This window comes from Streptomyces violens (assembly GCF_000717745.1).
GTDB classification, from domain to species: Bacteria; Actinomycetota; Actinomycetes; order Streptomycetales; family Streptomycetaceae; genus Streptomyces; species Streptomyces violens.
In genome coordinates this window covers 1-57180 of record NZ_JOBH01000026.1, presented here as the reverse complement: position 1 = coordinate 57180, position 57180 = coordinate 1, and the positions used below count along the sequence as shown (strand labels likewise).

Here is a 57180-nt window from a genome sequence, read left to right as displayed (position 1 = left end):
GATACGACGCCCATGTGACATCCGCGCGACGCTCCGCTTTCCGGGGCTGGGCCGAACGGGTGGCCTGCGTCACGTCGGGGGCCGTACACGGGGAGCGATGCATTCCGCCCCGCGCGGGCGGGAGCGACCACGCTCTGTCGCTGATAGCCTGGTACCCCGTGGACCGGTGGGAACGGGCCTAGGCCCCGGCACCCCCGACCGCAGCGACGGCACCCCTGGAAATCCGGGCTCGCGCCGCTCCGCACCTTCACTACGCGACCACGGGAGTTCCGTCTTGGCCATGCCGCCCAAATCCTCGACGACCAAGCACATCTTCGTCACCGGGGGCGTTGCGTCCTCGCTCGGCAAGGGGCTCACCGCCTCCAGCCTGGGTGCGCTGCTCAAGGCCCGGGGCCTGCGGGTCACGATGCAGAAGCTGGACCCGTACCTCAACGTCGACCCCGGCACGATGAACCCCTTCCAGCACGGCGAGGTGTTCGTCACCAACGACGGCGCCGAGACCGACCTGGACATCGGCCACTACGAGCGCTTCCTGGACGTCGACCTCGACGGCTCCGCGAACGTCACCACCGGCCAGGTCTACTCCACCGTGATCGCCAAGGAGCGGCGCGGCGAGTACCTCGGCGACACCGTGCAGGTCATCCCGCACATCACCAACGAGATCAAGCACCGCATCCGCCGCATGGCGACCGACGACGTGGACGTCGTCATCACCGAGGTCGGCGGCACGGTCGGCGACATCGAGTCGCTGCCGTTCCTGGAGACCGTCCGTCAGGTCCGCCACGAGGTCGGCCGGGACAACGTCTTCGTCGTGCACATCTCGCTGCTCCCGTACATCGGCCCCTCCGGCGAGCTGAAGACCAAGCCGACCCAGCACTCCGTCGCCGCGCTGCGCAACATCGGTATCCAGCCCGACGCGATCGTGCTGCGCGCCGACCGCGAGGTCCCGACCGCCATCAAGCGCAAGATCTCGCTGATGTGCGACGTGGACGACGCCGCGGTGGTCGCCGCGATCGACGCTCCGTCGATCTACGACATCCCCAAGGTGCTGCACACCGAGGGCCTGGACGCCTACGTCGTGCGCAAGCTCGACCTGCCGTTCCGGGACGTGGACTGGACCCAGTGGGAGGACCTGCTGGACCGCGTCCACAACCCCGACCACGAGGTCAAGGTCGCGCTGGTCGGCAAGTACATCGACCTGCCCGACGCCTACCTCTCGGTCTCCGAGGCGATGCGCGCCGGCGGCTTCGCCAACCGCGCCCGCGTGAAGATCAAGTGGGTCACCTCCGACGACTGCCGCACCGCGGCCGGCGCCAAGAAGCAGCTCGGCGACTGCGACGCCATCCTCATCCCGGGCGGCTTCGGCGAGCGCGGCGTGGAGGGCAAGCTCGAGGCGATCACCTACGCCCGCGAGAACAAGATCCCGCTGCTGGGCATCTGCCTGGGCCTGCAGTGCGTCGTCATCGAGGCGGCCCGCAGCCTGGCCGGCGTGGCGGGCGCGAACTCCACCGAGTTCGACCCGGCGGCCGCCGACCCGGTCATCTCCACCATGGCCGAGCAGCTGGACATCGTCGCCGGTGAGGGCGACATGGGCGGCACGATGCGGCTCGGCATGTACCCGGCGAAGCTCGCCGAGGGCTCCATCGTCCGCGAGGTCTACGGCGGCAAGGAGTACGTCGAGGAGCGCCACCGCCACCGCTACGAGGTCAACAACTCCTACCGCGCCGAGCTGGAGAAGAAGGCCGGCCTGCAGTTCTCCGGCACCTCCCCGGACAACAAGCTGGTGGAGTACGTCGAGTACCCGCGCGAGGTGCACCCCTACCTGGTCGCCACCCAGGCGCACCCGGAGCTGCGCTCCCGCCCGACCCGCCCGCACCCGCTCTTCGCGGGCCTGGTGAAGGCGGCTGTCGAGCGCAAGACCGGCAAGGCCGCCGGTAAGTAATTCACCGGCCGGGGATACGGTTACCGGGGTGCGGGCTTTGCGGTCCGTACCCCGGTTTCTGCTTGTTTGGGAGGACGCGCATGGCCATCAAGGACACCCCCGAGGAGTGGCGGATCACCGCGACGGCGACTCCGTTCACGGGTAACAAGACCAGCGTCCGCACGGACGAGGTCGTCATGCCCGACGGCGCCACCGTGAAGCGGGACTACCAGGTCCACCCCGGCTCGGTGGCCGTACTGGCCCTGGACGACGAGGGCCGGGTACTGGTGCTGCGCCAGTACCGCCACCCGGTGCGCCACAAGCTCTGGGAGATCCCCGCCGGGCTGCTGGACGTGCCCGGCGAGAACCCCCTCCACGCCGCCCAGCGCGAGCTGTACGAGGAGGCGCACGTCAAGGCCGAGGACTGGCGGGTGCTGACCGACGTCTACACCACCCCCGGCGGCTGCGACGAGGCCGTACGGATCTTCCTGGCCCGCGATCTGTCCGAGGCGGAGGGCGAGCGCTTCGAGGTCGAGGAGGAAGAGGCCGACATGGAGCTGGCGCGGGTGCCGGTCGCCGATCTCGCGCGCGGCGTGCTGGCCGGCGAGCTGCACAACAACTGCCTGGTCGTCGGTGTGCTGTCGCTGCTGGCCGCGCAGTCGGGTGACGGGCTGGAGGCGCTGCGTCCGGCCGAGGCGCCGTGGCCGGCCCGGCCGTTCGAGGCGTAAGACGGCTGACCGGCCCTCTTGCGCGGCGGGACCGGACCACTTCCGGAATTACTGCTTCCATTTTTGTCTGATTTACGCGGTATGTCCGCCGTGATCCACGGCACTCGTGAACTACGCTCGTCGCATCCCGGCCGCAGCGGCGGCCGGCTCGTACGCGCAAGTGAACGGGAGCGTGGCCCGTGGCGGAGCAGGCGGTGGACACCGGCCGGTCGGTGACGGCGTCGGGGGCCGGACGAAGAGGAGCGGGCCGGGCCGGCGTACCGGCGGCGGCCGCCCCGCCGGCCCCCGCCGCCTTCGCCGGCCGCCGCCGCGAACTGGCCGCCCTGCGCAGCGACATCGAACGCGCGGGGCTGGACACCCTCTCCGGCCGCAAGGGCGCCCGCAGCCGGGTGCTGCTGATCGCCGGGCGGCCCGGCTCGGGCCGCAGCGCGCTCGCCGCCGAACTGGCCCGGCAGCTGGCCGGCGACTACCCGGACGGCGTCCTGCGGTCCTGGCTGAGCACCGCCGACGGCCGGCCCGTGCCCACCGCCGACGTCGCCCGTGACCTGCTCACCCGGCTCGGCGAGCGGGTGCCGGCCGGCGCGGACGAGGACGAGCTGACCGAGGCGCTGCGCGCCGCGCTGGCCGACCGGCGCGCCCTCCTCCTGCTGGACGACGCGACCGGCCCCGAGCAGGTCGAGCCGCTGCTCCCGGACGCTCCGGACTGCCTGGTCCTCGCCGTTTCCGCGGGGCCGCTCACCGGCATCACGGACGTCCGGCCCTGCACGCTCGGCGGCCTGGACACCGCGGCCGGGGTGGAGATTCTGACCCGGTACGCGGGCCCCACCCGCATCACCGTCGACCCGCGCACCGCCGACCAGGTCGTCCAGGACTGCGGCGGCCAGCCCGCCGCCCTGGTGCTGGCCGGCGGCTGGCTCGCCGCGCACCCCAAGTCCTCCCTCACCGACCTGCGGCGGACGCTGTTCCTGCTGCCGCCCGGCGAGGAGGAGGCCGCGCCCGTCCCGCGCCCGCTGGCCCGCGCCTTCCGGCTGGCGTACGAATCGCTGCCGCCGCCCGCCGCCCGGATACTGCGGCTCCTCTCGCTCGCCCCGGCCGGCCTCGTCGACGCGCACACCGCGTCCGCGCTGGCCGGCTGCTCGGTGGTGGACGCCGAAGCCACCCTGCGCGACTTCGGCGCCAGGGGGCTGCTGCGGCCGGTGCAGCCGGCGGAGGGGCCGGTGTCCGGAGGTCCCGACGCGATGGCCGGGCTGCCGGCGCAGTACCGCGTACCGAACTGCCTGGCCCCGCTGCTGCGCGAGCAGGTCCGGGCCCATGAGCGCCCGCAGGAGATCCAGCTCTCCCGGGCCCGGATGCTGGAGCGGACCGTACGGCAGCTCCAGTCCTGCCGGGCGATGGGGGAGCCAGCCGGGTCCCCGGCCCGCGAGCGGACCTCGGGGCTGCCGCGGTCGCTGCGCTTCGGGTCCGTGCCCGAGGCCGCGGCCTGGCTGCGCAGCCGCCGCCCGGCCCTGCTGGACTCCGCCCGGATCGCCGTCGCGGACGGCGAGCTGGACACCCTGGACCGGCGGCTGATGGCCGCACTGGTGCGGGCGCTGCTCGCCCATGAGGCGCCCGAGAAGGCGGCGCCCGACCTGTACGGGCTGCACGGGCTGGTCCTGGAGGTCGCCGAGCGGCGCGGGCTGGCCCGCGAGCGGGCCGCCGCGCTGCTGAACCTCGGCGATCTGGACGCCGAGGCGGGCCGGGCCGAGAAGGCGCTGGCCCGGTACCGGGGCGCGCTGGAGTCGGCGCGCGCGGTCAAGGACCCGGTCGCGACCGGGCGGGCGCTGGAGTCGCTGGGTGGCACATACGCCGAGCTGGGTGACTGGCAGCGGGCCGCCGACTGGTACGGACGGGCGCTGGAGCTGCGGCTCTCGCGCGGCGACACGGCCGAGGCGGCCCGGCTGCACGGGCGGCTGGGCGCGGTGCACACGTATGCGGGGCGCTGGGCCGAGGCGCTGCGGGAGTGGCGGGCCGCGTACGGCGCGTACCGCAGGGCCGACGACGCGGTCGGGCTGGCGCGGGCGATGGGGGAGACGGCGCGGGTCCAGGAGTACGCGGGACGGCCCGAGCAGGCGCTGCGTACCTGCTTCGAGGCCCTGGAGCTGGCCAGGAAGGCGGCCGACGGGCGGCTGGAGGCGGCGCTCCAGCTGCGGATTGCGGACACCTTCGAACGGCTCGGCGACCCTGCGGCAGCAAGGCTGCACCGGGGCCTGGGGGAGCGACTTCTGGCAGATCACCCGGCCTGACCTACGAAATCGGTGGCGGTCCCCGCGAAAGTAATTGCTTTGCAAGGCTAGACAACAAGAGCTCCTTCAATAGACTGGCAGAGCCGCGGTTCTCGCGGTCACATCCGTCATGCGTCTGTATGAGCGGATATTTCTCTGCAAGCACTCATTCAAGGACCGTGATCGACGTGAAGGTCGGCATCCCCCGCGAGGTCAAGAACAACGAGTTCCGGGTGGCGATCACGCCCGCCGGTGTCCACGAGCTCGTCCGCAACGGCCACCAGGTCTTCATCGAGAAGGACGCCGGTCTCGGCTCCTCCATCACGAACGAGGAGTACGTCGGCGCCGGCGCCAACATCCTCGACACCGCCGACGAGGTGTGGGCCACCGCCGACCTGCTGCTGAAGGTCAAGGAGCCCATCGCCGAGGAGTACCACCGCCTCCGCAAGGACCAGACGCTCTTCACGTACCTGCACCTCGCCGCCTCCCGCGAGTGCACCGACGCGCTGATCGAGTCCGGCACCACCGCGATCGCGTACGAGACCGTCGAGACCGCGAACCGCCAGCTCCCGCTGCTCGCCCCGATGTCCGAGGTCGCGGGCCGCATCGCCCCGCAGGTCGGCGCTTACCACCTGATGCGCCAGGCCGGCGGCCGCGGCGTGCTGCCCGGTGGCGTCCCCGGCGTCCACGCGGGCAAGGCCGTCGTCATCGGCGGCGGCGTCTCCGGCTGGAACGCCGTGCAGATCGCCGTGGGCCTGGGCTTCCACGTCACGCTGCTCGACAAGGACATCAACAAGCTGCGCGAGGCCGACAAGATCTTCGGCACCAAGGTGCAGACCGTCGTCTCCAACGCCTTCGAGCTGGAGAAGGCCGTCGTCGAGGCCGACCTCGTCGTCGGCGCGGTCCTCATCCCGGGCGCCAAGGCCCCGAAGCTGGTCACCAACGAGCTCGTCGCCAAGATGAAGCCCGGAAGTGTCCTTGTCGACATCGCGATCGACCAGGGCGGCTGCTTCGAGGACTCGAAGCCGACCACCCACGCCGAGCCGACCTTCCAGGTCCACAACTCGGTCTTCTACTGCGTCGCCAACATGCCGGGCGCGGTGCCGAACACCTCCACCTACGCGCTGACCAACGCGACGCTGCCCTACATCATCTCGCTGGCCAACAACGGCTGGGTCGAGGCGCTGCGCCGCGACGCCGCGCTGGCCAAGGGCCTCAACACCCATGACGGCAAGGTCGTCTACGCCGAGGTCGCCGAGGCGCACGGCCTGGAGTCCGTCGAGCTGAGCACCCTGCTGGGCTGATTCGTCAACACGGCGCGTCAACACCGCGCGCACGGCCGGGCCTTGAGACCTTCAGGCCCGGCCGGTCGCGTTTGCGACAGTTTTCCGCGGCCGTCCGTGACCGGCCTCCGCCGAGCCCTCAGCAACTCGTAACGAACGTCGTCCTTCGCCCCTTTCGCACACCCCCGAAACCTCACGGATGTGCGCCGCGCGCCCTTGACATCGGGGTGTTCCATTGCCGACACATCGTGCCGGGTCCGGTGGATTGTGTTGCTGCGGACGCCCGACACGCCATAGAGTCGCCAACCGTCGGCATGGTGTCACGCTGACCTATCGATAAGTTTCCTGGTCACATCCAAGGAGGTAAGACGACTTGTGAATGAGTCGACATTTACTCCCGGAGGTGGTCGACCAGGAGCGGTTGCACGGGGCCAGGGTCCCTCGGGGCACGAGGCTGTCGGCTCCGTCGCTGTCCACACCTTCGCAGCCCAGAAGAGCATGACGACGACAGCCCACCAGAGCATGGACGGCCATCAAGTGAACGCCACGGCCGGCGACCAGGGCGGCACAGACCAGGCCCGCTTCGCCGACTACGACGACCTGCCCGAGGGGCACTTCTACGATCCGGACGCGGAGTACGAGCCGGATCCGGAGTACGCGGCGACGCTCGCGCCGGACGCCGCGCGCCAGCGCCGCGAGCGCATCGGCCCGACCGGTCGCCCCCTTCCCTACTTCCCGATCCCCGGGCCGCTCTCCGAGCACGGCCCGGCGAAGATCATCGCGATGTGCAACCAGAAGGGCGGGGTCGGCAAGACGACCTCGACCATCAACCTGGGTGCCGCGCTCGCCGAGTACGGCCGCCGGGTGCTGCTGGTCGACTTCGACCCGCAGGGCGCCCTCTCGGTCGGCCTCGGAGTCAATCCGATGGAGCTCGACCTGACGGTCTACAACCTGCTCATGGAGCGGGGGATGTCGGCCGACGAGGTCCTGCTGAAGACGGCGGTCCCGAACATGGACCTGCTGCCCAGCAATATCGATTTGTCAGCAGCCGAGGTGCAGCTCGTCAGCGAGGTCGCCCGCGAGTCGACCCTGCAGCGCGCCCTGAAGCCGCTGATGAACGACTACGACTTCATCGTGATCGACTGTCAGCCCTCGCTCGGTCTGCTCACGGTCAACGCCCTGACGGCGGCTCACAAGGTCATCGTCCCGCTGGAGTGCGAGTTCTTCGCGCTGCGCGGTGTGGCGCTGCTGACCGAGACGATCGAGAAGGTCCAGGAGCGGCTCAACCCCGACCTGGAGCTGGACGGCATCCTCGCCACGATGTACGACTCGCGCACCGTGCACAGCCGTGAGGTCCTCGCGCGCGTCGTCGAGGCGTTCGACGATCACGTCTACCACACCGTGATCGGCCGTACGGTCCGCTTCCCCGAGACCACGGTCGCGGGCGAGCCGATCACCACGTACGCCTCCAACTCCGTGGGTGCCGCCGCCTACCGACAGCTCGCCAGGGAGGTGCTCGCCCGGTGTCACGCCGAGTGAGTCTGCCCGGCGCCGACGAACTGTTCCGCACCACCGGGGGGACGGCGCTGCAGTCCTCCTCGCCCCGCAAGCCGGCGAACGGCACTCCCGCGAACGGCGAGGCACCCCGGGTGCCCGCGCCGGGCGGCGAGGCCGACCCCGCCGCGCCGCAGCAGGGCAACGCCGCGCAGCGCCGGCCCGAGGGCGAGTCCGCCCCGGCGGCGTCCGGGGCGGTGGCGCCCGCGGAGCACAGCGGACGCGACACGGCCGAGGAGGCCGGCAAGGGGCGCCGCCGGCAGGAGCCCGCGGCCGCCGCGGGTCCCGGGGCGCAGGCCACCGGGGGCTCCGCGCGGCGGCGCGGCCGGGGCGCGAACCGCCGCCCCAGCGGCCGCGAGCGGCACGACGAGAAGATCACCGTGTACGTCTCCGCCGAGGAGCTGATGGACCTGGAGCACGCGCGCCTGGTCCTGCGCGGCGAACACGGCCTCGCGGTGGACCGCGGCCGGATCGTCCGTGAGGCCGTCGCCGTCGTCCTGGCGGACCTGGAGTCCCGGGGGGACGCCAGCATCCTCGTGAGGCGTCTGAGGGGGCGCTGAGCGCCTTCTTGGGTCCATGCTGCGGAACTCCGGCCGCCCGGGCGGCCGGGTCCGCGCCGGGCGGGCCCCGGCGGGTTAGCCTTCCGGCACCGGTGGGCGCCGCCCGCCGGTGACCAGCCCGGCGCCGCGCGCGGCACGGGACCGCAGCGTATGGACCACGATGCCGACGACCCACGACGACCCCGCCCCGCGCGCCTCGCGCCGCACCTTGGGCCATGGCCCGGGCACGGACCCGGAACCCGAGCCGGAGGCCGCCGCGCCGCCTCCGGAGCCGGACGCGGCCGTACCGGAGCCGGCACCGGAAGCCGTACCGGAGCCCGAGGCGGCCCCCGAGGTGCCCGGGCCCGCCGAGCCCGCGGACGCCACCGTCACCGGTGACGGAAAGTTCACCCTCCACCTGGAGAACTTCGAGGGCCCCTTCGACCTCCTCCTGCAGCTGATCTCCAAGCACAAGCTGGACGTCACCGAGATCGCGCTCTCGCAGGTCACCGACGAGTTCATGGCGCACATCCGGGCCATGGGGCCGGACTGGGACCTGGACCAGACGACGGAGTTCCTGGTCGTCGCGGCGACCCTGCTGGACCTGAAGGCCGCGCGGCTGCTGCCCGCCGCCGAGGTCGAGGACGAGGCGGACCTCGCGCTCCTGGAGGCGCGCGACCTGCTCTTCGCGCGGCTGCTCCAGTACCGCGCGTACAAGGAGGTCGCCGACATCTTCAGCCGCCGCCTGGCGGACGAGGCGCGCCGGTACCCGCGTACCGTCGGGCTCGAACCGCACCACGCCGAGCTGCTGCCCGAGGTCGTCATCAGCATCGGCGCCGAGGGCTTCGCCAGGCTCGCCGTGAAGGCGATGCAGCCCAAGGCCAAGCCCCAGGTGTACGTCGACCACATCCACGCACCGCTGGTCAGCGTCCGGGAACAGGCCGAGGTGATGGTGGCGCGGCTGCGCGCGGCGGGCGAGGCGTCCTTCCAGGAGCTGACCGAGGACGCGCCGGACACGCTCACGGTCGTCGCGCGCTTCCTGGCGCTGCTGGAGCTGTACCGGGAGCGCGCGGTCGCCCTCGACCAGCCCGAGGCGCTGGGGGAGCTGACCGTCCGCTGGGCGGGTACGGAGGACGGCGCGGAGCCGGTGGTCACGGACGAGTTCGACCGGCCGCCGGAGCCGCCGGCCGAGGGGAAGACCGAGAAGGAGACAGCGTGACCGAGCCCGGCACCGCCGAAGAGACGTACGACCTCCCTGAGGCGCAGGCCCCCGAGCCCCCCGAAGGGCCGGCCGGCGCCCTCGGGGTCGCGGCGCTGGACCTGAAGCCCGCACTCGAGGCCGTCCTCATGGTCGTCGACGAGCCCGCCACCGAGGAGCACCTCGCCAAGGTGCTGCAGCGCCGCCGCCGCGACGTGGCGATCGCGCTGCGCGAACTGTCGGACGACTACACCCGCCAGGGCCGCGGCTTCGACCTGCGCCTCGTCGCCGGCGGCTGGCGGTTCTACACCCGCCCGGAGTACGCGGACGCCGTCGAGAGCTTCGTCCTGGACGGCCAGCAGGCCCGGCTGACGCAGGCCGCATTGGAGACTCTGGCCGTGGTCGCGTACCGTCAACCGGTCAGCCGGTCCCGGGTCTCGGCCGTGCGCGGTGTCAACTGCGACGGCGTGATGCGCACCCTCCTGCAGCGCGGTCTGGTCGAGGAGGCGGGCACGGAAGGCGAAACAGGTGCGATCCTGTACAGGACGACGAACTACTTTCTGGAGCGGATGGGCCTGCGGGGCCTGGACGAGCTCCCCGAGCTCGCCCCGTTCCTCCCCGAGGCGGACGCGGTCGAGGGCGACTCCCGGGAAGGTGTGCCGTCGTTCGACGTAGACGACAACGGCGACTCCCACACGGGTCAGACGAACTAGACGGATCATTGATGCGAAGCAGCGGCAGGAACAGCAGCGGCGGCGGTAGGGGCAACTACCGGGGCGCGGGCAATCAGCGCGACGACAAGCAGAAGCGCGCGGGGAAGCCGCGTCCCGAGGAGCGCCGCTACGACGTGGGCGGTTCCGGCTCCGGCTCGGGCGGCCCCGGTGACGGGCCCCGCAAGGGACGCGGCGCGGCGGCCCGCGGCGGCGCCAAGGGCGGCCCGAAGGCCAGCCCCCGGAGCCAGGAGGGCAAGGGCGCCAAGGGCTCCCGCGGCCGTGGCTCCGCGCCGGCCCGCCCCCGCGAGCTGGACGCGAAGATCGAGGAGCGCAACCGCGCCCGGTACGACAAGCCTCAGATCAAGACCCCCAAGACCTTCGGGGACCAGGAGGGCGAGCGGCTCCAGAAGGTGCTGGCCCGCGCGGGCATGGGCTCGCGGCGTGCCTGTGAGGAGCTGATCGACGACGCCCGCGTCGAGGTGAACGGCAAGATCGTCACCGAGCAGGGCGTCCGCGTCGACCCGGAGAAGGACGAGATCAAGGTGGACGGCCTGACCGTCGCCACCCAGTCCTACCTCTTCTTCGCGCTGAACAAGCCGGCCGGCGTCGTCTCCACCATGGAGGACCCCGACGGCCGCCAGTGCCTGGGCGACTACGTCACCAACCGCGAGACCCGGCTCTTCCACGTGGGCCGTCTCGACACGGAGACCGAGGGCATCATCCTGCTCACCAACCACGGTGAGCTGGCGCACCGCCTGACCCACCCGCGGTACGGCGTGCAGAAGACCTACCTCGCCGCCATCCAGGGCCCGCTGCCGCGCGAGATCGGCAAGATGCTCAAGGACGGCATCCAGCTGGAGGACGGGTACGCGCGCGCCGACCACTTCCGGGTCGTGCAGCAGACCGGCAAGAACTACCTCGTCGAGGTCACGCTGCACGAGGGCCGCAAGCACATCGTGCGCCGGATGCTCGCCGAGGCCGGCTTCCCGGTCGAGAAGCTCGTCCGGACCTCCTTCGGGCCGATCTCGCTCGGCGACCAGAAGTCCGGCTGGCTGCGTCGCCTCACCAACACCGAGGTCGGCATGCTGATGCGCGAGGTCGATCTGTAAGCGGGACCGCGAGCTTGCAAGAGTGACGAGCCACCCCTTAATGTCACCATGACGATTAAGGGGTGGTTCTTCTATGGCATCCGTGGTGTCCACGGCCGCGACCGGCTCGCTCATCGGCCTCGCACTCGGTGACGCGCTCGGCTATCCGACCGAGTTCAAGAGCGTGCCGGCGATCGAGGCCGCGTACGGCCCGTGGCGCGGGCTCGACCTGCCCACGCCCGCGTACATCACCGACGACACCCAGATGACGCTCGCGCTCGCCCGCGGCCTCCGTACGGCCATGGAGCGCGGCCCCCTCGACGCCGCGACCCTCGAACCGCCCGTACGCGGCGAGTACGTCACCTGGTGGCGCTCCCCGGACAACAACCGCGCCCCCGGCAACACCTGCCTGACCGCCTGCCGCCTGCTGAGCGAGCCTGGCCTCCCCTGGACGGAGGCGAGCCAGGTCGGCTCCAAGGGCTGCGGCGCGAACATGCGCGTGGCCCCCATCGGCCTCGCCCCCGGCCTCACCGTGGACCAGCGCGCCGGCGCCGCCCAGCTCCAGTCCGCCCTCACCCACGGCCACCCCACCGGCCTCGCGGCCAGCGACCTCACGGCGTACGCGATCCACGCCCTGGCCCAGGGCGCCCGCCCCGCCGACCTCCCCGCCCTCCTGCGCACGTACGCCCAGGACCAGCGCACGGTCTACCGCAGCGACTGGCTCGGCGACCTGTGGAAGCACGCTCAGGACCCGTCACCCGAATCCTTCATCGCGCGCGGCTGGGACGACTGCCTCGGGGTCCTCGACCGCCTCGACGCGGCCCTGCGCAACCCCGACCCGGAGGCCGACCCCTGCCTGGCCACCGGCGAGGGCTGGATCGCCGAGGAGGCCCTGGCCACCGCCCTGCTCTGCTTCCTCCTCTTCCCCGAGGAGCCCGTCACGGCCCTGCGCCGCGGCGCCGTCACCGCCGGCGACTCCGACTCCATCGCCTGCCTGGCGGGCGCCTTCGCCGGTGCCCACCTCGGCGCCGACGCCTGGCCCGCGGCCTGGGTGGACCGCATCGAGCACCGCGACGAACTGCTCGCCTTCGGCCGGCTCTGGGACTGAGACGGCCGTCTCGCAGGGCGGGCGCGCGCAGCGACTGTCAGTGGGTCTCGATACGCTGATCAGGTCGGTGGTTGTACGAGTACGAGGAGCAGAACGTGGCGGTACGTGCGGTCCGAGGGGCCGTTCAGCTGGAGCGGGACGAAGCGGAGCACATGCATGAGCAGGTGTCCGAGCTGCTGACCGCCATCCTGGAGCGCAACAGCCTCGTGCCGGACGACCTGATCAGCGTGTGGTTCACGGCCACGCCCGATCTGCACAGCGACTTCCCCGCCGTGGCGGCCCGCAAGCTGGGCATCACCGACGTCCCGCTGATCTGCGCGCAGGAGCTGGAGATCGCCGGGGCCATGCCCCGCGTGGTGCGGATCCTGGCGCACGTGGAGAGCGACCTCAGCAAGGCCGAGATCGCGCACGTCTACCTCGGCGCTGCGGGCGCGCTGCGGAAGGACATCGCCCAGTGAGGACCGCGATCGTCATCGGCACGGGTCTGATCGGCACCTCCGCAGCGCTGGCCCTGAGCGCCCGCGGCGTGCGGGTGCACCTCGCCGACCACGACGCGGCGCAGGCCCGTACGGCGGCGGCGCTCGGCGCGGGGACCGTGGAGGAGCCCGAGGGCCCGGTCGACCTCGCGATCGTGGCGGTGCCGCCCGCGCACGTCGCGGCGGCGCTGGCGGACGCGATGCGGCGCGGCGTGGCCCGTGCGTATCTGGACGTGGCCAGCGTCAAGGCCGGTCCGCGGCGCGAGCTGGAGGCGCTCGGCCTGGACCTCACCCCGTACATCGGTACGCACCCCATGGCGGGCAAGGAGCGCTCCGGGCCGCTGGCCGCGACCGCCGACCTCTTCGAGGGCCGGCCGTGGGTGCTCACGCCGACCCGCGACGGCGACACCGAGGTGCTCAACCTCGCGCTGGAGCTCGTCGCGCTGTGCCGGGCCGTCCCGGTCGTCATGGACGCCGACGCGCACGACCGCGCGGTCGCCCTGGTCAGCCACACGCCCCAGCTGGTCTCCAGCATGGTCGCGGCGCGGCTGCGGGGCGCCGACGAGACCGCCGTACGGCTCTGTGGCCAGGGCATCCGCGATGTGACCCGGATCGCCGCCTCGGACCCCGCCATGTGGATCGACATCCTCTCGGCGAATCCGGGGCCGGTCGCGGACGTGCTGTCCGAGATCGCGGCGGACCTGGACGAGACGGTGCAGGCGCTGCGCGGGCTGCAGTCCGCCGACGAGGCCAAGCGCGGCGCAGGCGCCGGCGGCATCGAGGACGTGCTGCGGCGCGGCAACGCGGGCCGCGAGCGGGTGCCGGGCAAGCACGGCGCCGCTCCCGCCGCGTACGAGATCGTGGCCGTGCACATCGGTGACCAGCCGGGCGAGCTGGCGCGGATCTTCGCGGACGCCGGGCAGGCGGGCGTCAACATCGAGGACGTCCGCATCGAGCACGCGACCGGCCAGCAGGCGGGCTTCATCCAGCTCACGGTCGAGCCGTCAGCGGTGCCGGTGCTGACCGCGGCGCTCCGCGAGCGCGGCTGGTCCATCCGCCAGTAGGCGCCGCGGGAAGAGCCATGGACGCGCCGCGGGAAGAGTCACAAACCCCCCACGCCCCTGGGGGGAAAACGTGTCTGCGTGTACCCGGTAACCTTGTCCGAGGCCACATTCGGCCGCAGGATCCCCGCCCCGTGCACAAGGAAAGGTGTTCGTCACCGTGGAAACCGCCGCCCGGACCGCCCCGGCAGCAGTGATTGTCGCCATCGACGGCCCCTCCGGCACGGGCAAGTCCAGCACGTCCAAGGCGGTCGCCGCCAAGCTGGCGCTGAGCTACCTGGACACCGGTGCCCAGTACCGCGCGATCACCTGGTGGATGCTGTCCAACGGCGTCGACATCCAGGACCCGACCGCCATCGCCACGGCCGCCGCCAAGCCCGCGATCGTCTCCGGCACCGACCCGTCGGCGCCGACGATCACGGTCGACGGCCAGGACGCCGCGGGCCCGATCCGTACGAAGGAGGTCACCTCCGCGGTCAGCGCCGTCAGCGCCGTCCCCGAGGTGCGCAGCCTGATCACGGACCTGCAGCGGACCATCGCCGGCTCCGCCGAGCGCGGCATCGTCGTCGAGGGCCGGGACATCGGTACCACCGTCCTGCCCGACGCCGACCTGAAGATCTTCCTCACCGCCTCGCCCGAGGCGCGTGCCGCCCGGCGCAGCGGTGAGCTCAAGGGCAAGGAGGCCACCGACCTGGCCGCCACCCGCGAGGCGCTGATCAAGCGCGACGCCGCCGACTCCTCCCGCAAGACCTCGCCGCTGGCCAAGGCCGACGACGCGGTCGAGGTGGACACCACAGACCTGACCCTGGAGCAGGTCATCGAGTGCGTGGTCACCCTCATCGAGGCGAAGATCGCGGAGAAGAGCGCCGCGTGACCGACTCCGACCGGCTGCCGAGCGCCGGCGGTGCCGCGATCGGGCGGCGGATCGGCATCGGCCTGATGTACGGGCTGTGGCGGCCGCGGGTGCTGGGCTCCTGGCGGGTGCCGGCGGCGGGCCCGGTGATCCTCGCGGGCAACCACGCCCACAACATCGACGGCCCCATGATCATGGGCACCGCGCCCCGGCCGGTGCATTTCCTGGTCAAGAAGGAAGCCTTCGCCGGGCCGCTGGACCCCTTCCTGCGCGGCATCGGGCAGCTGAAGGTCGACCGGACGGGCACCGACCGGACCGCGATCACCGACGCGCTGGGCGTCCTGGAGCGCGGTGGCGTCCTCGGGATCTTCCCGGAGGGCACCCGCGGCGAGGGCGACTTCGCGTCGCTCCGCGCCGGGCTGGCGTATTTCGCCGTACGCTCGGGGGCGCCGATCGTGCCGGTCGCGGTGCTCGGCAGCGCGGAGCGGGCGGGCCGGGCGATACCGGCACTGCCGCCGCTGCGCGGCCGTGTCGACGTCGTCTTCGGCGATGCTTTCCAGGCGGGCGACGGCAGCGGGCGGCGGACGCGGAAGGCGCTGGACGAGGCGACCGTACGCATCCAGGAGCGGCTGACCGCCCACCTGGCCGAGGCCAGGCGCTTCACCGGCCGCTGACGCCGCACCCACCGGCCGTACGAAGGCCGGTGCCGCGGCCGACACGGCCCATCGACCACGCAGAACGAGGAACGGACTTCATGAACGACCAGATCCCCACCGGCGACGAGCACGTCGAGCACGGCGCGCTGGGCGACGCCGAGTACGCGGAGTTCATGGAGCTCGCCGCGCAGGAGGGCTTCGACCTGGCCGAGGTCGAGGGCGACATCGCGGCGGCCGGCCACGGCCCGCTGCCCGTCCTCGCCGTCGTCGGCCGCCCGAATGTCGGCAAGTCGACTCTCGTGAACCGCTTCATCGGCCGCCGCGAGGCCGTGGTCGAGGACAAGCCGGGCGTCACCCGCGACCGCGTCACCTACGAGGCGGACTGGAACGGCCGCCGCTTCAAGGTCGTCGACACCGGCGGCTGGGAGCAGGACGTGCTCGGCATCGACGCGTCCGTCGCCGCGCAGGCGGAGTTCGCGATCGAGGCCGCCGACGCGGTGGTCTTCGTCGTGGACGCCAAGGTCGGCGCGACCGACACCGACGAGGCCGTCGTGAAGCTGCTGCGCCGGGCCGGCAAGCCGGTCGTGCTGTGCGCCAACAAGGTCGACGGCCCCTCCGGCGAGGCGGACGCGGCCATGCTGTGGTCGCTCGGCCTCGGCGAGCCGTACCCGGTCTCGGCCCTGCACGGCCGCGGCACCGGCGATCTGCTGGACGCCGCGCTGGACGCGCTGCCCGAGGCGCCGCAGCAGACCTTCGGCGCAGCCATGGGCGGCCCGCGCCGCATCGCGCTCATCGGCCGCCCCAACGTCGGCAAGTCCTCCCTGCTGAACAAGGTCGCCGGCGAGGAGCGGGTGGTCGTCAACGAGATGGCCGGCACCACCCGCGACCCGGTCGACGAGCTGATCGAGCTCGGCGGCAAGACCTGGAAGTTCGTGGACACCGCGGGCATCCGCAAGCGCGTCCACCTCCAGGAGGGCGCCGACTACTACGCCTCGCTGCGCACGGCGGCCGCCGTGGAGAAGGCCGAGGTCGCGGTCGTTCTCATCGACGCGAGCGAGTCGATCAGCGTGCAGGACCAGCGGATCATCACCATGGCCGTCGAGGCGGGCCGCGCGCTGGTCATCGCGTACAACAAGTGGGACCAGCTCGACGAGGAGCGCCGCTTCTATCTGGAGCGGGAGATCGAGCGCGACCTCGTGCAGATCCCGTGGGCGATGCGGGTCAACGTCTCGGCGCGTACCGGACGGCACATGGAGAAGCTCGTGCCGGCCATCGAGACCGCGCTCGCCGGCTGGGAGACCCGGGTGCCGACCGGCCGCCTGAACGCCTTCCTCGGCGAGATCGTGGCCTCCCACCCGCACCCGGTCCGCGGCGGCAAGCAGCCGCGCATCCTCTTCGGCACGCAGGCCGGCACCAAGCCGCCCCGCTTCGTGCTCTTCGCCTCCGGCTTCCTGGAGGCCGGCTACCGCCGCTTCGTCGAGCGCCGGCTGCGCGAGGAGTTCGGCTTCGACGGGACCCCGATCCACATCTCGGTGCGGGTCCGCGAGAAGCGCGGCCGGAAGAAGTAAGCAGCAGTAACAGCGGGACGGGCCCGCTCGCACCGGATGCGGTGCGGGCGGGCCCGTTGCGTACTCAGTGGTGGTACGGGCGGTTGTCGCGCGACGCCGGAGGCAGCGCGGCCGGGGCGTGGCCCCGGGAGTGCTGCGGGGGCAGCGGCACCTCGCGGCGGCCGGCCGCCGCGGGCGTGCTGCGCCGCCAGATCCGCCGCAGCACCTCCGGGCTCAGCTCGTCCTCGCCCGTACGGTCCCCGGGCAGGGCCCGGAAGGAGCGGCGGTACTCGGCGTAGAGCGCGTCGTAGATCGGCGTGGCCGAACCACGCTCGGTGTGGTGCGCGGCGGGCTCGTACGACGGGCGCATGCCGGGGATGGAGTGGAACGGGGCGCGGGGGGACGGGTCGTATGGGTGCACGTCTGTGCCAACGACCCGAAGCCCCGCGGGATGCGGCCTTTGGTGGCGAATCGGTTGATCGCGGGCATACGCGCACTTCTGCGGGGCCCGGAAGCCCGCAGCCGTGGGGTCCGCGCCGTCTGCGCGGTGACGCCTCGGACATCCGTACGCGGACGGGCGGCCGCCCCCCATGGGGAACGGCCGCCCGTGGGCCCGCCGGACGGCGGTTCAGGTGCCGGCCAGCGGCATGCTCATGGCGACCAGCTTTCCCTGTGCCGCGGCCTTCTCCAGCGCCTCGCGCATCAGGTCCTCGCGCGGCTGCTGGCCGATCGAGCCGTGCGGCGCCGCGTACACCACCACCGTCCGGGACTTGTTGACCGCGGCGCGCCAGCCGTCCGAGACCGGGAGCGGCTGGTGCGCCTTCCACCAGGCGTTCTGACCGCCGCTCTCGCCGCTGTCCTGCAGCACGGCGTGCAGCTGGCCCATGGCGAGCAGCACGGACCAGCCCGTCCCGCCGCCCGGCAGCACGGCCACGTCCGCGACCGTGTGGAAGCCCTGCTCCTGCAGCAGCGGCAGGAAATCGTCGTCGAGACCGACCGAGCCGGGGCGGGTGATCGGACCGCTCGGCTCCACCACGAGCGCGGGCCGCAGATCGCCCTCGACCAGGACCAGGCCGCAGGTCACGCCGAGGGTCGCCTGGCGCGGGGCCGGCGTCGGCCCGCCGGCGGAGCGCGGCGCGGGCGGGCCCGCCGGGGCGTCGGCGGGGGCCTCGCCGGTGATGGAGCGGACGGCGCCCTTGAGCTGCTCCTCGGCCACCGTGACGACCTGGGAGGGGATGCAGGTGGCGTGGGCGAACGCCAGGACGGCGGTCTCCTCGCCGATGAACAGGACGGTGCTGGTGGGCTCCTGTTCGCTGTCGCCCGGGGTGCGGCAGGAGGTGCAGTCGTAAGCGCCGGGGGCGTTGTCGCCGGCCAGCAGGCGGTCGGCCTCCTCGTCGCCGATCTCGGCGCGGACGTCGGCACTGACGTCGAGCATGCGGGGCACGGCTGACTCCTCGATCTGTGTGCGGCTGCCGGGCGGATCCCGGCGTGTAACAAGACAACGGGCGATCTGTGGCAGGAGTCACGCGCGGGCGCGAACGGAATCGAACCGATCGGCGCACACCGTGAACGCCGACCCGGAAGCCGTCACTCCACGCCACCGCGTGTGCGAGCCACGTTTCGGATTCGGGTGAGGTGGCTCACAGGCCAGGAGATCGTCGGGCCGACAAATACCGATATCGCGGAATGTAGGGGGTGACCGGAACTCGTCGGTACCTTTAGTAACGCACGACTGGCCTGCCGCGACAGTGGATTGGTTGTGGCCGGGCCCCCGGGGTTCCTACATTCAGCGGCCGTGTGCACCGAGCACCGCCCGGGGACGCCCGCCGTCCATGACCGGCAGTACCGCAGCACGGCAGTACGTACCAGCGCAGCGCCGCGCCCCACGAGACGCGCGGAGCGGCGCGGCGCAGGACCCGCGGCGGGCGGGGCGGAGCGGCGAACGGGCGGGACACCCGCCCGGCGGCGCGCCGCCCGGGGGAGGACCCGGGTTCTCCGAGAGGGAAATCCATGCCTTTTCCGAAGGGCTTCATGCGTCGTGAAACCGCTGCCCTGGCCGGGGCGGCGCTGGTCGCCCCGCTCGCACTGCTGGCCGCCACCGCCTCCGAGGCGCGCGCCGCGGACGGCGGGGTCTGGGACCGCATCGCCGCCTGCGAGAGCGGTGGGAACTGGCACATCAGCACCGGCAACGGCTACTACGGCGGACTGCAGTTCTCCGCCTCCACCTGGCGGGCGTTCGGCGGCCACAAGTACGCGCCGAGCGCGCACCAGGCGGGCCGCGACGCGCAGATCGCGGTCGCGACCAAGGTGCAGCAGACCCAGGGGTGGGGTGCCTGGCCGGTCTGCTCGGTCAAGGCGAACGCCTCCGGCGGCGCGCCGGCGGTCGGCGGCGGCGAGGTCTCGGCATCCCGTAAGGCCGAGAACCGCGCGGTGCGCGGCAGCCACGCCGACCGCGGCAGCGCCCGGGGCGGCAAGGGCGGCAAGTACACCGTGCGCAGCGGCGACACGCTCGGCTCCATCGCCGCGGCCAAGGGTGTCTCCTGGCGGACGCTGTACGCCGCCAACAAGTCCGTCATCGGCGGCGATCCGCACATGATCAAGCCAGGCCAGCACCTCACGGTCTGATCCCCGGCCGCCAGGGTCCGCGCGTCCCCCGTTCCCGCGGCTCCACGGTGGCGGCGTGCCCCGCCCGGTCACCCGACCGGGTGGGGCACGGGCCTTCGGGCGCGTGCCGCGCGGCCGGTCCGGCGGACCGCCGCTAGCCTGCGGCGGTGCTCGAACTGTCGGAGTTCTTCCCGCGCCTTGGTGCGGCGGCCCGTCCGCGGCCGCCCCGTACGGAGCGCCGCGCGCGCACCGTTGTCCGTACCGCCCGCAGGCCCGCGCTCACGCTCGCGGTACTGGCGGCCCTGCTGGCGGGGAGCGCGGGGGTGGGCGCGGCCGCCGACGGCCCCCGGGAGCCCCGGTCCGCCGGCGGGCTGACGGGGGCGCTGGGCACGGTGACGCGGACCGTGCTCGGCGCGGCGGACTGCTCCCGCGACGACTGGCCGTGGGGCTGCATGGCCCAGTGCGAGAGCGGCGGTGACTGGAATGCCCGTACCGGCAACGGCCTGTACGGCGGGCTGCAGTTCACGCAGTCGACGTGGGAGGCGGCCGGCGGGCTGTCCTTCGCGCCGCGGCCGGACCTGGCCACCCGGGAGGAGCAGATCAAGGTCGCCGAGCGGGTGGTGGACCAGCAGGGCTGGGGCGCCTGGCCGGCCTGCGCGCGGCGTTACGGGCTGCGGGCCGGGGTACCCGCGACGGGCGAACCGGGCCCCCGTACTCATCCCTGATGCGGATCGGTGGCCCGAGGTTCCCGATCGTGGCTACCGATTTGCTCACGTTTCCGGAACAAAATAGCGAAAGCACCCAACCCGAAACCTCCAACGGCGGTCTAACCGTTTGGTAGGCGGACGGCAGGCCACGTTCGCGCGAAAACCATGGGATACGGGGACGGATGCATATCTCATTCCTGATTCACAACGCATACGGCATCGGCGGCACGATCCGGACGACGTACAACCTCGCCGACACGCTGTCGGAGCAGCACGACGTCGAGATCGTGTCCGTCTTCCGGCACCGTGACGCGCCGGTGTTCGAGCCCGGGGCGCGAGTCAGGCTGCGGCATCTGGTGGACCTCCGCAAGGACAGCCCCGACTACGACGGGGAGGACCCCGCCTTCCTGCACGAGGCCCGGATCTTCCCGCGGGCCGAGGGCCGCTTCCGGCAGTACAGCGCGCTCACCGACCGGCGGATCGCGGCTCATCTGCGGTCGCTGGAGGCCGACGTCGTGGTGGGGACCCGGCCCGGGCTGAACGTCCACATCGCCCGGCAGGCCCGCCGTGGCGTGGCACGCGTGGGACAGGAGCACCTCACTCTCGATTCGCACGGCAGGGCGCTCGTCCGGCGGCTGCGCGCGGTCTACCCACGGCTGGACGCGGTGACCACGGTGACCGAGGCGGACGCCCGCTCCTACCGCAAGCGGCTGCGGCTGCCCGGCGTACGCATCGAAGCGGTGCCCAACAGCGTGCCCGAGCCCGGCATCAGGCCCGCCGACGGCACCGGCAAATGGGTCGTCGCGGCCGGTCGGCTGGACAAGGTGAAACGGTACGACCTGCTGATCCGGGCCTTCGCCACGGTCGTCGAGCAGCGCCCGGACTGGCGGCTGCGGATCTACGGCGGCGGTGCCGAGAAGGCCGCGCTGCGCGCCCTGATCGACGAGCTTGGCCTGTACAACCACATCTATCTGATGGGCCCGGCGAGCCCGCTCGACCCGGAGTGGGCCAAGGGCTCCATCGCGGTCGTCACTTCCCGGCTGGAGTCCTTCGGGATGACGATTGTGGAGGCGATGCGGTGCGGGCTGCCGGTGGTCTCCACCAACTGCCCGCTCGGTCCCGGCGAGATCATCGACGACGGCGTGGACGGCCGGCTGGTACCGGTCGGAAAGAAGGACGCCATCGCGAGCGCGCTGCTGGAGCTGATCAACGACGACGAGCGGCGGCAGCGCATGGGTCGGGCCGCCCTGGTGTCCTCCGCCCGCTTCGATCCCGGACGGATCGCGGGACGGTACGAAGCGCTCTTCGGCGACCTGACCACCACCGGCGGTGGGCGGGGCGGACTGCGCGCAACGGTCCACCGCACCAGAGGAGCTTTGCTGAGCGGCGCCTACGCCACCAAGGACGCGGCGCGCGCCGCAGTGAGAGGAGTGCGGACGGTATGAGCGCGTCGACGCAACTGCCCGCCACCGGCACCGGCACCCGGCCGCCGCAGCGAATCGCCCTGCGCGCCGACTGCATCGCGGACTCCGCGGGCGGCCTGACCTTCGACATCGCCGTTCCCGGCGCGGCCGGCGAGGACGCCGGCACGGTCTGGGGCGCGGCACTCGTGCTCCGGCTGCGCGGCGGCGAGCCCCCGGCCGACGAGATCCGGCTGCCGCTCGGGCCGAACGGCGCGGGCCGGCTGCGGGCCGTGCTGCCCAGCACGGTCGCGCTGGCCGAGGGCCGCTGGAACGTCTATGCCGACCTCGGCGACGCCGGGGACCCGCAGCGCCTGCTGCCCGGCCTGAACGACCTGCGGTCGCTGGTCGACCGGCGCCCGCTGGCCGCCATCGGCCGGCTCGGCGTCCGGATCCCGTACGCCACCAAGTACGGCAATCTCGCGCTGCGCAGCTGGCTGCGCGGCCCGCACGCGGAGTCCGGCGAGATCACCGTGGCGCCCGACGGCATCACCGTCCAGGGGCGGCTCTACGGCGCCGCGCTGGAGCCCGGCGCGGCCGCCGAGGCGCGCGCCCGGCGGGACGGGCACACGGTCACGATCCCGCTGCGCGGCGACGGGCCGGACTTCGCCTTCGTCCTGCCGCACGGCCCGCTGGCCGAGCAGTGGCGGGCCGGCACCGAGCGGTGGGACCTGTGGGTGCGGACCGGCGAGGTCGCCGAGCCGGTGCGGATCTCCCGCATCCTGGACGACGTACCGGACAAGAAGCAGATCTTCACCTACCCGGCGATGCCGATCGCGGCGCCCGGCGCACAGGTCCGCGTCGGCCCGTACTTCACGGTCGACAACGACCTGTCGGTCAAGGTCGTGGGGCCGCAGGAGCATTCCTGAACCACCGAGGGACGCCCCGCGTCCCCCGGCCTCACACCTCCCGGATTGACCCATGACAAATGGGGCACCCGGATGGCGGAGGTGCACATCATGGTTCCTGTTCTGTTGGTCCTGCTGCTCGCGTTGATCCTCTTCGGCGCCGGTTTCGCACTCAAGGCACTGTGGTGGATCGCGGTGGCAGTGCTCGTCGTATGGCTGCTGGGCTTCCTGTTCCGTTCGACCGGCGCAGGAGGCGGCCGGGCGCGCTGGTACCGCTGGTAGCGGCGCGCGTGAACCGTTGACGGCGGCGCGGGCGGAGCCGCCGTTCCGGACCGTGGCTGTCCGCAACTGCTACCAGAATCTGGCGCATGTTGGAGACCTCGGCACGCCTGCTCCGCCTGCTCTCACTGCTGCAGGCACACCGCGAATGGTCCGGCGCCGACCTCGCCGACCGGCTGGGCGTGACGCCCCGCACGGTACGGCGTGACATCGAAAGGCTGCGGGAGCTCGGTTATCCCGTGCACTCGGCCCCCGGCACCGCCGGGGGCTATCAGCTGGGTGCGGGTGCCGAGCTCCCGCCGCTGCTGCTGGACGACGAGGAGGCCGTGGCGGTCGCGATCGGGCTGCGCACCGCGGCGGCCGGCGGCGTCGCGGGCATCGAGGAGACCTCCGTCCGCGCGCTCGCCAAGCTGGAGCAGGTGCTCCCGGCCCGGCTGCGGCGCCGCGTCTCCACCCTGAACACCTTCACCGTCCCCCTGGTGAGCGGCGCGGGGCCGCGCGTGGACGCCGCCGTGCTCACCGAACTGGCCGCCGCCTGCCGGGACAGTCAGCAGCTGCGCTTCGAGTACGCGTCGCACGACGGCACGGTCAGCCGCCGCACCGTCGAGCCGCACCGTCTGGTCAGCGCCCAGCGCCGCTGGTACCTCGTCGCCTGGGACACCGGACGCGAGGACTGGCGCACCTTCCGCGCCGACCGGATCACCCCCACCCCGCCGCACGGACCGCGCGTGGCGCCCCGTACCCCGCCCGCCGAGGACCTGGCCGCCTATGTGTCCGAAGGCGTCTCCAGAGCCGTGTACGCGGTGTCCGCGACCGTCCTGCTGCACGCGCCGCTGGAGGAGGCAGCGCAGCGCATCTCGCCCACGGCCGGGACGCTGGAGGCGGTGGACGGCCGTACCTGCCTGCTGCGGGTCGGCGCGGCGAACCCGGACGCGCTGGTCGTGTTCCTGATGATGACCGGCTTCGACTTCGAGGTCCGCGAGCCGCCCGAACTCCTGGAGCGGATACGGGAGATCAGGGACCGGTTGTCCCGGGCGTCGGCCTGAGCCGCGCGTCCTCCTCGGTCAGTTCGCTGCGCGCCGTCGCCGGGTGGTGCAGGTCGAAGGCCGGGGACTCGGAGCGGATCTTCGGCATGGTGAGGAAGTTGTGCCGCGGCGGGGGCGAGGAGGTGGCCCACTCCAGGGAGCGGCCGTAGCCCCACGGATCGTCCACGCCCACCTTCGGCGCGTACTTGGCCGTCTTCCAGACGTTGTAGAGGAACGGCAGGGTGGAGGCGCCCAGCAGGAACGCGCCGATGGAGGAGACGGTGTTGAGCGCCGTGAAGCCGTCGGCCGCGAGGTAGTCGGCGTACCGGCGCGGCATCCCCTCCACGCCCAGCCAGTGCTGGACGAGGAAGGTGGTGTGGAAGCCGACGAAGAGCGTCCAGAAGTGGATCTTCCCCAGCCGCTCGTCGAGCAGCTTGCCGGTGAACTTGGGCCACCAGAAATAGAAGCCCGCGAACGTCGCGAACACCACTGTGCCGAAGACGACGTAGTGGAAGTGGGCCACCACGAAGTAGGTGTCGGTCACGTGGAAGTCCAGCGGCGGCGACGCCAGGATCACCCCGGTCAGCCCGCCGAACAGGAAGCTCACCAGGAAGCCGACCGACCACAGCATCGGCGTCTCGAAGGACAGCGAGCCGTGCCACATCGTGCCGATCCAGTTGAAGAACTTCACGCCCGTCGGCACCGCGATCAGGAACGACATGAACGAGAAGAACGGCAGCAGCACGGCCCCGGTGGCGAACATGTGGTGCGCCCAGACCATCAGCGACAGGGCGGTGATCACCATCGTCGCGGCGACCAGCATGGTGTACCCGAAGATCGGTTTCCGGGAGAAGACCGGGATGATCTCGGTGACGATGCCGAAGAACGGCAGCGCAATGATGTAGACCTCGGGATGGCCGAAGAACCAGAAGAGGTGCTGCCACAGCAGCGCTCCGCCCCACTCCGAGTCGAAGACCACCGAGCCGAACCGCCGGTCCGCCTCCAGCACCAGCAGCGACGCGGCGAGTACGGGGAAGGCGAGCAGGACGAGGATCGAGGTGAAGAGCACGTTCCAGGTGAAGATCGGCATCCGGAACATCGTCATGCCCGGCGCCCGCATCCCGATGATCGTGGTCAGGAAGTTCACCGCGCCCAGGATCGTGCCGAAGCCGGACAGCGCCAGGCCCATGATCCACAGGTCGTGTCCGATGCCGGGGGAGCGGACCATGGAGTTCAGCGGCGCGTAGGCGGTCCAGCCGAAGGCGGCCCCGCCGGTCGGGGTGAGCAGCGAACCGATCACGATGAGTCCGCCGAAGAGGAAGAACCAGTACGAGAGCATGTTCAGCCGGGGGAACGCCACGTCGGGCGCCCCGATCTGCAGCGGCATGATCTCGTTGGCGAAGCCCGCGAAGGCCGGGGTGGCGAAGAGCAGCAGCATGATCGTGCCGTGCAGCGTGAACGCCTGGTTGAACTCCTCGTTCGTGACGAGCTGCATCCCGGGCCGGGCCAGCTCGGCGCGCATCACCAGCGCCAGCACCCCGCCGAAGAGGAAGAAGCCGAACGCCGTGACCAGGTAGAGATGGCCGATCTTCTTGTGGTCCGTCGTCGTCAGCCAGTCGACCACGGCCTTGCCAGGGCGGCGGACCGCGACGGGTCCGGTGCTCGCCTCCTGTGCCACTGTTCCCATCCGCGCCACCTCGTTCGTCGACAGGGCGTACCAGGGCGTGACCGAGGGCGCGCCCCGACGGCAGGACGTACTGGAGCTCGCCTCATGATGCGCGCCCCAACGGCCTTCGCGCGAGGGGGCGTCGGCCGCTCCCCGCCGCCGCGGGATGTGCGGGAAATGTGAGCGGAGTGTGCGTCGTCGGCGGATTACGGGACGCCCGATATTGCGTATCGGGTAAGGGGAATGCGAGGCCGTCGGGCGATTGATTTCCGGGGTGTGACGGGAGTTGCGCGGGTCGGTTCGCAGAAACCGATGAGGGGAAATCGGGCCGGTTTTTTCCGTTGCCGAAGTGATACCGGGGCGGCTCGTTCGGGTGACGGAAGTGGCGCTAAACCGGCCGCGACGGGCTGTGACAGAAGTGTGACCAATGCCGGACCCCGGGAACACTCCGGTGTGTCAGGAAGGCCCTTCCGTGCACCGCGGGAGAGGCATACGGTGGCGCCATGGCGCCAGTACCGAACCTTCCGAAAGACCCGGACGACGACCTCGAGACCTATGTCGGTCTGGAGCAGCAGCAGGCCGAGGAACAGGCCCGCGCGCGCGGCTGGAGCACCGTCAGGTCGCTGCCGCCCGGCGCGATCATCACCATGGAGTACCTGGCGGGCCGGCTGAACTTCGAGGTGCAGGACGGCACCGTGAGTAAGTCCTGGAAGGGCTGAGCGGCCCGCGCTTCTCCCCCCGGTACTTCCCGTACGACGACGGCCCCGGCCGGCTCCTGAGTGGAGCCGCCGGGGCCGTGCTGTGCGGGGGTGTGCGTACCGTCCCCACACGTCTGCCGTGTCAGCTGCCCTGCGAGCGGCCGCGGACGGTCGTGGTGACCGGTGCGGTGCGCGGGGCGCGGTCCGCGTGCGGCGGTCTTCGGCTGCCCGTGGGGGTGACGGGAGTGCGCTCCGAGCGGGTGGTGTGCGGGCGGGCGGGGTGGTGCGGCCAGGTGTCCGGGGACCGGCCCTGCCGTCCGCCGGCCACCGCCGGCTCGCGGACCAGGACACCGTCCTCGGCGACCGCACGCTGACGGGAGACGCCGGCGGTGACGCCCGCCGGGCTCGCCGGTACCGGGAGCGGCCGTGCCGCGCCGCCCAGCCGGTCCCGCAGCCCCCACAGGGCCGCCATCAGCCGGGCCTCGGCCCAGGCCATGCCCGGCTCGCACCAGGGGAGCGCGAGCATGACCAGGAGGCCGGCGGCCCAGCCCAGCAGCACATCGCTGACCCAGTGGGTACCGAGGTACACAGTCGTCATGCCGACGCCGAGCGCGCCGAGCGCGGCGATCACCGAAAGGATCCTGCGGCGCAGCGGGGTGGTCGCCAGATAGGCCAGCACGCCCCAGGTGACCACGGCGTTCGCGGTGTGTCCGGACGGAAATATATCGCCGCCGAGCCACATCTCATTGGTGCCGATGGCGGTCGCGTAGTGCGGACCGAGCCGACCCATGCCGATCTTCGCGGCACCCACGGTGACATTGAGCATCAGCAGGGCGACGCCCAGCACCAGCATCGGGTGGAGGTTCTTCTGCCGCCAGCAGCGCCAGACCAGCCACGCGCCGACCGCGACCGCGGTGGGGCCGCGCTGGCCCAGCACCACGAAGTAGTCGAGGAAGGCGTGGATGTCGGGCCATTGCTTGTACGGCCTGAACAGCATGACCTGCCAGTCGAGGGTGACCAGCCAGGAAGTCGTCAGCACGCCGAGCACGATCGCCGCATAGACCGCCACGGTGCCGCCGAACAGCCAGTGGCGTGTTCGCGTCATATACGGCCGGGCGCGCTCGCTCGGGTGCCCTTCCCTCTGGTCGGGCTTCTCATCGGTACGCACTCAATCGACGTTACCGCGTGTGATGTAGGCGCTTGGTCAAACCGTCCGCTTTGTAATGACGATGTGATGTGGAATGCGTCTCAAACAAGCCATTCGCCAGGGCCCTGCCAAGAGAATTCACTAAATCGCTCTTTCGGCCGCAGGGCATCCGTGTGGCCGCGCGTCCAAGAGACTGAATGCATTTCCCCGGCCGTGTTTATCGCGCATTTCCCGGGGCGGCACGATGTGTTCACCGGACCGCCCGCGGTCACGCTGGGCGAGAGCCGTTCAGCACGGGGTCACGGCGGGCCCGAGCCGTTCAGCCAGATCGCGCCGTACACCGCCGAGCCCGCCGCGAGGACGCCGAGGGCCGCGGCGGCGTACCGGGGGCGCCACCGGGCCAGCGCGGCGGCGGGCGGCAGCAGCAGCGGGTACGCCGGCAGCATCAGCCGCGGCTTGGACCCGAAGTAGCCCTTGGCGGTCAGGGCCAGCCCCAGGACCAGGCCGCCGTAGACCAGCAGCGGCACCGGCCGCCCCTGCCGGACGCCGAGCGCGTACAGCCAGAGCACCGCGGCGACGCCCACGATCAGCGCGAGCGCGGCGGGCCACGCCGGGCCCGTCAGCAGCCGCCAGGTGAAGGCGGCGAAGGCGAGGCCGCCGTCGAAGCCGTTGTTCCAGCCCGCCTGGACGTCGAGGTAGCCGGTGAGGCTGCCCTCGCGGGCGGCCACCCACAGGAAGAAGCCGCACCAGCCGAGCGGGGCGAGCACCACCCCTGCGAGCAGCCGGCCGTGCTGCCGCCAGGCCACCCGGCCCTCGCGGGACCGCTCGCGCCACAGGTGGAGCGCCGCGGCGGCCCACACGGCCGCGACGACCGCGGCGCCCACCGGCCGGGTCAGCCCGGCCAGCGACGTCAGCACGCCCGCCCACACCCAGCGGCCGGTCAGTACGGCGTACAGCGCCCAGGCCGCGAGCGCGGTGAAGAGCGCCTCCGAGTACGCCATCGACTGCACGATGCCTATCGGGACCGCCGCCCACAGCGCGGCCAGCGCCACCCCGGCCCGCGGGCCGTTCAGCCGCTCGCCCGTGGCGTACAGCGCCCACGCGGCGGCCACCGAGGCGGCCGCGCTGACCAGCAGCCCGGCGCCGGCCGCCGACAGCGGCAGCAGCGCCGAGAGGCCGCGCTCCAGCCACGGCAGCAGCGGGAAGAAGGCGAGATTGGAGTGCACCTCGCCGCCGGGCAGCTGGACGGCGTAGCCGTAGCCCTGCTCGGCGACGCGGGTGTACCAGAGCGAGTCCCAGCGGGCGGAGAGGAGCGTCTGCCAGTCCTTGCCGGCCGCCGCCGACCAGACGGCGAGGACCACGAGGCCCAGCAGGCGGATCGCCGCGTACGCCGCCAGGGCGGGCGCGGCACGGCGCAGCGCGGCCCCGGCGCCTCTGCCTGCCGCGGCCGGATCCGCGGTGGCGGAGAAAGCGAGATCGGTCATCAATCCGATTATCCAGGTGGCCGGGGGTCCTGGCGGCACGATGGCCGGATCGGGGGCGGGCGCCGGGAGTGCGCCGGTGCGTGACAGCGGGGGTCGTCCCGCTCCCTTGCAGGGGGTGCGAAGGTCCCCCGAAGGAGTCGGCGGCGAATGGTAGCCAGTGCCCTGTCCAGTGGGTATGAGAACACCCGGCCCTTGCGATGAGCATCTCATCGTGAGGTGAGCCATGTGTCCCGCCCGGCGACTCGCGTAGGCTTTCTCCACAACTCGCCCGTGCCGCCGGTTCCCCCGGGGTGTTCGTCGTGCCGTCGTGCGCGGCTGCGAGTGCTCGACAGGAGGTGCGTACATGTCCGGGACGACCACGTCCGGCAAGAAGCGGACGACTGGTGTCACCCGGCATCGCGGCGGCGGCGCGAACCGCTGGACCGTGCTGATCGTGCTCTGCGTCAGCCTGCTGTTCGTCGCCCTCGACACGACGATCCTCTACGTCGCCGTGCCGGCCGTCACCGAGGACCTGCGACCGGGCCCGGTCGAACTGCTCTGGGTCGTCGACGTCTATCCGCTCATCGCGGCGTCCCTGCTGATCCTCTTCGGGACGCTCGGCGACAGAGTCGGCAGACGCCGGATACTGCTCTTCGGTTACGGACTCTTCGCGATCGCCTCGGCCGCCGCCGCGCTGGCCCCCAATCCACAGATCCTCATCGTGGCCAGGGCGCTGCTCGGCGTCGGCGGCGCGATGATCATGCCCGCGACGCTGTCGATCCTGCGCCAGGTCTTCCCCGACCGGCGCGAGCGGGCCGTGGCCATCGGCGTGTGGAGCGCGGTCGCCGCGGTCGGCGCGGCCGTCGGCCCGGTGCTCGGCGGCTTCCTCGTCGAGAACTTCTGGTGGGGCTCGGTCTTCCTCATCAACATCCCGATGATGGCCGTGATGCTGCTGGTCGGCCGCTGGCTGCTGCCGGAGTCCCGGGGCGAGCGGAACGGCCCCTGGGACGTCCTCGGCGCGGTCATCGCGGCGCTCGGCGTGCTCGGCCTGGTATTCGGCGTGAAGCAGATCGGCAGCGGGGAGCATGTCGTCGGCTGGACGACGCTCTGTCCGATGCTGGTCGGGGCGCTGCTGCTGGCCCTCTTCGTGCACCGGCAGCGACGCCGTGAGCACCCCCTGATCGACATGCGGCTCTTCGCCCGCCCGGCCTTCGGCACGTCCGTCGGCTGCATCGTGCTGGCGATGCTGGCCCTGGTCGGACTGCAGCTCATAGCCGTGCAGTACCTCCAGCTCGTGCTCGGCATGACCCCCCTGGAGACCGGGCTGCGGATGCTGCCGCTGGTCTTCGCGGCGATGGCGGCCGGGCTCACCGGCTCGCGGATGCTGCAGGCGCTCGGCCCGCGCGTGATGGTCTCGGCGGGCTTCGTGCTCACCGCCGTCGCGGTGCTGTGCCTGACCGCGCTGGGCACGCAGGACCACCCCTGGCAGCTCTCCGCCGGCTTCGTCCTGCTCGGCTTCGGCTTCCAGTCCACGCTCTTCGGCGCGTACGAGTCGATGCTCAGCGAGGCGCCCGCCGAGGCGTCCGGGGGAGCGGCGGCCATCGGCGAGACCTCCTACCAGCTCGGCGCGGGCATCGGCGTGGCCGTGCTCGGCAGCGTCATGAACGCCGTCTACGCGCCCGGCCTGCACCGCGTCGCCGGGGTGCCGCACCGCGCGAGCCGTGCGGCCGGGCACTCGCTCGGCGAGGCGTACCAGGTCGCCGGCGGCCTCGGGGCGCACGCGCGGCACGCGCTGCGCGAGGCGGCCCGCGCCTCCTTCGTGCACGGTCTGCACGTCACCCTCGTGGCCAGCGCGGTACTGCTGCTCATCGGCGCGGCGATAGCACTGCGGCTGCCGCGGCGGGCCGCCGACGCGGCGGAGCGCGCCGACGGGGAAGCGCCGGGCCCGGGCCACGATGCCGAGCCGGCCCCTGCGGCCTCCGGGCGCTGAGCGCCGCCTCCGGGCGCTGAGCGCCGCCTCCTTCCTGTGCGGGCCCGGTCGCGGGCCCTCTTGTGGCGCGCCCGCGCGCGTCGTAACGTCTGCCGTGAGCAATAACTACCACTGCTAGTTTTTCGCGCAGCCGCAGGAGGCACATCCTCATGTCCGCATCCACCCTGCCGCCCTTCGACCCGGCCGACCCGCTGGGCATCGACGACCTGCTCACCGACGAGGACCTCGCCGTACGCGACACGGTCCGCCAGTGGGCCGCCGACCGCGTGCTGCCGCACATCGCCCAGTGGTACGAGGACGGCGAGCTGCCCGGCATCCGCGAGCTGGCCCGCGAGCTCGGCTCCATCGGCGCGCTCGGCATGTCGCTCACCGGCTACGGCTGCGCCGGCGCCTCCGCCGTCCAGTACGGCCTGGCCTGCCTGGAGCTGGAGGCCGCCGACTCCGGCATCCGCTCGCTGGTCTCCGTGCAGGGCTCGCTCGCCATGTACGCGATCTGGCGCTTCGGCTCCGAGGAGCAGAAGCAGCAGTGGCTCCCGAAGATGGCGGCCGGCGAGATCATCGGCTGCTTCGGCCTGACCGAGCCCGACCACGGCTCCGACCCCGCGAACATGCGTACCCACGCCAAGCGCGACGGCTCCGACTGGGTCCTCAACGGCCGCAAGATGTGGATCACCAACGGCTCGGTGGCCGGCGTCGCGGTGGTCTGGGCGCAGACGGAGGACGGCGTGCGCGGCTTCGTCGTGCCCACCGACGCCCCCGGCTTCTCGGCCCCCGAGATCAAGCACAAGTGGTCGCTGCGCGCCTCGGTCACCAGCGAGCTGGTCCTGGACGACGTACGGCTGCCCGCCGACGCGGTGCTTCCCGAGGTCACCGGGCTGCGCGGCCCGCTGAGCTGCCTCAGCCACGCCCGGTACGGCATCGTCTGGGGCGCGATGGGCGCGGCCCGCGCCAGCTTCGACGCGGCGCTGGAGTACGCGAAGACCCGCGAGCAGTTCGGCAAGCCGATCGGCGGCTTCCAGCTCACCCAGGGCAAGCTCGCCGACATGGCCGTGGAGCTGCACAAGGGCGTCCTGCTCGCGCACCACCTGGGGCGCCGGCTGGACGCGGGGAAGCTCCGCCCGGAGCAGGTCAGCTTCGGCAAGCTCAACAACGTGCGGGAGGCGATCGAGATCTGCCGTACGTCGCGCACGATCCTGGGCGCGAACGGGATCTCGCTGGAGTACCCCGTCATGCGGCACGCGACGAACCTGGAATCGGTGCTCACCTACGAGGGCACCGTGGAAATGCACCAGCTGGTGCTGGGCAAGGCGCTGACGGGACTCGACGCCTTCCGGGGCTGACCGGCCGGTGTTCTCTTGCGGACCGGCCTTCGCCGATCCGCAAGAGAACACTCAGCTCTGGTTGAAGAACCCGCCCTGGCGGCCGCGGCCCGTGGCCTCGCCGCCGCTCACGATCCGGTAGTCGGGCGGGGTGAGAAGGAAAACGCGGGTCGCCACGCGCTCGATGGAGCCGCGCAGCCCGAAGGTCAGCCCCGCGGCGAAGTCGACGACGCGCTTGGCGTCGGTGGACTCCATGGCCGTGAGGTTCACGATGACCGGCACACCGGACCGGAAGAGCTCGCCGATCCCGCGGGCGTCCCGGAAGCCGTCCGGCGTGATCGTGGCGATCCGGGTGCCCTGCTGCTGCGCGGTCTGGTCGGCCACCCGCACGCGGGGGTCGGTCACCCAGGAGTTGCCGCCCGTCTGTTCGGACTCGGACCCCTCGGCGTAGTCGTCGTCGTAGTAACGCTCGTCATCGTTGTCGTCGACGAGGCCAAGCCACGCACTCGCCTTGCGCACCGATCCCATGGACGCCTCCTCTCTCCCGCGGTGTGCTGTCCGCCCCTCTATGGTCGGCCATGACGCGGATGATGTGCCAAGTGGATAGCCGCCGCATGGGGGGTTCGTGACACATCTGGTGCAATGAGGATGGCACAGCGTCAGCTTCAAGGCGACGACCGCGAACTGACTGTGCGAAGGGTGTCACACGGGGTGCGTGCTCCCTTGGCCCCCTCCGGCAGGACAGAGTGGAACATACCGGAAAGAATGGGTCCGTAAGGAGGGGACCAGGGCATATGCGCGTTGACCGGTCAGCCGGCGTCCGTCATCCCTTCGCCGGCGGGTTGATCCGGGAGGCGTCGATCGCCGAACTGCTCGTGCCCCACTTCTTCAGGATGCGGTCGTACGTGCCGTCCTTCCGCAGCCGGTTCACCGCGGCCCGGAACGCAGGCGTGAGGTCGCTGCCCTTCTTGAAGGCGAAACCCACGTCGAGACGCTGGTACTCGTTGAGGAAGCGCAGCCCCTGCTGCTGCCGCACCGCGTAGCGCAGCCCGTTGATGGTGCTCATGACGACATCGCTGCGGCCCTGCTGCAGGGAGATCCACAGCGCGCCCTGGTCGGCGTAGGTCTTGACCTCGTACGGCTTCCTGCCTGCCTGCGCGCACTTCGGGCGGTTCGCCTCCAGCGTCGCTTCGAAGGTCGTGCCCGCCGAGGTCGCCACCGTCCGGCCGCACAACTGTGTCAGGTCGGTGACCTTCTTCAGCGGGCTGTCGTCGCGGACCGCGAAGCCCTGCCCGTCGTTGATGTACGTGACGAAGTCGACCGTCTTCCGGCGCTCCTTCGTGACGCCGAAATTGCCGGTTCCCAGGTCGTACTTGCCGCTCCCGAGCGCGGGCAGGATCGCTTCAAAGCTCGCCACCTCGCGCTTGAGGCGCAGCCCGAGGACCTTCGCCGCGGCGTCGGCGAAGTCGATGTCCTGGCCGGCCACGGTCTTTCCGTCCGGCAGGTAGGCCGCGCCCGGCGGCGAGCCGACGCTGGTCGCGAGGGTGAGCGTGCCGCGCTTGCGTACGGCCTCCGGCAGCAGCTCCGCGGCGGCCGGGTCCTTCTTGACGCCCTTGATCACATCGGTGGTGGGAATCCTGGCGTCGGACGCGCCGGCCGTGTTCGCCGTCTCCTTCGGCGCGGCGCAGGAGGTCAGGGCGAGGGCCGAGGCGGCGAGCAGTACGGCGGCTCTGGTGGCGTTCGGGCTCATGGGTTCGGGGTCTCCAGGGGATGGGCGGCCGGCAGATCCTTCTCGAACGGCAGCGGGCCGATCGACTCCGGGTCGGCCGTCAGGTCGAAGAGGGGGCGGTAACCGGCCGCCAGATACAGGGCCTTGGCCTCCGGCTGCCGAGGCCCGGTGGTCAGGTACAGCCGGACGTATCCGCGGCTCGCCGCGTCGGCCTCCAGCACACGCAGCACCTGCCGGGCCAGGCCGCGGCGGCGGTGCGCCGAGTCGGTCCAGATGCGTTTGAGTTCGGCGGTGGTGGCGTCGTACTGCCGGTACGCGCCTCCGGCCACCGGCCGGCCGCTCTGCAGGAGCAGCAGGAACGCGCCGCCGGGTGGGGCGAATTCCTCCGGTGGGTACTCCCGGTCCAGGTCCACGGGTTTCTGGTAGCGGGTGCTGTATTCGTGCGTCAGCTCCGCGAGGAGCGGGCGGGCCAGCGGGTCGGAGACCGTGGTGTGACGCACCGTCAGGTCAGTGTCTGTCATTGTCGTGGCGCCGAAGCGCATGGCGTTGCGCCCTTCTTCGAGCAGGCCGAAGGGACAGGGGGAGAGTGGGAAAGGTGCGCCGAGGGGAGGCGCGGAAAAGGTGTGTGAAGGCGCGGCGGGATCAGGGAAGACGGATCGGAACCGCGAAACGGCCCGGCCGGAGAAGGCGGCGGGCAAGGGCGTGCCTCAAGACGCGCCCCAGGGGCAGGGGGTCAGCTCAACAGGACGACGACCACACTCGACCGAAGTCGATGTGGTCGCGTGTGACCAGCCGCTGCCATGAGTACATGCGGCCAAGTGGAGCAGGCATCCGTTTCCGCGTCAACTGTCCCTGAGATTCGATTCTCAGAGTGTGGACAGGGTTGACAGGGTGCGGTACCTCCGCCATAGCCTCAAGGACCGGCCGTGCTGAGGGGCGCGACCGTTTCTCCGCCTGTGTGAAGGCGTTTCACCCCGTGTTCGATCTCTGCATCCACGGAGCCTTCGCATGCCTTCCGTTCAGCCGGCCTCCGGCACCCTCGACACACCTGCTCCGGCGCCGCCGCCCGTGAGAACCGGCGCCACCGAGGCGCCCCGCATCGTCCCGCGTCGCCGCACCGGCCAATGGGTCGCCGCCGCCCTCGTCCTGGCGCTGCTCGCGCTCGCCGCCACCTCCGTCGTCCGCAACGACGCGTTCCAGTGGGACGTGGTCGCGGGCTACTTCCTCACCACCGCCGTGCTGCGCGGCCTCGGCCTCACGCTCTGGCTCACCGCGCTGGTCATGGTGCTCGGCTTCGCGCTCGGCACGCTGCTCGCCGCGATGCGGCTGTCCGCCAACCCCGTGCTCAGAAGCGTCGCGTGGGGCTACGTCTGGCTGTTCCGGTCCATGCCGATCCTGGTGCAGCTGCTGTTCTGGTTCAACATCGGAGCGCTGTACCCGCACATCCTCGGCATCAAGACCGTGAACCTCCTCGGACCGCTCACGGTCGCGCTCATCGGCCTCACCCTGCACGAGGCCGCGTACGCCGCCGAGGTGGTCCGCGGCGGCATCCTCTCCGTCGACCGCGGCCAGTTGGAGGCCGCGCAGTCCCTCGGCCTGAGCCGCTGGCGCCGCGGGCTGCGGATCGTGCTGCCGCAGGCGATGCGCTCGATCGTGCCGCCCGCCGGGAACATGCTGATCGGCACCCTCAAGGGCACCTCGATCGTCAGCGTCATCGCCGTCCAGGACCTGCTGTACTCCGTCCAGTTGGTCTACCACCGCACCTACCAGGTCATCCCGCTGCTGCTGGTCGCCACCCTCTGGTACGTACTGATCACCTCGCTGCTCAGCGTCGGCCAGCACTACCTGGAGCGGCATTACGCACGCGGTGCGGAGCGCACCCGATGAGGTCCTCCCTGGTGATCGTGGGAGCCGGGCCGCGGGGGACCGGGCTGCTGGAGCGGATCGCCGCCAACGCCGCGGAGCTGTACGGCGACCGGGAGCTGGACGTCCACCTCGTCGACCCGCATCCGCCCGGCGGCGGCCGGATCTGGCGGCACGACCAGTCCCCGCTGCTGTGGATGAACTCCACCGCCGAGGACGTCACGATGTTCACCGACGACTCGGTGGAGATGGCCGGGCCGGTCCGCCCGGGGCCCACGCTCGCCGACTGGGCGCAGCAGGTCAGGGACGGTGCCGTCGACGTGGCGCCCGGCCTGGCGGAGGCGGCCGGTGCGCTCGGGCCGCGGGACTTCGCCGGCCGCCGGCTGCAGAGCGGCTATCTGGAGTGGGTGTACGCGCGGACGGTCGCGGAGCTGCCGCCCGGCATCACCGTGCACGAGCGCCGGCAGCGCGCCGTCCGCGTCGCGGGCCCGCGCGACGGAAGCCAGCAGGTCTGGCTGGCGGGCCGCCCCACCCCGCTCGTCGCCGACCTCGTCGTCCTCACCCTCGGCCACCTGGCCGCCGAACCGCCGCCCGAACAGCGGGCGTTGGCAGCCTTCGCCGCCGAGCACGGACTCACGTATCTGCCGCCGGACTTCACCGCCGACAGCGAGCTGTCCGGGCTGCGGGCGGGCGAACCGGTACTGGTGCGGGGCATGGGCCTGGCCTTCGTCGACCTGATGATCCTGCTCACCGAGGGCCGCGGCGGCCGCTACCTGACCCGGCCCGACGGGGAGCTCGCGTATCTGCCCTCGGGCGAGGAGCCGGTGCTGCACGTCGGGTCGCGGCGCGGGGTGCCGTACCACTCCAAGATCGGTTACGGCTGGACGGGCGAACGGCCGCCGCTGCCGCGGTTCTTCGGTCCCGCGGAGGTGGACGCGCTGCTCGCCCGGCCCGGCGGCGCCGACTTCACCCGGGACGTGTGGCCGCTGATCGCCAAGGAGCTGGGATTCGCCCACTACCACCGGCTGTTCACCGCCCATCCGGAGCGCACCGCCGTCCACTGGACCGACTTCGAGGAGAAGTACGCGGCCACCGACTTCGGCAGCGCCGCCCTCCAGGCCCTGGTCGCCGCCTCCGTGCCCGACCCCGCCGACCGCCTCGACCTCGAAGCGCTCGACCACCCGCTGGACGGCGTGCGCTTCGGCAGCGAGGCGGCGCTCCAGGACGGCCTGCGTGCGTACATCCAGGCCGACCTGGACCGCCGCCACGACCCCGCGTACAGCCCCGACCAGGCCGTCTTCCTCGCGCTGCTGTCCGTCTACGGGCAGCTCACCCGGATCGGCGACCGCGGCCCTTGGTGGCACGGCTTCTTCAGCTACCTCGCCTCCGGGCCGCCCGGGCCCCGGCTGCGGCAGCTGCTCGCGCTCTCCCGGGCCGGCGTCGTGAAGTTCCTCGGCGCCGACGTCTCGGTCACCGCCGACGCGGAGAGCGGCCGCTTCCGGGCGCGCAGCGCGAGCCTGCCCGGCGCCGAGGTCACCGCCCGCGCGCTCGTCGAGGCCCGGCTCCCCGAACCCTCCGTCGTACACAGCCGGGACGCGCTGCTGCGCGGCCTGTACGCCGACGGTGCCGCCGCCACGCCCGGCGGGCTGCTGCGCGTCGACGCCGCGGACGGCCGGGTCCTGGACCGTAGCGGCCGGACCCATCCGCGCCGCTTCGCGCTCGGCCCGCACACCGACGCACGCGCCTCCGGTGCCTTCACCCGCCCCGGTACCAACGCCCCCTCCTTCCGCCAGAACGACGCCACGGCGCGCACCCTGCTCGCCTTCCTCGCACGGACCACCAAGGACTCCCATGCCGCTGACCAGTGACCCGCCGCTGAGCGAGGCCCCCGGACGCGCCCGTACGGACGCGCCGGAGGCCGCCCTCGAGATCGTCCCCGTCCGTCACCCGGGACGCTGGATCGCCTGCGCGCTCACCGCCGTCCTGCTCGCCCAGTTCGCCCACGGGCTGCTCACCAACCCCGGCTGGGAGTGGCCGGTCTTCGCGCAGTACTTCACCGCGGGCACCATCCTGCGCGCCGTGGGCACCACCCTCCAGCTCACCGTCTACGGCACGGCCCTCGGCTTTCTCCTCGGCCTGGTCCTCGCCTTCATGCGGCTGTCGGACAGCCCGTTCCTGCGCGCGGTGGCCGTCGGCTACATCTGGATCTTCCGCGCCGTCCCGCTCATCGTCCAGCTGCTGTTCTGGTTCAACCTCGCCTACCTCTACAAGCGGCTCGACATCGGCATCCCCTTCGGCCCCGGCTTCGTCTCCTTCGACACGGCGGGGCTGGTCGGCGCGATGAGCGCGGCCGTCCTCGGGCTCGCGCTGCACCAGGCCGCGTACGCCGCGGAGATCGTGCGCGGCGGCGTGCTGGCCGTGGACGGCGGCCAGACGCAGGCCGCGGCGGCCCTCGGCATCCCCCGGCTGCGGCAGCTCCGCCGGATCGTCCTGCCGCAGGCCATGCGCGGAATTCTGCCCAACGCCGCCAACGAGGTCATCTCCCTCTTCAAGGGCACCTCGATCGTCTCCGTCATGGCGATCGGCGAACTCTTCTACCAGGCCCAGGTCATCTACGGGCGCAACGGCCGGGTCGTCCCGCTCCTGATGGTCGCCACCGTCTGGTACGTCCTGCTCACCGGCGCCCTCTCCCTCGTCCAGCACGCCATCGAACGACACTTCGCAAAGGGGGCCACGCGATGACCGCGATGGTCGACATCAGGTCCGTGACCAAGAGCTTCGGCCCGGTGGAGGTGCTGCGCGGCATCGACCTGACCGTCCGCACCGGCGAGGTCACCGTCGTCCTCGGCCCGTCCGGCTCCGGCAAGTCCACACTGCTGCGCACCATCAACCACTTGGAGAAGGTGGACAGCGGCCAGGTGAGCGTGGACGGTGCTCTCGTCGGTTACCGGCGATCCGGCAACAGGCTGTACGAGCTGCGCGAACGCGAGATCCTCAAGCAGCGCACGCACATCGGCTTCGTCTTCCAGAACTTCCATCTCTTCCCGCATCTGACCGTGCTGGAGAACATCACCGAGGCGCCCGTCTCGGCCCTGAAGAGGTCCCGGAAGGACGCCGAGGCCACCGCCCGGCGGCTGCTCGAACGGGTCGGCCTCGCCGACAAGGCCGACGCCTACCCCAAGCAGCTCTCCGGCGGCCAGCAGCAGCGCGTGGCCATCGCCCGCGCCCTCGCCCTGGAACCGAAGCTGCTCCTCTTCGACGAGCCGACCTCGGCGCTCGACCCGGAGCTGGTCGGCGAGGTCCTCGACGTCATCAAGGACCTCGCGCACCAGGGCACCACGATGATCGTCGTCACGCACGAGATCGGCTTCGCCCGCGAGGTCGCCGACACCGTCGTCTTCATGGACGAAGGGCGCGTCGTCGAACAGGGCCCGCCCTCCCAGGTGCTCGACGCGCCGCGCCACGAGCGCACCAAGTCCTTCCTCTCCAAGGTCCTGTGACATGTCATTCACCAGAAGGAGCCCGTCCGTGCACCGCCGCCACGTCCTGACCGCCGCCCTCGCCGCCACCGCAGGGTCCCTGCTGCTGGGGGCCTGCGGCAGCGGCGCGGCCTCGACGGCGGACGCCGGCACCGACCGGGTCGGCACCGGCGCGGAGCAGATCAACACCAGCCCCGACCAGCACCGCATCCACGTCGGGAAGGTTTCCTCGATCGCCGCGAAGGTGCCCGCCCGGATACGGGAGCGGGGCACGCTCACCTTCGGGCTGAGCACCGGCAGCACGCCCCCGCTCGCCTTCTACGCCAGCGACGACCGCACCCTCATCGGCGTCGAACGCGACCTCGCCACCCTCGTCGCCGACACCCTCGGCCTGAAGCCGCGCTTCACACCGCTCTCCTGGGAGAACCTCTTCGTCGGCCTGGACAGCGGCAAGCTCGACGGCGTCTTCTCCAACGTCACGGTCACCGAGGAACGCAAGGAGAAGTACGACTTCGCCACCTACCGGCTGGACGAACTGGGCCTGGAGGCCCGGAAGAACAGCCACTGGAAGGTGCGCGGCGCCGCCGACGTGGCCGGCAAGCGCATCGCGGTCAGCTCCGGCACCAACCAGGAGAAGATCCTCGTGGAGTGGAGCCGGGAGAACGAGAAGGCCGGCCGCAAGCCCGTCGACATCGCGTACTACCAGAACCCCTCCGACTACTACCTGGCCCTCCAGTCCGGCCGCATCGACGGCTACTTCGGGCCGCACCCGACCGCCGCCTACCACGTCGCCGCCTCGGGCCAGACGGAGATCGTCGGCACCTTCTCCGGCGGCGGCAAGGCCGTCCAGGGCAAGATCGCGGCCACCACGAAGAAGGACAACGGCCTGGTCGACGCGTATGCGGCGGCCCTCCAGCACGTCATCGACAACGGCGCGTACGAGAAGGTCCTCGCCCGCTGGAACCTGCGCAGCGAGGCCGTCGAGAAGTCGGAGATCAATCCGCGTGGACTGCCCAGGACCGCGGAGTGACCGGCGCGGAGAGCACGCAGATCACGGAGCGCACGCAGAGAAGGAGTACCCCCATGTCCGTACCCCCGCGGCTGCCGCACCTCGCCGTCGCCCTCGACACCCCTGACGCGCCGGGCCCGTTCGACGCGCAGCACTACATACGCCTCGCCCGGCTCGCCGAGCGCGGAGCCCTCGACTTCGTCACGCTCGGCGACACCTTCGCCCGGCCGGGCCCGGACGCCCTCGCCGTACTGGCCAGGGTCGCGCCGCACACCGACCACATCGGGCTGGTCCCGACGGTGACCACCACCCACACCGAGCCGTTCCATGTCGCCACCGCCGTGCAGACCCTGGACTGGGTGAGCCGTGGCCGGGCCGGCTGGCAGGCCGACGTGTCCCGCACCCCGGCCGAGGCCGCGCTCTTCGGGCGCCGCCCGGCAGCGCCTGCCGACGCGCTGTGGCGGGAGGCCGCCGACGTGGCCGACGTGGCAGGGCGGCTCTGGGACAGCTGGGAGGACGACGCGGAGATCCGGGACGCCGCCACCGGCCGGTTCATCGACCGCGGCAAGCTGCACTACGTCGACTTCCGCGGTACCTCCTCCACCGGCGAGCCCTTCTCCGTACGCGGCCCCTCCATCGTCCCCAGGCCCCCGCAGGGCCGGCCCGTCATCGTCGTCGACGCCACCGAGGACGCGGCCCGGGAGACCGCGGCGGCCCGCGCCGACATCGCGCTGGTACGCGCCGAGGACCCCGACACCGCGGCGACGGCCCGCGCCGAACTGCGCGCCCGAGCCGAGGAGTTGGACCGGGATCCCGACCGGCTGCGGGTGCTGGCCTCGCTGCCGGTCGAGCTGCCCGCGCCGGGGGACGCGGCCGGGCTCGCCGAGCTGCTCACCGACTGGCACACCACCGAAGCGGCGGACGGCTTCCACCTCCGGCCCGCCGACCCCGAGCGCGACCTCGCCCATCTCGTCGAGGGCACGGTCCCCGTACTCCGCCGGCGTGGCCTGCTGCGCCGCTCCTACCCGGGCGCCACCCTGCGCGACCACCTCGGCCTGGAGCGCCCGGCCAGCCGCTACGCCGTCCGTACCGGAGAGGCATCCTGATGACCACCGCGCGCAAACAGCTGCACCTGGCCGCCCACTTCCCGGGTGTGAACAACACAACGGTATGGCAGGACCCCAGGTCCCAGTCCCAGATCGACTTCGATTCCTTCGTGCACCTGGCCCGCACCGCCGAACGCGGCCTGTTCGACTTCTTCTTCCTCGCCGAGGGGCTGCGGCTGCGCGAGCACAAGGGCCGCATCCACGACCTGGACGTGGTGGGCAGGCCCGAGTCGCTCACCGTACTGAACGCGCTGGCCGCGGTCACCGAACGGCTGGGCCTCGCCGCCACCGTCAACGCGACCTTCAACGAGCCGTACGAACTCGCCCGGCGGCTGGCCACGCTGGACCACCTCAGCGACGGCCGGGCCGCCTGGAACGTGGTCACGTCCTCCGACGCGTTCACGGGTGAGAATTTCCGGCGGGGCGGCTATCTGGACCACGCGGACCGCTACACCCGGGCCGCCGAATTCGTCGCCACCGCACGCGAGTTGTGGGACTCCTGGTCCGAGGACGGGACGCCCCGCCCCTTCGCGCACAGCGGGCAGCACTTCGACATCCATGGCGAATTCACCGTGCCGCGCAGCCCGCAGGGGCACCCCGTCGTCATCCAGGCCGGGGACTCCCCGGCGGGCCGCGACTTCGCCGCCTCCGCCGCCGACGTGATCTTCACCCGGCACGGCACCCTGGAGGCGGGCCGCGCCTTCTCCGCCGACGTGAAGGGGCGGCTGGCCGCGCACGGCCGGACGCACGACTCGCTGAAGATCATGCCGGGCGTCACCTTCGTGCTCGGCGACACCGCGGCCGAGGCCCAGGAGAAGGCCCACCACATCCGCCGCCAGCAGGTCTCCCCGCAGAACGCGCTGCTCACCGCGGAACAGATCTGGGGCGTGGACCTCTCCCACCTCGACCCCGACGGCCCGCTCCCCGACTTCGACCCCGAGCCCGAACCGAAGCTCACCCAGGGGCGGACCCGGCTCGGAGACCCCCAGGAGATCGCCGGCCGCTGGCGGGCGCTCTCCGAGACCAAGGGGCTGTCCCTCCGCGAGACCGTCATCGAGGCGACCGGCCGGCAGTCCTTCATCGGCACCCCGGAGACCGTCGCGGCCGAGATGGACGCCTTCGTCACCGCCGGCGCGGCCGACGGCTTCATCCTCGTACCGCATCTCACCCCCGGCGGCCTGGACGAGTTCGTGGACCGGGTCGTACCGCTGCTGCAGGAGCGCGGCGCGTTCCGTACGGAGTACGAGGGCGGCACGCTCCGCTCGCACCTGGGACTGGAGCAGCCCGCGGCGCGCCCGGTATGGAAGGGTTGATGACCATGAGCACGGATGCAGAGAAGGACTGGCGGGCCTGGCACGCCGAGCGCGAGCGGACCGTCTCCGGACCGGCCGGCCCCCTGGCGCTGACCGGCACGTACTGGCTCGCCGACCAGCCCGGCGGCCGCATCGAGGGCGTACCGGGACGGTGGGCCGAGGACGGTGACGCGGTACTCCTGACCGCCGGGGCCGAGGACGGGCTGCGGGTGGACGGCGTACCGCTCGACGGCGAGGTGCGCCTCGGCGCGGACGGCGGGCCGGAGGCGGCCCGCGTCACCCACGGCGACCGGCGGCTGGTGGTCCTGCGGCGCGAGGGCCTGTGGGCCGTGCGCGTCTTCGACCCGCACTCCGAGGCGCTGCGCGCCTTCGCCGGGATCGACGCCTTCCCGTACGACGCGCGGTGGCGGCTGACCGGCCGGTTCCGCCCCTACGAGCAGGGGCGGACGGTCCAGGTGCCGAACGCCGACGGCCGGGAGCGGGGCCTCGGCCTCGGCGGCGAACTCGCCTTCACCGTCGACGGCGAGGAGCACACCCTGCAGGCCGCGGTGGAGGCCGACGGCTCGCTGTGGGCCGTGCTCGCCGACGCCACCAGCGGCACGGAGAGCTACCGCTTCCGGTTCCTGCGGCCGCCCGCGCCCGCCGCCGACGGCACCGTCACCGTCGATCTCAACCGCACCCTGCTGCCGCCGTGCGCCTTCGCGGACCACTTCATCTGCCCGTTCCCGCCGCCGGGCAACACCCTCCCGTTCGCGCTGCGCGCCGGAGAACGGCAGCTCAGCGGCGGATGAGGCGCGCGGACCCGCCGCGCAGGAACCGGTTCGGCGGGCCGCACGTCGAAGATCCGACCGAGGGGGTCAAAACGACGGCCCCGGCAGCAGTTACCGATGCTGCCGGGGCCATCCGCCATGCCCCGGGCCGGAAACGGCCTCTTGCGCACCGGGCCCGGACACTCCAGACTCCCGTCTCAGCGCTTGTCAGGGGCACGCGGAAAACGGAACCCGTGCTGCCTGGCTGCGCCTCACGGGCCGCCCACCGGCGACCCCCGATTCCCCTCGGAGGAAGAAGTGAGGAACGAGCGCACCACCCCCCGCAGCGGCGTCACCAGACGCACCCGGCTGATCGCCGTGGCGTCCGGCCTTCTCGTCGCAGGCGCCGTGGCCATACCCAGTGCCAGCGCCGATGTACGACCGGCCACCACGTTCAGTGCCACGCAGCTCTCCGCGGCCGACGACTCGGTCCGCGCGGCGGATGTCGCCGGTACCGCGTGGCGGGTCGACAAGGCGACGAACAAGGTCGTCGTCACGGTCGACAAGACCGTCTCCCAGGCCGAGATAGCGAAGATCAAGAAGGCGGCGGGCGTCAACGCCGGCGCCCTCAGCTTCGAGCGCACCACCGGCAAGTTCCAGAAGTACATATCGGGCGGCGACGCGATCTACACCTCCGGCTCCCGCTGCTCGCTGGGCTTCAACGTCCGCAACAGCAGCGGTACCTACTACGCCCTCACCGCAGGCCACTGCACCGAGGGCGGCTCGTCGTGGACCACCGGCAGCGGCGCGCTGATCGGCCCGACCGCCGGCTCCAGCTTCCCCACCAACGACTACGGCATCATCAAGTACACCGGCTCCGTCTCGCACGAGGGCACCGTCGGCGGCCAGGACATCACCAGCGCCGGCACCCCGTCCGTCGGCCAGACCGTCACCCGCCGCGGCTCCACCACCGGCACCCACAGCGGCCGCGTCACCGCCCTGAACGCGACCGTCAACTACGGCGGCGGCGACGTCGTCTACGGCATGATCCAGACCACGGTCTGCGCCGAGCCCGGCGACAGCGGCGGCCCGCTGTACTCCGGCACCAAGGCGCTCGGCCTGACCTCCGGCGGCAGCGGCAACTGCTCCTCCGGCGGCACCACGTTCTTCCAGCCGGTCACCGAGGCGCTGAGCGCCTACGGCGTCAGCGTGTACTGAGCACGCACGCCCCGGCCCTTCCCCATGGCCGGATGAGTGTTCTCGGCACTCCGCACGTACTGAGGAATACTGCGCCCCTGGACTGCAGCCAGCAGCAGTAGGCCCCCGCTCGCCGCGGCGAGCGGGGGCCCTTTGACGTGCGGCATCCTCCTGGCACTCGACCGCCCCGGCAACCGGGCATACCGTGTAACTACGTGCGACTCGGACGGCTGGACACCTTTGTCTAGGGGGCCGTGATGGTCGAGGAACTGGTCACCACCGGCGTGGCGCTGGCCGCGGCGGGCGCGGTGTACGTCATGGCGGCGGCCCGCGTGGTCAAGCAGTACGAACGCGGTGTGGTGCTGAGGCTCGGGCGGCTGGCCTCATCCGTGCGCGAACCGGGATTCACCATGATCGTCCCGATCGTCGACCGGCTGCGCAAGGTCAACATGCAGATCGTCACGATGCCGGTGCCGGCCCAGGAGGGCATCACCCGCGACAATGTCACGGTCCGGGTGGACGCGGTGGTCTACTTCAAGGTCGTGGACGCCGCCGACGCGATCATCCGCGTCGAGGACTACCGCTTCGCCGTCTCCCAGGTCGCCCAGACCTCGCTGCGCTCGATCATCGGCAAGAGCGACCTGGACGATCTGCTCTCCAACCGGGAGAAGCTCAACCAGGGCCTGGAAGTCATGATCGACAGCCCGGCGCTGGGCTGGGGCGTACAGATCGACCGGGTGGAGATCAAGGACGTCTCGCTGCCGGAGACCATGAAACGGTCGATGGCCCGGCAGGCGGAGGCGGCCCGCGACCGGCGCGCCCGGGTGATCAACGCCGACGCCGAGCTGCAGGCGTCCAAGAAGCTGTCCGAGGCCGCCCAGCAGATGGCCGACCAGCCCGCCGCGCTCCAACTGCGACTGCTGCAGACCGTCGTCGCGGTCGCGGCGGAGAAGAACTCCACCCTCGTCCTGCCCTTCCCCGTCGAACTGCTCCGCTTCCTGGAGCGCTCCGGCCTCCAGGCCCAGGCGCAGACGCAGGCGTACGAGCGGGCGCGGGGCGGGAACGGCGACCGGGCGCCGGAGCCCGCGGACGCGCGTCCGGAAGAGCGGCTCAAGGAGCGCATGACCCGGGAAGATGTGCCTCGGGAGGCCGTGAGCCGCGAGGAGATCCCGCTGGACGCGGCGGAGGAGGAGCTGCCCGGCATCGAGCTGCCGGGGGTGGAGGTCCCGGGCGTCGAGATCCCGGAGGTGGAGGTGCCGGGGGCCGAGGGGGCGCCGCGGGACGAGGTGCCGCGGGACGACACGTCCAAGTGACGCGGTGACCGCGTGACGCGTGGGGGAGTGCGGGAGCGGCAGCGTCACCGCGCGCTGATCATCTGCTGCTCACCGTGTGTGCGCTATACCGGACAGGGGAGGGCCATGCACGGATATCGGTGTGCAGAACCCGTGGACGAACGGTGAAGCGTCGTACGCAAGACCGGAACCCGGTCTTGTGCGCGCCTGTGACGGGTGGGAATACTCGACGGCGCGCATTGGCATGGACGCGACCGTTCGGTCCGTGCACGTCCGTGTCCGGAACTTCGGACGCGGACCCTCACCCCCAGGGCCCGCAGCTTCCCCCACGATCCGGCGGGCCCTTCCCCCCACGGGAGGTCTTGAGTTGAAGCACCGACGCATACCCAAGCGACGCGCCGCACTGGCCGGAGCGGGCGCCCTCGCCCTCGCCGCCACCGCCGGCTTCGCGCTCAGCGCCAACGCCAGCCCCGCGCCCACCTCGAAGCCGCTCGCGCTGACGCCCACCGCGGCCGGCAAGCTCGCCGCGCAGCTCACCGACGGCACGGCCGGTTCGTACTACGACACCAAGGCCAAGAAGCTGGTCGTCAACGTCGTGGACGAGGCCGCGGCCGACGCCGTACGCGCCAAGGGCGCCGAGCCCAGAATCGTCCAGCACACCCTCGCCCAGCTCAACGGCGCCCGGCAGACCCTGAAGACCAAGGCCACCATCCCCGGCACCTCCTGGGGCATCGACCCCAAGAGCAACAAGGTCGTCGTCACCGCCGACCGCACGGTCAAGGGCGCGAAGCTCGCGAAGCTCACCAAGGTCGTCGACAGCCTCGGCAGCAAGGTGCAGCTCACCCACAGCAAGGGGGAGTTCAAGCCCTTCGTCGCCGGCGGCGACGCGATCTGGGGCGGCGGCTCGCGCTGCTCGCTCGGCTTCAACGTCGTCAAGGACGGCCAGCCGTACTTCCTCACCGCCGGCCACTGCGGCAACTCGGTACAGAGCTGGTCGGACTCCCAGGGCGGCGGCGAGATCGGCGCCACCGCGGAATCCAGCTTCCCGGGCAACGACTACGCGCTGGTGAAGTACACCGCCGAGACCGACCACCCCAGCGCGGTCAACCTCTACAACGGCAGCAGCCAGGACATCAGCGGCGCCGCCGAGGCCACCGTCGGCCAGAGCGTCCAGCGCAGCGGCTCCACCACCCAGCTCCACGACGGCACCGTCAAGGCCCTGAACGCCAGCGTCAACTACCAGGAAGGCACGGTCGACGGGCTGATCCAGACCGATGTCTGCGCCGAGCCGGGCGACAGCGGCGGCGCGCTGTTCGCCGGCGACAAGGCCCTCGGCCTGACCTCGGGCGGCAGCGGCGACTGCTCCTCGGGCGGCGAGACCTTCTTCCAGCCGGTCACCGAGGCCCTGCAGGCTTACGGGGCACAAATCGGCTGACGTCCGCACTCCGGCCCAAGAGGCCCGGCGGCCCGGCTCCCGTACTCCGGGGGCCGGGCCGCTTGCCGTCACCGTCCGTCCAGTGGCCCGAAGGCGGCGAGTGCTTCCTCGGCGGTGTGGGTGTGCCGTACGTACTCGTCCGCCCACTCGGCCGCTCCTGGGAAGCCGGACTCCGCCGCGATCCGGGCGCAGGCCGCCTCCCGGTCGTACGGCGTGCGCCGCAGCGTGACCGCGCCGTCGCCCGGCCCGAGCAGCGCCCAGTGCGCGCCGGGCCGCCCGTACGGCATCCCGACGCTCCCCGGGTTGACCACCAGCCGCCCGTGCGCGATCCGGACGAACGGCATGTGGGTGTGGCCGCAGACCACCGTCCGTACGCCGTCCGCCACCCCGGCCAGTACCTCGGCGAAGCGCTCCCGCCGGGAGTCGGCGAGCACCACCTCCGTGTCGTCGCGCGGTGTGGCGTGGCAGAAGAGGACCGGGCCGAGGCCCGGCACGTCCAGCGTCACGGTCGCCGGGAGCGCGGCGAGGTGTTCGATGTCGGCGGGGGAGAGCTGCCCGGCCGCCCAGGGCGTGATCGCGTCGGGGGCCGGGGCGCGGTGGTCGCGGTGGCTCGCGATCAGTTCCCGTTCGCCGTTGCCGGCCAGCCACACGGCGCGGTCGCCGAGGCCGCGCAGCAGGTCGAGGGTCTCGCGGGGGAGCGGCCCGGACAGCAGGTCGCCGGTGAGGACGACGGTGCGCGCCGCGCGCACGTCGGGCTCGGCGAGTACGGCTTCCAGCGCGGGGGCGACTCCGTGGATGTCGGACAGCACGGCTACCGCGGCGGTGTCGGTCATGGGGGGAGCGTGGCAGGGGTTGGGCGGGGCGGGAGGCGGTTCGGCTGTGAGCTGAGCCGGGCGGAGCGGTGCGGTACCGGGGCGGCGGGGCGCGGTGCCGGCTTTCCGGACGGCTCAGACGCGCTCCACCAGCCGGGCCGCGGCCGACTTCGCCGTGGCCAGGGCCGTGGCCCGGTCCGCGCCGTGCTGCCCCAGCACCACCCGCGTACTGAGCCCGTCCAGCAGCGCGAGCAGTTCGGAGGCGCGGCCCGTGCAGTCCCCGGCGGCGAAGCGGCCCTGCGCGACCCCCTTCGCCAGCAGCGCGGCCAGATCGTCGCGCCAGCCCCGGTCGAGCTCCTCCTGCGTCTCGCGCAGCGGTTCGTTGGCGACCGTACGGGCCCACAGCTCGATCCACAGCATCCAGCGCGGGTCGCGCGGCCCGCGCGGCAGGTACAGGCCGACGAAGGCGTCCAGCATCCGCACGGCGCCGAGCCGGCGGGCGAGCAGCGCCCGGCGTTCCTCGGCGAGCTTCGCCTCGCTGAACCGCAGTGCTTCCAGCAGCAGCCGGTCCTTGCTGCCGAAGTAGTACAGGATGTGGCCGCCGCTCGTGCCGAGCCGCTTGGCCAGCGCCGACATGGTGAGCGCCGCGAGGCCGCCCTCGGCGATGGCCTCCATCGCCTCCTCCAGGATCCGGTCGGCCGCGACCTGCCCGTCCCGCCGTCGTGCCACCGCCCGGCCTGCCTTCCTCCGTGAACGTCGGGGTTTGTGATCGTCCGCGCCCCTGCCGTCCCGACCTTATCCCGGGGATTCGCCACAAGGTCTTGACCTGCGCGGGGCGTCGGGAGCATTTTGAATGCCGTTCAAGAAATTAGAACACCGTTCAAAGTCCACGAGTCCATGGGAGCCGCAGTATGTCTCGTCCGCCCGCCGACCTCGTCCTCCGCAACGCCCGTATCCACACCGTGGACCCCGCGCTCCCCGAGGCCGAGGCGCTGGCCGTGCGCGACGGCCGGATCGTCTGGCTCGGCCCGGACGCCGAGGTCGGTGAGTGGATCTCGGGACGTACCCAAGTGCTCGATGCCCAGGGCAAGTTGGCGCTGCCCGGCTTCATCGACGCGCACAACCACGTACGGCTCGGCTCCGACGACGCCTGCGTACAGCTCGCCGGGGCCCGCACGCTCGACGAGGTGCACGACCGCATCCGTACCTGGCGCGACGCCCACCCCGACGCCGAGTGGATCGAGGCCGAGGCGCTGGACTACTCGGCTCTGCCCGGCGGCCGGATGCCGCGCGCCGCCGACCTCGACCCGGTCACGGGCGACACCCCCGCCTTCGTCCTGAGCTACGACGTGCACACCGCCTGGCTCAACACCGCGGCCCTGCGCCGTCTCGGCATCACCAAGGACCACACCGATCTGCCGTACGGGCGGGCCGAGACCGACCCGGAGACCGGCGAACCCACCGGGTTCCTCAAGGACTTCGCGGTCCGCGGGCTCTCCCGGGACGGCCACCGCGCGCTGCGTGAGCTCGGCGTGCCGTGGGCGTCGCCCGAGCGCCAGTACCGGCGGCTGGCCGGCAGCCTGGACGACGCGATCCGCTGTGGCATCACGACGGTCGTCGAACCGCAGAACTCGCTGGACGACCTGGCGCTGTTCGAGCGCGCCAGGGAGGAGGGCCGACTGCGGTCCCGTATCGTCGCCGCCCTCTTCCACCCGAGGGGTACGACGGGCTCGGACCTCACCGAATTCGCCGCGGCCGCCGAGAAGTACGACGACGACCGGCTGAGCGTCGGCCCGCTCAAGCTCTACATCGACGACGTGGTCGAGCCGCGCACCGCCGCGCTGCTCGCACCGTACGCGGGCTGCCGTCACCACCGGGGCGAGACCTTCTACCCGCCCGAGGAGTTCGCCGAGCTGCTGACCGAGCTGGACTCCCTCGGCTTCCAGTGCTTCGTGCACGCGACGGGTGACCGTGGCATCCGTACCGTCCTGGACGCGGTCGAGCGTGCCCGGGAGTTCAACGGGCCGCGCGACGCCCGCCACCAGGTCGTCCACGTCGAATGCCTGGACCCCGCCGACACCCCGCGCTTCGCCGAACTGGGCGTGGTCGCCTGCATGCAGCCCCGGCACGCGGCCCCCGAGATCGCCGGACCCGGCCAGGACTGGGCGGAGAACGTCGGCGCCGACCGCTGGCACAAGGCGTGGCCGCTGCGCAGCCTGAAGGAGGCCGGGGCCGTGCTCGCCTTCTCCAGCGACTGGAACGTCGCCGAGATGGACCCGATGATCGGCATCTACACCGCCGTCACCCGCCGGCCACTGGGCGGCGGCGAGCCGTGGGGCCCGCAGGAAACCATCGACGTCGAGACCGCCGTACACGGCTACACCATGGGCTCGGCATACGCCAACTTCCTTGAGAACGAGCGAGGTTCACTCACCGTCGGCAAGCTCGCCGACTTCGTCGTCCTCTCCCGCGACCTCCTGCGCACCGCCCCGGAGGACATTCCGGGGACGGTGGCGGAGGTCGTGGTGGTGGGCGGGGAGGTGGCACACACGGCGTAGCCGGCCGCTGCCGCTCTACGTACGCCGTTCCGCTGCCGCTCTACGTGCGCCGTTCCGTCAGCCACGGCAGCCCCGCCGCCAGCGTCCGCAGCGCACGCGCCGCCAGCTCCGCCGGAGGTGAATCGCTCTCCCCCGCCGCCCACACCTCGACCGCCGCCCGCAGCGCGCCGTCCGCCGCGGCCGCGGTCAGCCGTACCTCCAGCGGCCCGGCCGTCGTCGTCCGGGCCAGTACGTCGATCAGCGCCAGCTCGGACTCGTGGTGCGCACGGTGCCAGACCGCGCGCAGCGCCGGATTGTCCTGCATCGCGTGCAGCAGGCCCCGGGTCCACTCCAGCGCCTCCTCGGCCCGCGCGTCGGCGGGCGTCAGCGCCTCGCGGGCCGCCCGCTCCAGTACCTCGCCCAGCGGCAGCTCCGGCTCGCGCGCGGCCAGCTCGGCCAGCCCCTCGGCCCAGTCCCGTACGCCGCCCGTCAGCAGCGGTGCGACCGCGTCCTCCTTGGTGCGGAAGTAGCGGTAGAAGGTGCGCGGCGCGACCCCCGCCGCGCGGGCGATGTCCTCGGCGGTGACGGCGGCGCCGCGCTCGGCGAACAGCGCCGCCGCGGTACGGGCGATCTCCAGCTCGGTCGCGGCCTTGCGCCGCTCGGTGAGGGAGGACGGACGGGAGGGAGGTGCGGTGGGCATGGCCGGAGTCTACGCCGCGGTACGCCTAGGTGGCATAAATTGCAGAGGTGGCACAGTGTGCCATTGAGGCGTACGGTGACGGAGTCGCACGTGCTCGACGGAGAGCCGCGCACCGACGAGAACGGAGAACACCATGAACCGCTACGAGGGCCGCCGCGTACTGATCACCGGCGGCGGGTCCGGCATCGGACAGGCCACCGTCCACCGGATCCTCGCCGAGGGCGGCCGGGTCGTGGCGGCGGACGTCAGCGAGGAGGGCCTGAAGGCCACCGCCGAACGCGCCGCCGCGGACGGCACGGCCGGCCGGCTCACCACCACGGTCCTGGACATCTCCGACGAGGCCGCGGTCGTCGCCGGCACGGCCACCGCCGTGGAGGCGCTCGGCGGCCTGGACGTGCTGGTCAACGCGGCCGGCATCCTGCGGTCCGAGCACACCCACAAGACCACCCTGGACTTCTGGAACAAGGTCGTCACGACCAACCTGACCGGCACGTTCCTGATGATCCGCGAGTCGCTGCCCGCCCTGCTGGCGGGCGAGCAGCCGGTGATCGTCAACTTCAGCTCGACCTCGGCCTCGTTCGCGCACCCGTACATGGCGGCGTACGCGGCGAGCAAGGGCGGCATCCAGTCCATGACCCACGCGATCGCGAGCGAGTACAGCAAGCAGGGGCTGCGCGCGGTGTGCGTCGCGCCGGGCTCCATCGCCAGCGGCATGACGACGGGCCGCGGGCCCGGCCTGCCCGAGGACGCCGACATGAGCCTCTTCGTGAAGCTCGCACCGGCCATGGGCGAGGGCTTCGCGGGCCCGGAGACCGTCGCGGGCGTCATCGCGATGCTGGGCTCCGAGGACGGCGCCTTCGTCACGGGCACGGAGATCCGGATCGACGGCGGTACGCACATGTGAGCCGTGCGGAGGCACGTGTACGGGGACGCGTCGTACGGGCGCGCGTGGGGCGTACTCGGGCGGGCGCGGGCAGCGGCGCGCTCCTACTGCCGCGGCTCGCTCCGCTCGACCGCGCCCCGCCCCAGGGAGAGGGCCGCGAAGACCAGCGTCAGCGCCGCCGCGAGCACCGCCCACGCGGCGAGCACCAGCAGCGGCCCCGTCATCGCCCGCCCGTCGAAGTACGCGATCGAACGGGCCGCCCAGGTGCCCGCGCCCGGCGGCAGCGCGGGCCCGATGGCGTGCCAGAAGGGCGGCAGCAGCGGATACGGATAGGCGCCGCCCGCACTGGGATTCCCGCCGATCACCACCACCAGGATCGTCAGCCCGATGCCGAGGATCCCGGCGATGCCCTGGAAGGCGAACGTGGTCGCGCCCACCGCGAACACGATGAGCGCGCCCAGCCCCCACAGCGCCACGACACTGCCCGGCAGCGCGCCGAGCGCCGGGCCGATGACGAGCGCACCGGCCAGCCCGGCCAGTACCGAGTACACCAGCAGCGTCCCGAGCCGGATGACGGCCCGCCGGCCGTTCGTGGGGCGGGCCCCGTAACTGATCGCGAGGATCGCGGCACACAGGTAACCGCCCACGCACCACCCCACCACCAGGTAGAACGACGACAGTCCGCGGGCGTCCTGCGGGTCCGCCGGGGCCACGTCGGTCGTCCTGATCGTCCGCTGCTGCGCCTGCTCCGCCTTGGTGAGGACCTTCTGCAGCGCGTCGGAGAGCGCGCTGCCGCTGCCCCCGGCGACCAGCAGCTCGTCCTGCTTGCCGCGCGGGTCGACCACCAGCGCGCCGTCGATCTCCCGGTCCTTCAGCTGCCGTACGGCCTCGGCCCGCGACCCAGCAGGCCGCGCGTCGAGCGGCGACCCCCGCAGCCGGTCCAGCTTCGCGACGAGCTGCCCGCGCTCCTGCGGGGGTGCGACGACCGCGAACGCCACGTCCCGGGGCTTGGGGGAGTGGAAGGCGCCCGCGTACGAGGCGATGAACGCGACCGTCAGGGCCAGCACCCCGACGATCAGCAGCGCGGCCCGCGCCGACACCGCGTCCTTCAGCTCTCCGGCGAAGGTGGTGCGGGTGCCGCCGCCGTCCTCGGACCCGGTGCCGCCGTCCGCTGTGGCCATGTGCTGCTCCTCGTATCTGTAGCGATGCCACCCTTATCTTCCGTTTTGGGCGAAAAAATAAGGGGGCGTGCGGCATGCCCCGGCGCGTCGCACGAACGTGTTCGCACGGACGTTCGAAGAAAGCGTTATGGTGTGAGGGAGGCGGGGGATGCAAGGTCAGTCGGGGGGTGCTCAAGCGGTAGGAGGTGCGAATGTCCCGGTTCACGCACCTGCACACCGCATCGGGATTCTCCGTGCGGTACGGCGCATCCCACCCGGAACGGCTCGCCGAGCGGGCGGCCGAGCGCGGCATGGACGCCCTCGCCCTCACCGACCGAGACTCCCTCGCCGGCGCCGTACGCTTCGCCAAGGCCGCCGCCGAAGCCGGCATCCGCCCGCTGTTCGGCACCGAGCTGGCGATCGCCGAACGACAGCCGGACCCCACCCCCACGACCCGCCGCCGCACCCCCGTACGAGGCGGCGCCTTCATCGACGAATCGGCCCCCCGCGCCGTCTTCCTCGCCCGCGACGGCGCCCGCGGCTGGGCCACCCTGTGCCGGCTGGTCTCCGCCGCCCACGCCACCGACCGCGAACGCCCCCTCCTTCCCTGGGACGACCTGGCCACCGCGACGGACGGCATCACCGTCCTCCTCGGCCCCGACTCCGAAGTCGGCCGCGCACTCGCCGCCGGCCGCCCCGACCGCGCCGCCCGCCTCCTCGCCCCCTGGCGCGAGCTGTACGGCGACGCGCTGCGCCTCGAAGCCGTCCACCACGGCCGCACCGGCACCGGGCCCGGCTCCCTCCGGCTCGCAGCCCGCACCCTCGGCTTCGCCGTCGACCAGGGCATCCGCGCCGTCCTCAGCAACGCCGTCCGCTACGCCGACCCCGGCCAGGGCCCGGTCACCGACGTCCTCGACGCCGCCCGCCGCCTCGTCCCCATCGACCCCCACCGCCCCGAAGCCCGCGACAGCGGCGAACGCTGGCTCAAGGACGCCGACACCATGGCCCGTACCGCCGAACGCATCGCCGAGGCCGCCGGCCACCGCCGCGACACCGCCCACCGGCTGCTCGCCATGACCGAGGAGACGGCGGGGGAGTGCCTCGTCGACGCCCAGGACGACATCGGACTCGGCACCGTCCACTTCCCCGAACCCCGGCTCGTCGGCGCGGAGCACCGTACGGCCTCCCGCGTACTCCGCTCCCGCAGTGCCGCCGGAATGGTCCGCCGCGGCTACGACCGCGGCCCGGCCGCCCGCACGTACTGGGAACGCCTCCACCGCGAGCTGGACATCATCGACCACCACGGCTTCGCGTCGTACTTCCTCACCGTCGCCCAGGTCGTCGAGGACACCCGGCGCCTCGGCATCCGCGTCACCGCACGCGGCTCCGGCGCCGGCTCCCTCGTCAACCACCTGCTCGGCATCGCCCACGCCGACCCCGTCGAACACGGCCTGCTGATGGAACGCTTCCTCTCCAAGCGCCGCGCCGTCCTCCCCGACATCGACATCGACGTGGAATCCGCGCGCCGCCTGGAGGTCTACCACGCGATCTTCGACCGCTTCGGCGCCGAACGCGTCGCCGCCGTCGCCATGCCCGAGACCTACCGCGTACGGCACGCCGTGCGCGACGTCGGCGCCGCACTCGGCATGGACCCCGACGAGGTGGACCGGATCGCCAAGTCCTTCCCGCACATCCGCGCCCGCGACGCCCGCGCGGCACTGGAAGAACTGCCCGAACTGCGCGCCCTGCGGGACAACCCGCCGCCCCCGCCCTTCTGGGACCTGGTGGAGGGGCTGGACGCGCTGCCCCGCGGCACCGCCATGCACCCCTGCGGCGTACTGCTCTCCGACGCCACGCTCACCGCGCGCACCCCCGTGGTGCCCACCGGCGGCGAGGGCTTCCCCATGTCGCAGTTCGACAAGGACGACGTCGAGGACCTCGGCCTGCTCAAGCTCGACGTACTCGGCGTACGAATGCAGTCCGCGATGGCGCACGCCACCGCCGAGATCGGCCGCGCCACCGGGCGGCCCGCGCCGGACATCGACGACCCGGCGCAGGTACCGCCGGGCGACCCCGCCACGTACGACCTGATCCGCTCCACCGAGACCCTCGGCTGCTTCCAGATCGAGTCGCCGGGCCAGCGCGACCTGATCGGCCGGCTCCAGCCCGCCACCTTCCACGACCTGGTCGTGGACATCTCGCTCTTCCGCCCGGGTCCGGTCGCGGCCGACATGGTGCGGCCCTTCATCGAATCCCGGCACGGCCGCAAACCCGTCCACTACCCCCACCCCGACCTGGCGGAACACCTGCGCGAGACATACGGCGTCGTGGTCTTCCACGAACAGGTCATGCACATCCTGGACCGGATGACCGGCTGCGGCCTGGACGAGGCCGACCGGGTGCGGCGCGGGCTGTCCGACCCCGAGTCGCAGGGCCGCATCCGCGTCTGGTTCGCGGAACGGGCCGCGCGGCACGGCTACTCCTCCGAAGACATCGCCCGCACCTGGGAGATCATCGAATCGTTCGGTTCGTACGGCTTCTGCAAGGCGCACGCGGTGGCCTTCGCCGTACCGACCTACCAGTCCGCCTGGCTCAAGGCCCACCACCCGGCCGCCTTCTACGCCGGCCTCCTCACCCACGACCCCGGCATGTACCCCAAACGCCTCCTCCTCGCCGATGCCCGCCGCCGCGGCGTCCCGATCCTTCCCCTGGACGTGAACCGGTCCGATGTCGCTTATCGAATCGAACTGGTGTCTGGGGAGAGTGGTGCGAACGGGGGCAAAGCCGTCGACTCTTCGGGGGCTGTTGGGGCTTCCGGCTCTTCAGGCTCTTCAGGCTCTTCCAAGGCGTCCGGCGCTTCCGGAACTCCCAGGTTTCTCGGGGCTTTCGGGGTTCCCGGGACTTCCAGGGTTCCCGGGGCGTCCGGGGCGTCAGGAATGACCGGAACAGCCGGGTCCTCCGGAACGTGGGGGCTGCGGCTCGCGCTCTCCGAAGTACACGGCATCAGCGAGGCCGAGGCCGGCCGGATCGCCGCCGGCCGCCCCTACACCTCGCTCCAGGACCTGTGGCGCCGCGCCCACCCGGGCCGCCCCGTACTCGAACGCCTCGCCAGGGTCGGCGCGTTGGACGCCTTCGGCGCCAACCGCCGCGACCTGCTGCTGCACATCGCCGAACTGCACCGCCAGCACCGCGGCGCACCGGCCGACACCCAACTCCCGCTGACCACCGCGGCATCGGCACCGGCCGGACTGCCGGACCTGAGCGAAGCCGAACGGCTCAGCGCCGAGCTGGGCGTACTGGGCATGGACGCCTCCCGGCACCTGATGGGGGACCACGCCCAGTTCCTGAACGAACTGGGAGTACTCCCGGCCAAGCGGCTGAGCGAGGCCCGGCACGGTGACACGGTCCTGGTCGCCGGCGCCAAGGCGGCCACCCAGACGCCGCCGATCCGCTCCGGCCGCCGGGTCATCTTCACCACCCTCGACGACAGCACGGGCCTGGTCGACTGCGCCTTCTTCGACGACAGCCACGAGACCTGCGCCCACACCGTCTTCCACTCCTGGCTGCTCCTGGTACGCGGCACGGTCCAACGCCGCGGCCCCCGCAGCCTCAGCGTGGTCGGCACCGCGGTCTGGAACCTGGCGGAACTGGCGGAACTGCGGGAGAGGGGCGGCCTCCGCGCGGTCACCTCCCGCCTGTCCTCCCACCCTCCCCTCCCCCCACC

At 72.2% G+C, this 57180-nt stretch carries 50 protein-coding genes; 38 read left to right on the top strand and 12 right to left on the bottom strand.

The genetic code is table 11. The features are described 5' to 3' along the window. The first annotated feature begins 280 nt into the window (after nucleotides 1-280). The 15 genes from IF04_RS0133755 (at nucleotide 281) to der (ending at nucleotide 17007) form a co-directional block, all read left to right on the top strand. Entirely contained in the window at nucleotides 281-1942 is a 1662-nt protein-coding gene (locus IF04_RS0133755; protein ID WP_030266921.1) for a CTP synthase, read from the top strand. Between the two features lie 80 nt (nucleotides 1943-2022). Then, nucleotides 2023-2649, top strand: a complete 627-nt coding sequence (locus IF04_RS0133750) for an NUDIX domain-containing protein (RefSeq protein WP_030266918.1) — start codon at nucleotides 2023-2025, stop codon at nucleotides 2647-2649. A gap of 179 nt (nucleotides 2650-2828) precedes the next feature. After that, nucleotides 2829-4931, top strand: coding sequence for a tetratricopeptide repeat protein (locus IF04_RS0133745; protein WP_030266915.1), 2103 nt, complete (start codon nucleotides 2829-2831; stop codon nucleotides 4929-4931). A 167-nt stretch (nucleotides 4932-5098) separates the two neighbouring features. Continuing rightward, nucleotides 5099-6214: an alanine dehydrogenase gene (gene ald, locus IF04_RS0133740; RefSeq protein WP_037961709.1), complete on the top strand. Its 1116-nt coding sequence runs from the start codon at nucleotides 5099-5101 to the stop codon at nucleotides 6212-6214. A gap of 354 nt (nucleotides 6215-6568) precedes the next feature. Beyond that, complete coding sequence (locus tag IF04_RS0133735; protein WP_078601149.1) at nucleotides 6569-7732, top strand: ParA family protein; 1164 nt, start codon at nucleotides 6569-6571, stop codon at nucleotides 7730-7732. Further along, nucleotides 7717-8307, top strand: coding sequence for a hypothetical protein (locus IF04_RS0133730; RefSeq protein ID WP_245654594.1), 591 nt, complete (start codon nucleotides 7717-7719; stop codon nucleotides 8305-8307). The genes IF04_RS0133735 and IF04_RS0133730 overlap by 16 nt, the downstream gene beginning before the upstream one ends. 160 nt (nucleotides 8308-8467) lie before the next feature. Continuing rightward, nucleotides 8468-9505, top strand: a complete 1038-nt coding sequence (locus IF04_RS0133725; protein ID WP_030266904.1) for a segregation and condensation protein A — start codon at nucleotides 8468-8470, stop codon at nucleotides 9503-9505. Beyond that, nucleotides 9502-10197 (top strand): SMC-Scp complex subunit ScpB, encoded by a 696-nt coding sequence (scpB, locus tag IF04_RS0133720; RefSeq protein WP_037961689.1) that lies wholly within the window; start codon nucleotides 9502-9504, stop codon nucleotides 10195-10197. Before IF04_RS0133725 ends, scpB begins: the two co-directional genes overlap by 4 nt. Nucleotides 10198-10208: 11 nt before the next feature. After that, nucleotides 10209-11306: a pseudouridine synthase gene (locus IF04_RS0133715; protein WP_030266898.1), complete on the top strand. Its 1098-nt coding sequence runs from the start codon at nucleotides 10209-10211 to the stop codon at nucleotides 11304-11306. Between the two features lie 73 nt (nucleotides 11307-11379). Then, the gene (locus tag IF04_RS0133710) at nucleotides 11380-12393 is read left to right on the top strand and encodes an ADP-ribosylglycohydrolase family protein (RefSeq protein WP_030266895.1); all 1014 of its coding nucleotides are present in this window, start codon (nucleotides 11380-11382) and stop codon (nucleotides 12391-12393) included. 95 nt (nucleotides 12394-12488) lie between these two features. Next, complete coding sequence (aroH, locus tag IF04_RS0133705; protein WP_030266891.1) at nucleotides 12489-12851, top strand: chorismate mutase; 363 nt, start codon at nucleotides 12489-12491, stop codon at nucleotides 12849-12851. Continuing rightward, entirely contained in the window at nucleotides 12848-13933 is a 1086-nt protein-coding gene (locus IF04_RS0133700) for a prephenate dehydrogenase (RefSeq protein ID WP_030266888.1), read from the top strand. Before aroH ends, IF04_RS0133700 begins: the two co-directional genes overlap by 4 nt. Before the next feature lie 145 nt (nucleotides 13934-14078). Then, nucleotides 14079-14804, top strand: coding sequence for a (d)CMP kinase (gene cmk, locus IF04_RS0133695; protein WP_030266884.1), 726 nt, complete (start codon nucleotides 14079-14081; stop codon nucleotides 14802-14804). Continuing rightward, complete coding sequence (locus IF04_RS0133690; protein WP_030266882.1) at nucleotides 14801-15457, top strand: lysophospholipid acyltransferase family protein; 657 nt, start codon at nucleotides 14801-14803, stop codon at nucleotides 15455-15457. The genes cmk and IF04_RS0133690 overlap by 4 nt, the downstream gene beginning before the upstream one ends. An 80-nt stretch (nucleotides 15458-15537) precedes the next feature. Further along, nucleotides 15538-17007 carry a ribosome biogenesis GTPase Der gene (der, locus tag IF04_RS0133685; RefSeq protein WP_030266879.1) on the top strand — a complete coding sequence of 490 codons (1470 nt, stop codon included), beginning with the start codon at nucleotides 15538-15540 and terminating at the stop codon, nucleotides 17005-17007. A 64-nt stretch (nucleotides 17008-17071) separates the two neighbouring features. Here der and IF04_RS0133680 read toward each other — a convergent pair whose 3' ends face one another. Next, nucleotides 17072-17356, bottom strand: a complete 285-nt coding sequence (locus IF04_RS0133680; RefSeq protein ID WP_078601155.1) for a hypothetical protein — start codon at nucleotides 17354-17356, stop codon at nucleotides 17072-17074. 258 nt (nucleotides 17357-17614) lie between these two features. Then, nucleotides 17615-18430, bottom strand: coding sequence for a hypothetical protein (locus IF04_RS0133675; protein WP_030266875.1), 816 nt, complete (start codon nucleotides 18428-18430; stop codon nucleotides 17615-17617). 566 nt (nucleotides 18431-18996) lie between these two features. On the opposite strand from IF04_RS0133675, the gene IF04_RS0133665 reads away from it, so the two are divergent. The 6 genes from IF04_RS0133665 (at nucleotide 18997) to IF04_RS0133640 (ending at nucleotide 23930) form a co-directional block, all read left to right on the top strand. After that, the gene (locus IF04_RS0133665) at nucleotides 18997-19611 is read left to right on the top strand and encodes a LysM peptidoglycan-binding domain-containing protein (protein ID WP_030266872.1); all 615 of its coding nucleotides are present in this window, start codon (nucleotides 18997-18999) and stop codon (nucleotides 19609-19611) included. A gap of 146 nt (nucleotides 19612-19757) precedes the next feature. Further along, complete coding sequence (locus tag IF04_RS40030) at nucleotides 19758-20315, top strand: transglycosylase family protein (protein ID WP_051831805.1); 558 nt, start codon at nucleotides 19758-19760, stop codon at nucleotides 20313-20315. Nucleotides 20316-20479: 164 nt separating this feature from the next. After that, nucleotides 20480-21742 (top strand): glycosyltransferase family 4 protein, encoded by a 1263-nt coding sequence (locus tag IF04_RS0133655; RefSeq protein WP_030266864.1) that lies wholly within the window; start codon nucleotides 20480-20482, stop codon nucleotides 21740-21742. Then, nucleotides 21739-22626 (top strand): hypothetical protein, encoded by an 888-nt coding sequence (locus tag IF04_RS0133650; RefSeq protein WP_051831804.1) that lies wholly within the window; start codon nucleotides 21739-21741, stop codon nucleotides 22624-22626. The genes IF04_RS0133655 and IF04_RS0133650 overlap by 4 nt, the downstream gene beginning before the upstream one ends. Before the next feature lie 90 nt (nucleotides 22627-22716). After that, the gene (locus IF04_RS0133645) at nucleotides 22717-22887 is read left to right on the top strand and encodes a hypothetical protein (RefSeq protein WP_030266857.1); all 171 of its coding nucleotides are present in this window, start codon (nucleotides 22717-22719) and stop codon (nucleotides 22885-22887) included. 86 nt (nucleotides 22888-22973) lie between these two features. Beyond that, nucleotides 22974-23930, top strand: coding sequence for a helix-turn-helix transcriptional regulator (locus IF04_RS0133640; protein ID WP_030266855.1), 957 nt, complete (start codon nucleotides 22974-22976; stop codon nucleotides 23928-23930). Here the strand turns inward: IF04_RS0133640 and ctaD are convergent. Continuing rightward, entirely contained in the window at nucleotides 23899-25596 is a 1698-nt protein-coding gene (ctaD, locus tag IF04_RS0133635; RefSeq protein ID WP_030266851.1) for an aa3-type cytochrome oxidase subunit I, read from the bottom strand. The genes IF04_RS0133640 and ctaD overlap by 32 nt on opposite strands. Before the next feature lie 482 nt (nucleotides 25597-26078). On the opposite strand from ctaD, the gene IF04_RS0133630 reads away from it, so the two are divergent. After that, the gene (locus IF04_RS0133630; RefSeq protein WP_030266848.1) at nucleotides 26079-26294 is read left to right on the top strand and encodes an I78 family peptidase inhibitor; all 216 of its coding nucleotides are present in this window, start codon (nucleotides 26079-26081) and stop codon (nucleotides 26292-26294) included. 121 nt (nucleotides 26295-26415) lie between these two features. Here the strand turns inward: IF04_RS0133630 and IF04_RS0133625 are convergent, their stop codons facing one another. Then, complete coding sequence (locus tag IF04_RS0133625) at nucleotides 26416-27378, bottom strand: phosphatase PAP2 family protein (protein WP_051831803.1); 963 nt, start codon at nucleotides 27376-27378, stop codon at nucleotides 26416-26418. A 341-nt stretch (nucleotides 27379-27719) separates the two neighbouring features. Then, a complete protein-coding gene (locus IF04_RS0133620; protein ID WP_030266842.1) occupies nucleotides 27720-28904 on the bottom strand; it encodes a glycosyltransferase family 39 protein in 1185 nt (394 codons plus the stop codon). A 343-nt stretch (nucleotides 28905-29247) separates the two neighbouring features. Here IF04_RS0133620 and IF04_RS0133615 point away from each other — a divergent pair, with 343 nt between their 5' ends. Further along, complete coding sequence (locus IF04_RS0133615) at nucleotides 29248-30873, top strand: MFS transporter (RefSeq protein ID WP_030266838.1); 1626 nt, start codon at nucleotides 29248-29250, stop codon at nucleotides 30871-30873. A gap of 149 nt (nucleotides 30874-31022) precedes the next feature. Next, nucleotides 31023-32213 carry an acyl-CoA dehydrogenase family protein gene (locus tag IF04_RS0133610; protein ID WP_030266835.1) on the top strand — a complete coding sequence of 397 codons (1191 nt, stop codon included), beginning with the start codon at nucleotides 31023-31025 and terminating at the stop codon, nucleotides 32211-32213. A 51-nt stretch (nucleotides 32214-32264) separates the two neighbouring features. Here IF04_RS0133610 and IF04_RS0133605 read toward each other — a convergent pair whose 3' ends face one another. The 3 genes from IF04_RS0133605 to IF04_RS0133595 form a co-directional block, all read right to left on the bottom strand. Further along, a complete protein-coding gene (locus IF04_RS0133605) occupies nucleotides 32265-32720 on the bottom strand; it encodes a cell division protein SepF (protein WP_030266831.1) in 456 nt (151 codons plus the stop codon). 295 nt (nucleotides 32721-33015) lie between these two features. Continuing rightward, the gene (locus IF04_RS0133600) at nucleotides 33016-33942 is read right to left on the bottom strand and encodes an ABC transporter substrate-binding protein (RefSeq protein WP_030266828.1); all 927 of its coding nucleotides are present in this window, start codon (nucleotides 33940-33942) and stop codon (nucleotides 33016-33018) included. Next, the gene (locus IF04_RS0133595) at nucleotides 33939-34442 is read right to left on the bottom strand and encodes a GNAT family N-acetyltransferase (protein WP_030266826.1); all 504 of its coding nucleotides are present in this window, start codon (nucleotides 34440-34442) and stop codon (nucleotides 33939-33941) included. The genes IF04_RS0133600 and IF04_RS0133595 overlap by 4 nt, the downstream gene beginning before the upstream one ends. Before the next feature lie 487 nt (nucleotides 34443-34929). On the opposite strand from IF04_RS0133595, the gene IF04_RS0133590 reads away from it, so the two are divergent. The 11 genes from IF04_RS0133590 (at nucleotide 34930) to IF04_RS0133540 (ending at nucleotide 47364) form a co-directional block, all read left to right on the top strand. Next, nucleotides 34930-35808, top strand: a complete 879-nt coding sequence (locus IF04_RS0133590; protein ID WP_030266824.1) for an amino acid ABC transporter permease — start codon at nucleotides 34930-34932, stop codon at nucleotides 35806-35808. Then, nucleotides 35805-37652 (top strand): FAD/NAD(P)-binding protein, encoded by a 1848-nt coding sequence (locus IF04_RS0133585; RefSeq protein WP_030266823.1) that lies wholly within the window; start codon nucleotides 35805-35807, stop codon nucleotides 37650-37652. The genes IF04_RS0133590 and IF04_RS0133585 overlap by 4 nt, the downstream gene beginning before the upstream one ends. Continuing rightward, entirely contained in the window at nucleotides 37636-38526 is an 891-nt protein-coding gene (locus IF04_RS0133580) for an amino acid ABC transporter permease (protein ID WP_030266822.1), read from the top strand. The genes IF04_RS0133585 and IF04_RS0133580 overlap by 17 nt, the downstream gene beginning before the upstream one ends. After that, the gene (locus tag IF04_RS0133575) at nucleotides 38523-39284 is read left to right on the top strand and encodes an amino acid ABC transporter ATP-binding protein (RefSeq protein ID WP_030266821.1); all 762 of its coding nucleotides are present in this window, start codon (nucleotides 38523-38525) and stop codon (nucleotides 39282-39284) included. Before IF04_RS0133580 ends, IF04_RS0133575 begins: the two co-directional genes overlap by 4 nt. Before the next feature lies 1 nt (nucleotide 39285). Continuing rightward, nucleotides 39286-40293 carry an ABC transporter substrate-binding protein gene (locus IF04_RS0133570; protein WP_030266819.1) on the top strand — a complete coding sequence of 336 codons (1008 nt, stop codon included), beginning with the start codon at nucleotides 39286-39288 and terminating at the stop codon, nucleotides 40291-40293. Nucleotides 40294-40346: 53 nt separating this feature from the next. Next, a complete protein-coding gene (locus IF04_RS0133565; RefSeq protein ID WP_030266817.1) occupies nucleotides 40347-41378 on the top strand; it encodes an LLM class flavin-dependent oxidoreductase in 1032 nt (343 codons plus the stop codon). After that, nucleotides 41378-42691 (top strand): NtaA/DmoA family FMN-dependent monooxygenase, encoded by a 1314-nt coding sequence (locus IF04_RS0133560; protein WP_030266814.1) that lies wholly within the window; start codon nucleotides 41378-41380, stop codon nucleotides 42689-42691. Before IF04_RS0133565 ends, IF04_RS0133560 begins: the two co-directional genes overlap by 1 nt. 5 nt (nucleotides 42692-42696) lie before the next feature. Next, nucleotides 42697-43482: a DUF1684 domain-containing protein gene (locus IF04_RS0133555; protein WP_030266811.1), complete on the top strand. Its 786-nt coding sequence runs from the start codon at nucleotides 42697-42699 to the stop codon at nucleotides 43480-43482. Between the two features lie 276 nt (nucleotides 43483-43758). Continuing rightward, complete coding sequence (locus tag IF04_RS0133550; RefSeq protein ID WP_030266808.1) at nucleotides 43759-44658, top strand: S1 family peptidase; 900 nt, start codon at nucleotides 43759-43761, stop codon at nucleotides 44656-44658. 236 nt (nucleotides 44659-44894) lie between these two features. After that, nucleotides 44895-45950, top strand: a complete 1056-nt coding sequence (locus tag IF04_RS36260; protein WP_245654592.1) for a slipin family protein — start codon at nucleotides 44895-44897, stop codon at nucleotides 45948-45950. Between the two features lie 346 nt (nucleotides 45951-46296). Continuing rightward, a complete protein-coding gene (locus tag IF04_RS0133540; RefSeq protein ID WP_030266801.1) occupies nucleotides 46297-47364 on the top strand; it encodes a S1 family peptidase in 1068 nt (355 codons plus the stop codon). Between the two features lie 68 nt (nucleotides 47365-47432). On the opposite strand, the gene IF04_RS0133535 is transcribed toward IF04_RS0133540, so the two are convergent. Beyond that, nucleotides 47433-48197, bottom strand: coding sequence for a metallophosphoesterase family protein (locus IF04_RS0133535; protein WP_030266797.1), 765 nt, complete (start codon nucleotides 48195-48197; stop codon nucleotides 47433-47435). A gap of 114 nt (nucleotides 48198-48311) precedes the next feature. Next, nucleotides 48312-48905: a TetR/AcrR family transcriptional regulator gene (locus IF04_RS0133530; RefSeq protein ID WP_030266796.1), complete on the bottom strand. Its 594-nt coding sequence runs from the start codon at nucleotides 48903-48905 to the stop codon at nucleotides 48312-48314. Between the two features lie 182 nt (nucleotides 48906-49087). Between IF04_RS0133530 and IF04_RS0133525 the strand changes: the two genes are divergently transcribed. Next, entirely contained in the window at nucleotides 49088-50734 is a 1647-nt protein-coding gene (locus IF04_RS0133525) for an amidohydrolase (protein ID WP_030266794.1), read from the top strand. Nucleotides 50735-50774: 40 nt separating this feature from the next. Here IF04_RS0133525 and IF04_RS0133520 read toward each other — a convergent pair whose 3' ends face one another. Then, a complete protein-coding gene (locus tag IF04_RS0133520; protein WP_030266792.1) occupies nucleotides 50775-51413 on the bottom strand; it encodes a TetR/AcrR family transcriptional regulator in 639 nt (212 codons plus the stop codon). Nucleotides 51414-51546: 133 nt separating this feature from the next. On the opposite strand from IF04_RS0133520, the gene IF04_RS0133515 reads away from it, so the two are divergent. Further along, on the top strand, nucleotides 51547-52317 hold the full coding sequence (locus IF04_RS0133515; protein WP_030266790.1) for an SDR family NAD(P)-dependent oxidoreductase: 771 nt from the start codon (nucleotides 51547-51549) through the stop codon (nucleotides 52315-52317). 83 nt (nucleotides 52318-52400) lie between these two features. Here the strand turns inward: IF04_RS0133515 and IF04_RS0133510 are convergent, their stop codons facing one another. Beyond that, nucleotides 52401-53477 carry an ABC transporter permease gene (locus tag IF04_RS0133510; RefSeq protein WP_030266788.1) on the bottom strand — a complete coding sequence of 359 codons (1077 nt, stop codon included), beginning with the start codon at nucleotides 53475-53477 and terminating at the stop codon, nucleotides 52401-52403. Between the two features lie 191 nt (nucleotides 53478-53668). On the opposite strand from IF04_RS0133510, the gene IF04_RS0133505 reads away from it, so the two are divergent. Next, nucleotides 53669-57180 (top strand): DNA polymerase III subunit alpha (locus IF04_RS0133505; RefSeq protein WP_030266786.1); only part of this gene is annotated, 3512 nt, incomplete at its 3' end.

What these genes read in the sequence shown, in the direction of transcription:
- IF04_RS0133755 (WP_030266921.1), top strand. Translation starts at nt 281, where the DNA reads ATGCCGCCCAAATCCTCGACGACCAAGCACATCTTCGTCACCGGGGGC.
- IF04_RS0133750 (WP_030266918.1), top strand. Translation starts at nt 2,023, where the DNA reads ATGGCCATCAAGGACACCCCCGAGGAGTGGCGGATCACCGCGACGGCG.
- IF04_RS0133725 (WP_030266904.1), top strand. Translation starts at nt 8,468, where the DNA reads ATGCCGACGACCCACGACGACCCCGCCCCGCGCGCCTCGCGCCGCACC.
- IF04_RS0133715 (WP_030266898.1), top strand. Translation starts at nt 10,209, where the DNA reads ATGCGAAGCAGCGGCAGGAACAGCAGCGGCGGCGGTAGGGGCAACTAC.
- IF04_RS0133710 (WP_030266895.1), top strand. Translation starts at nt 11,380, where the DNA reads ATGGCATCCGTGGTGTCCACGGCCGCGACCGGCTCGCTCATCGGCCTC.
- der (WP_030266879.1), top strand. Translation starts at nt 15,538, where the DNA reads ATGAACGACCAGATCCCCACCGGCGACGAGCACGTCGAGCACGGCGCG.
- IF04_RS0133680 (WP_078601155.1), bottom strand. Translation starts at nt 17,356, where the DNA reads ATGCGCCCGTCGTACGAGCCCGCCGCGCACCACACCGAGCGTGGTTCG.
- IF04_RS0133665 (WP_030266872.1), top strand. Translation starts at nt 18,997, where the DNA reads ATGCCTTTTCCGAAGGGCTTCATGCGTCGTGAAACCGCTGCCCTGGCC.
- IF04_RS0133655 (WP_030266864.1), top strand. Translation starts at nt 20,480, where the DNA reads ATGCATATCTCATTCCTGATTCACAACGCATACGGCATCGGCGGCACG.
- IF04_RS0133650 (WP_051831804.1), top strand. Translation starts at nt 21,739, where the DNA reads ATGAGCGCGTCGACGCAACTGCCCGCCACCGGCACCGGCACCCGGCCG.
- IF04_RS0133645 (WP_030266857.1), top strand. Translation starts at nt 22,717, where the DNA reads ATGGTTCCTGTTCTGTTGGTCCTGCTGCTCGCGTTGATCCTCTTCGGC.
- IF04_RS0133640 (WP_030266855.1), top strand. Translation starts at nt 22,974, where the DNA reads ATGTTGGAGACCTCGGCACGCCTGCTCCGCCTGCTCTCACTGCTGCAG.
- ctaD (WP_030266851.1), bottom strand. Translation starts at nt 25,596, where the DNA reads ATGGGAACAGTGGCACAGGAGGCGAGCACCGGACCCGTCGCGGTCCGC.
- IF04_RS0133630 (WP_030266848.1), top strand. Translation starts at nt 26,079, where the DNA reads ATGGCGCCAGTACCGAACCTTCCGAAAGACCCGGACGACGACCTCGAG.
- IF04_RS0133625 (WP_051831803.1), bottom strand. Translation starts at nt 27,378, where the DNA reads ATGACGCGAACACGCCACTGGCTGTTCGGCGGCACCGTGGCGGTCTAT.
- IF04_RS0133620 (WP_030266842.1), bottom strand. Translation starts at nt 28,904, where the DNA reads ATGACCGATCTCGCTTTCTCCGCCACCGCGGATCCGGCCGCGGCAGGC.
- IF04_RS0133615 (WP_030266838.1), top strand. Translation starts at nt 29,248, where the DNA reads ATGTCCGGGACGACCACGTCCGGCAAGAAGCGGACGACTGGTGTCACC.
- IF04_RS0133610 (WP_030266835.1), top strand. Translation starts at nt 31,023, where the DNA reads ATGTCCGCATCCACCCTGCCGCCCTTCGACCCGGCCGACCCGCTGGGC.
- IF04_RS0133605 (WP_030266831.1), bottom strand. Translation starts at nt 32,720, where the DNA reads ATGGGATCGGTGCGCAAGGCGAGTGCGTGGCTTGGCCTCGTCGACGAC.
- IF04_RS0133600 (WP_030266828.1), bottom strand. Translation starts at nt 33,942, where the DNA reads ATGAGCCCGAACGCCACCAGAGCCGCCGTACTGCTCGCCGCCTCGGCC.
- IF04_RS0133595 (WP_030266826.1), bottom strand. Translation starts at nt 34,442, where the DNA reads ATGACAGACACTGACCTGACGGTGCGTCACACCACGGTCTCCGACCCG.
- IF04_RS0133590 (WP_030266824.1), top strand. Translation starts at nt 34,930, where the DNA reads ATGCCTTCCGTTCAGCCGGCCTCCGGCACCCTCGACACACCTGCTCCG.
- IF04_RS0133585 (WP_030266823.1), top strand. Translation starts at nt 35,805, where the DNA reads ATGAGGTCCTCCCTGGTGATCGTGGGAGCCGGGCCGCGGGGGACCGGG.
- IF04_RS0133580 (WP_030266822.1), top strand. Translation starts at nt 37,636, where the DNA reads ATGCCGCTGACCAGTGACCCGCCGCTGAGCGAGGCCCCCGGACGCGCC.
- IF04_RS0133575 (WP_030266821.1), top strand. Translation starts at nt 38,523, where the DNA reads ATGACCGCGATGGTCGACATCAGGTCCGTGACCAAGAGCTTCGGCCCG.
- IF04_RS0133570 (WP_030266819.1), top strand. Translation starts at nt 39,286, where the DNA reads ATGTCATTCACCAGAAGGAGCCCGTCCGTGCACCGCCGCCACGTCCTG.
- IF04_RS0133565 (WP_030266817.1), top strand. Translation starts at nt 40,347, where the DNA reads ATGTCCGTACCCCCGCGGCTGCCGCACCTCGCCGTCGCCCTCGACACC.
- IF04_RS0133560 (WP_030266814.1), top strand. Translation starts at nt 41,378, where the DNA reads ATGACCACCGCGCGCAAACAGCTGCACCTGGCCGCCCACTTCCCGGGT.
- IF04_RS0133555 (WP_030266811.1), top strand. Translation starts at nt 42,697, where the DNA reads ATGAGCACGGATGCAGAGAAGGACTGGCGGGCCTGGCACGCCGAGCGC.
- IF04_RS36260 (WP_245654592.1), top strand. Translation starts at nt 44,895, where the DNA reads ATGGTCGAGGAACTGGTCACCACCGGCGTGGCGCTGGCCGCGGCGGGC.
- IF04_RS0133535 (WP_030266797.1), bottom strand. Translation starts at nt 48,197, where the DNA reads ATGACCGACACCGCCGCGGTAGCCGTGCTGTCCGACATCCACGGAGTC.
- IF04_RS0133525 (WP_030266794.1), top strand. Translation starts at nt 49,088, where the DNA reads ATGTCTCGTCCGCCCGCCGACCTCGTCCTCCGCAACGCCCGTATCCAC.
- IF04_RS0133520 (WP_030266792.1), bottom strand. Translation starts at nt 51,413, where the DNA reads ATGCCCACCGCACCTCCCTCCCGTCCGTCCTCCCTCACCGAGCGGCGC.
- IF04_RS0133515 (WP_030266790.1), top strand. Translation starts at nt 51,547, where the DNA reads ATGAACCGCTACGAGGGCCGCCGCGTACTGATCACCGGCGGCGGGTCC.
- IF04_RS0133510 (WP_030266788.1), bottom strand. Translation starts at nt 53,477, where the DNA reads ATGGCCACAGCGGACGGCGGCACCGGGTCCGAGGACGGCGGCGGCACC.